The organism is Enterobacter cloacae complex sp. SHL001 (genome assembly GCF_049236825.1).
GTDB lineage: Bacteria > Pseudomonadota > Gammaproteobacteria > Enterobacterales > Enterobacteriaceae > Enterobacter > Enterobacter hormaechei_C.
Map to the genome: position 1 here is coordinate 55,983 of NZ_JBMKIP010000007.1, position 57,671 is coordinate 113,653.

The 57,671-nt window shown below is 57.6% G+C and carries 47 protein-coding genes (2 of these 47 cut by a window edge); 14 read left to right on the forward strand and 33 right to left on the reverse strand.

Annotated features, from left to right (window positions below):
- Together envZ and ompR are read right to left on the reverse strand one after the other, a co-directional pair.
- Positions 1 to 1,033: the 5' portion of a two-component system sensor histidine kinase EnvZ gene (gene envZ, locus ACOTYH_RS17975; RefSeq protein WP_003861615.1), read on the reverse strand. It extends 314 nt beyond the left edge of the window; the window shows 1,033 of its 1,347 coding nt (coding positions 1–1,033); the start codon lies at positions 1,031 to 1,033; its stop codon lies beyond the left edge, outside the window.
- Positions 1,030 to 1,749, reverse strand: coding sequence for a two-component system response regulator OmpR (ompR, locus tag ACOTYH_RS17980; RefSeq protein ID WP_001157751.1), 720 nt, complete (start codon positions 1,747 to 1,749; stop codon positions 1,030 to 1,032). The genes envZ and ompR overlap by 4 nt, the downstream gene beginning before the upstream one ends.
- Positions 1,750 to 1,977: 228 nt before the next feature.
- Between ompR and greB the strand changes: the two genes are divergently transcribed.
- From greB to feoC, 5 genes are all read left to right on the forward strand, one after another.
- Complete coding sequence (gene greB / locus ACOTYH_RS17985; RefSeq protein WP_017384149.1) at positions 1,978 to 2,451, forward strand: transcription elongation factor GreB; 474 nt, start codon at positions 1,978 to 1,980, stop codon at positions 2,449 to 2,451.
- An 87-nt stretch (positions 2,452 to 2,538) separates the two neighbouring features.
- Positions 2,539 to 4,869: a Tex family protein gene (locus ACOTYH_RS17990; RefSeq protein WP_015571440.1), complete on the forward strand. Its 2,331-nt coding sequence runs from the start codon at positions 2,539 to 2,541 to the stop codon at positions 4,867 to 4,869.
- 319 nt (positions 4,870 to 5,188) lie between these two features.
- Positions 5,189 to 5,416 carry a ferrous iron transporter A gene (gene feoA / locus ACOTYH_RS17995; protein ID WP_015571441.1) on the forward strand — a complete coding sequence of 76 codons (228 nt, stop codon included), beginning with the start codon at positions 5,189 to 5,191 and terminating at the stop codon, positions 5,414 to 5,416.
- 30 nt (positions 5,417 to 5,446) lie between these two features.
- Complete coding sequence (feoB, locus tag ACOTYH_RS18000) at positions 5,447 to 7,765, forward strand: Fe(2+) transporter permease subunit FeoB (protein ID WP_015571442.1); 2,319 nt, start codon at positions 5,447 to 5,449, stop codon at positions 7,763 to 7,765.
- 11 nt (positions 7,766 to 7,776) lie between these two features.
- Positions 7,777 to 8,013, forward strand: a complete 237-nt coding sequence (feoC, locus tag ACOTYH_RS18005) for a [Fe-S]-dependent transcriptional repressor FeoC (RefSeq protein ID WP_017384148.1) — start codon at positions 7,777 to 7,779, stop codon at positions 8,011 to 8,013.
- Here feoC and bioH read toward each other — a convergent pair.
- Positions 7,988 to 8,770 (reverse strand): pimeloyl-ACP methyl ester esterase BioH, encoded by a 783-nt coding sequence (gene bioH / locus ACOTYH_RS18010; protein ID WP_045339135.1) that lies wholly within the window; start codon positions 8,768 to 8,770, stop codon positions 7,988 to 7,990. The two genes, feoC and bioH, sit on opposite strands and share 26 nt — an antisense overlap.
- 36 nt (positions 8,771 to 8,806) lie before the next feature.
- On the opposite strand from bioH, the gene gntX reads away from it, so the two are divergent.
- From gntX to gntT, 3 genes are all read left to right on the forward strand, one after another.
- Entirely contained in the window at positions 8,807 to 9,487 is a 681-nt protein-coding gene (gene gntX, locus ACOTYH_RS18015) for a DNA utilization protein GntX (protein WP_017384146.1), read from the forward strand.
- Positions 9,488 to 9,548: 61 nt separating this feature from the next.
- Complete coding sequence (gene nfuA / locus ACOTYH_RS18020) at positions 9,549 to 10,124, forward strand: Fe-S biogenesis protein NfuA (protein ID WP_003861601.1); 576 nt, start codon at positions 9,549 to 9,551, stop codon at positions 10,122 to 10,124.
- Between the two features lie 305 nt (positions 10,125 to 10,429).
- Complete coding sequence (gene gntT / locus ACOTYH_RS18025; RefSeq protein WP_017384145.1) at positions 10,430 to 11,746, forward strand: gluconate transporter; 1,317 nt, start codon at positions 10,430 to 10,432, stop codon at positions 11,744 to 11,746.
- An 86-nt stretch (positions 11,747 to 11,832) separates the two neighbouring features.
- Here gntT and malQ read toward each other — a convergent pair whose 3' ends face one another.
- On the reverse strand, positions 11,833 to 13,914 hold the full coding sequence (gene malQ, locus ACOTYH_RS18030; RefSeq protein WP_047728576.1) for a 4-alpha-glucanotransferase: 2,082 nt from the start codon (positions 13,912 to 13,914) through the stop codon (positions 11,833 to 11,835).
- Between the two features lie 9 nt (positions 13,915 to 13,923).
- Complete coding sequence (gene malP, locus ACOTYH_RS18035) at positions 13,924 to 16,317, reverse strand: maltodextrin phosphorylase (RefSeq protein WP_421637854.1); 2,394 nt, start codon at positions 16,315 to 16,317, stop codon at positions 13,924 to 13,926.
- Between the two features lie 572 nt (positions 16,318 to 16,889).
- Here malP and malT point away from each other — a divergent pair.
- Positions 16,890 to 19,595, forward strand: coding sequence for an HTH-type transcriptional regulator MalT (gene malT, locus ACOTYH_RS18040; protein WP_015571449.1), 2,706 nt, complete (start codon positions 16,890 to 16,892; stop codon positions 19,593 to 19,595).
- 98 nt (positions 19,596 to 19,693) lie between these two features.
- Here malT and ACOTYH_RS18045 read toward each other — a convergent pair whose 3' ends face one another.
- From ACOTYH_RS18045 to glpE, 3 genes are read right to left on the reverse strand one after another with little or no spacing between them, the layout of a single operon-like run.
- Positions 19,694 to 20,452: a DeoR/GlpR family transcriptional regulator gene (locus ACOTYH_RS18045; RefSeq protein ID WP_017384141.1), complete on the reverse strand. Its 759-nt coding sequence runs from the start codon at positions 20,450 to 20,452 to the stop codon at positions 19,694 to 19,696.
- A gap of 16 nt (positions 20,453 to 20,468) precedes the next feature.
- Positions 20,469 to 21,299, reverse strand: coding sequence for a rhomboid family intramembrane serine protease GlpG (gene glpG, locus ACOTYH_RS18050; RefSeq protein ID WP_015571451.1), 831 nt, complete (start codon positions 21,297 to 21,299; stop codon positions 20,469 to 20,471).
- 47 nt (positions 21,300 to 21,346) lie between these two features.
- The gene (gene glpE / locus ACOTYH_RS18055; protein WP_015571452.1) at positions 21,347 to 21,679 is read right to left on the reverse strand and encodes a thiosulfate sulfurtransferase GlpE; all 333 of its coding nucleotides are present in this window, start codon (positions 21,677 to 21,679) and stop codon (positions 21,347 to 21,349) included.
- A 285-nt stretch (positions 21,680 to 21,964) separates the two neighbouring features.
- On the opposite strand from glpE, the gene glpD reads away from it, so the two are divergent.
- Positions 21,965 to 23,473, forward strand: a complete 1,509-nt coding sequence (gene glpD / locus ACOTYH_RS18060) for a glycerol-3-phosphate dehydrogenase (protein ID WP_032649735.1) — start codon at positions 21,965 to 21,967, stop codon at positions 23,471 to 23,473.
- Positions 23,474 to 23,560: 87 nt separating this feature from the next.
- Here the strand turns inward: glpD and glgP are convergent, their stop codons facing one another.
- From glgP to asd, 6 genes are all read right to left on the reverse strand, one after another.
- Entirely contained in the window at positions 23,561 to 26,008 is a 2,448-nt protein-coding gene (gene glgP, locus ACOTYH_RS18065; protein ID WP_421637855.1) for a glycogen phosphorylase, read from the reverse strand.
- Between the two features lie 18 nt (positions 26,009 to 26,026).
- Positions 26,027 to 27,460 (reverse strand): glycogen synthase GlgA, encoded by a 1,434-nt coding sequence (gene glgA, locus ACOTYH_RS18070; protein WP_017384140.1) that lies wholly within the window; start codon positions 27,458 to 27,460, stop codon positions 26,027 to 26,029.
- On the reverse strand, positions 27,460 to 28,755 hold the full coding sequence (gene glgC / locus ACOTYH_RS18075) for a glucose-1-phosphate adenylyltransferase (protein WP_017384139.1): 1,296 nt from the start codon (positions 28,753 to 28,755) through the stop codon (positions 27,460 to 27,462). Before glgC ends, glgA begins: the two co-directional genes overlap by 1 nt.
- Before the next feature lie 17 nt (positions 28,756 to 28,772).
- Entirely contained in the window at positions 28,773 to 30,746 is a 1,974-nt protein-coding gene (gene glgX, locus ACOTYH_RS18080; protein ID WP_350366871.1) for a glycogen debranching protein GlgX, read from the reverse strand.
- Complete coding sequence (gene glgB / locus ACOTYH_RS18085; RefSeq protein ID WP_421637856.1) at positions 30,743 to 32,929, reverse strand: 1,4-alpha-glucan branching enzyme; 2,187 nt, start codon at positions 32,927 to 32,929, stop codon at positions 30,743 to 30,745. The genes glgX and glgB overlap by 4 nt, the downstream gene beginning before the upstream one ends.
- A 239-nt stretch (positions 32,930 to 33,168) precedes the next feature.
- A complete protein-coding gene (gene asd / locus ACOTYH_RS18090; RefSeq protein ID WP_003861575.1) occupies positions 33,169 to 34,272 on the reverse strand; it encodes an aspartate-semialdehyde dehydrogenase in 1,104 nt (367 codons plus the stop codon).
- Positions 34,273 to 34,450: 178 nt separating this feature from the next.
- Here asd and yhgN point away from each other — a divergent pair, with 178 nt between their 5' ends.
- Entirely contained in the window at positions 34,451 to 35,044 is a 594-nt protein-coding gene (gene yhgN, locus ACOTYH_RS18095; protein ID WP_003861574.1) for an NAAT family transporter YhgN, read from the forward strand.
- Positions 35,045 to 35,231: 187 nt separating this feature from the next.
- Here the strand turns inward: yhgN and ACOTYH_RS18100 are convergent, their stop codons facing one another.
- From ACOTYH_RS18100 to ACOTYH_RS18125, 6 genes are all read right to left on the reverse strand, one after another.
- Complete coding sequence (locus tag ACOTYH_RS18100; protein WP_017693852.1) at positions 35,232 to 35,678, reverse strand: hypothetical protein; 447 nt, start codon at positions 35,676 to 35,678, stop codon at positions 35,232 to 35,234.
- Between the two features lie 365 nt (positions 35,679 to 36,043).
- Complete coding sequence (gene gntU / locus ACOTYH_RS18105) at positions 36,044 to 37,384, reverse strand: gluconate transporter (RefSeq protein WP_017693851.1); 1,341 nt, start codon at positions 37,382 to 37,384, stop codon at positions 36,044 to 36,046.
- 3 nt (positions 37,385 to 37,387) lie between these two features.
- Entirely contained in the window at positions 37,388 to 37,915 is a 528-nt protein-coding gene (gene gntK / locus ACOTYH_RS18110; RefSeq protein WP_003861569.1) for a gluconokinase, read from the reverse strand.
- 126 nt (positions 37,916 to 38,041) lie between these two features.
- Positions 38,042 to 39,037: a gluconate operon transcriptional repressor GntR gene (gntR, locus tag ACOTYH_RS18115; protein ID WP_003861567.1), complete on the reverse strand. Its 996-nt coding sequence runs from the start codon at positions 39,035 to 39,037 to the stop codon at positions 38,042 to 38,044.
- A gap of 91 nt (positions 39,038 to 39,128) precedes the next feature.
- Entirely contained in the window at positions 39,129 to 39,824 is a 696-nt protein-coding gene (locus ACOTYH_RS18120; RefSeq protein WP_003861565.1) for a pirin family protein, read from the reverse strand.
- Positions 39,825 to 39,947: 123 nt separating this feature from the next.
- A complete protein-coding gene (locus ACOTYH_RS18125) occupies positions 39,948 to 40,985 on the reverse strand; it encodes an oxidoreductase (protein WP_032655374.1) in 1,038 nt (345 codons plus the stop codon).
- A gap of 311 nt (positions 40,986 to 41,296) precedes the next feature.
- Here ACOTYH_RS18125 and yhhY point away from each other — a divergent pair, with 311 nt between their 5' ends.
- Positions 41,297 to 41,785 (forward strand): N-acetyltransferase, encoded by a 489-nt coding sequence (gene yhhY, locus ACOTYH_RS18130; protein WP_017384133.1) that lies wholly within the window; start codon positions 41,297 to 41,299, stop codon positions 41,783 to 41,785.
- Positions 41,786 to 41,872: 87 nt separating this feature from the next.
- On the opposite strand, the gene ggt is transcribed toward yhhY, so the two are convergent.
- Positions 41,873 to 43,618: a gamma-glutamyltransferase gene (gene ggt / locus ACOTYH_RS18135; protein ID WP_015571464.1), complete on the reverse strand. Its 1,746-nt coding sequence runs from the start codon at positions 43,616 to 43,618 to the stop codon at positions 41,873 to 41,875.
- A 122-nt stretch (positions 43,619 to 43,740) separates the two neighbouring features.
- Here ggt and ACOTYH_RS18140 point away from each other — a divergent pair, with 122 nt between their 5' ends.
- Positions 43,741 to 44,112: a DUF2756 family protein gene (locus tag ACOTYH_RS18140; protein ID WP_017384131.1), complete on the forward strand. Its 372-nt coding sequence runs from the start codon at positions 43,741 to 43,743 to the stop codon at positions 44,110 to 44,112.
- Here the strand turns inward: ACOTYH_RS18140 and ugpQ are convergent.
- From ugpQ to livK, 10 genes are all read right to left on the reverse strand, one after another.
- Complete coding sequence (ugpQ, locus tag ACOTYH_RS18145; protein ID WP_047636270.1) at positions 44,102 to 44,842, reverse strand: glycerophosphodiester phosphodiesterase; 741 nt, start codon at positions 44,840 to 44,842, stop codon at positions 44,102 to 44,104. The two genes, ACOTYH_RS18140 and ugpQ, sit on opposite strands and share 11 nt — an antisense overlap.
- Positions 44,839 to 45,909, reverse strand: coding sequence for a sn-glycerol-3-phosphate import ATP-binding protein UgpC (locus ACOTYH_RS18150; RefSeq protein WP_017384129.1), 1,071 nt, complete (start codon positions 45,907 to 45,909; stop codon positions 44,839 to 44,841). The genes ugpQ and ACOTYH_RS18150 overlap by 4 nt, the downstream gene beginning before the upstream one ends.
- Position 45,910: 1 nt before the next feature.
- Positions 45,911 to 46,756 carry a sn-glycerol-3-phosphate ABC transporter permease UgpE gene (ugpE, locus tag ACOTYH_RS18155; protein WP_015571468.1) on the reverse strand — a complete coding sequence of 282 codons (846 nt, stop codon included), beginning with the start codon at positions 46,754 to 46,756 and terminating at the stop codon, positions 45,911 to 45,913.
- Positions 46,753 to 47,640, reverse strand: a complete 888-nt coding sequence (gene ugpA, locus ACOTYH_RS18160) for a sn-glycerol-3-phosphate ABC transporter permease UgpA (RefSeq protein ID WP_003861551.1) — start codon at positions 47,638 to 47,640, stop codon at positions 46,753 to 46,755. The genes ugpE and ugpA overlap by 4 nt, the downstream gene beginning before the upstream one ends.
- A gap of 102 nt (positions 47,641 to 47,742) precedes the next feature.
- On the reverse strand, positions 47,743 to 49,059 hold the full coding sequence (gene ugpB / locus ACOTYH_RS18165; protein WP_023295545.1) for a sn-glycerol-3-phosphate ABC transporter substrate-binding protein UgpB: 1,317 nt from the start codon (positions 49,057 to 49,059) through the stop codon (positions 47,743 to 47,745).
- Between the two features lie 260 nt (positions 49,060 to 49,319).
- Positions 49,320 to 50,033 (reverse strand): high-affinity branched-chain amino acid ABC transporter ATP-binding protein LivF, encoded by a 714-nt coding sequence (gene livF / locus ACOTYH_RS18170; RefSeq protein WP_063413023.1) that lies wholly within the window; start codon positions 50,031 to 50,033, stop codon positions 49,320 to 49,322.
- A 1-nt stretch (position 50,034) separates the two neighbouring features.
- Positions 50,035 to 50,799 (reverse strand): high-affinity branched-chain amino acid ABC transporter ATP-binding protein LivG, encoded by a 765-nt coding sequence (gene livG / locus ACOTYH_RS18175; RefSeq protein WP_003861544.1) that lies wholly within the window; start codon positions 50,797 to 50,799, stop codon positions 50,035 to 50,037.
- Complete coding sequence (locus ACOTYH_RS18180; protein WP_003861542.1) at positions 50,796 to 52,073, reverse strand: high-affinity branched-chain amino acid ABC transporter permease LivM; 1,278 nt, start codon at positions 52,071 to 52,073, stop codon at positions 50,796 to 50,798. The genes livG and ACOTYH_RS18180 overlap by 4 nt, the downstream gene beginning before the upstream one ends.
- Positions 52,070 to 52,996, reverse strand: coding sequence for a high-affinity branched-chain amino acid ABC transporter permease LivH (gene livH, locus ACOTYH_RS18185; protein WP_015571470.1), 927 nt, complete (start codon positions 52,994 to 52,996; stop codon positions 52,070 to 52,072). The genes ACOTYH_RS18180 and livH overlap by 4 nt, the downstream gene beginning before the upstream one ends.
- 46 nt (positions 52,997 to 53,042) lie before the next feature.
- Complete coding sequence (gene livK, locus ACOTYH_RS18190) at positions 53,043 to 54,152, reverse strand: high-affinity branched-chain amino acid ABC transporter substrate-binding protein LivK (protein ID WP_421637857.1); 1,110 nt, start codon at positions 54,150 to 54,152, stop codon at positions 53,043 to 53,045.
- 424 nt (positions 54,153 to 54,576) lie between these two features.
- On the opposite strand from livK, the gene panM reads away from it, so the two are divergent.
- Entirely contained in the window at positions 54,577 to 54,960 is a 384-nt protein-coding gene (gene panM, locus ACOTYH_RS18195; protein ID WP_015571473.1) for an aspartate 1-decarboxylase autocleavage activator PanM, read from the forward strand.
- Positions 54,961 to 55,556: 596 nt separating this feature from the next.
- On the opposite strand, the gene livJ is transcribed toward panM, so the two are convergent.
- Entirely contained in the window at positions 55,557 to 56,657 is a 1,101-nt protein-coding gene (gene livJ, locus ACOTYH_RS18200; RefSeq protein WP_015571474.1) for a branched chain amino acid ABC transporter substrate-binding protein LivJ, read from the reverse strand.
- Positions 56,658 to 56,854: 197 nt separating this feature from the next.
- Positions 56,855 to 57,671, reverse strand: the 3' portion of a protein-coding gene (locus tag ACOTYH_RS18205; RefSeq protein WP_017384127.1) for a 4-aminobutyrate--2-oxoglutarate transaminase. 449 nt of this gene lie beyond the right edge of the window; the window shows 817 of its 1,266 coding nt (coding positions 450–1,266); the start codon falls outside the window, past its right edge — the gene reads right to left on this strand; the stop codon is at positions 56,855 to 56,857.

Sequence of the window (57,671 nt, forward strand, 5' to 3'; positions counted from 1 at the left end):
CCATATTCGCCACCGCGCGTTTAATGGAGAGCGGATGCATACGTACCTGAATCTCACCTGCCTGAAGGTCGGTCGCAATTTCACGTTCGTAGCCGCTTTCGGCGGCAACCACTTCGCCCAGAACCGCGTTCAGATCCGCCATCTCCATCGGCATCTCCTGCCCGGTGCGCAGGTAGTCGATAAACTGCTCGATGATGGCGTTACACTCTTCGATATCCTTGTTGATGGACTCTGCAAGATAACCATCCTGCTCGCCCATCATCTCTGTTGCCAGCCGGATACGCGTCAGCGGGGTGCGAAGGTCATGGCTGACCCCGGCCATCAGGAGCGTACGGTCGTCCGCCAGCTGTTTAACGCCTGCCGCCATGTGGTTAAACGCACGCGTTACCGAGCGCACTTCCGATGCGCCATACTCACGCAGCGGCGGTGGGATAATACCTTTACCGACCTGCAATGCCGCATGCTCCAGGTCGACCAGCGGTCGGTTCTGGATACGAATAAACAGCCATGCGCCGCCGATGGCCAGCAGCATGATCGCCAGGGTGTATCGGAACAGCGGCGAGAAGTCGCCCTGATGAATCTCGGTGAGCGGAACGCGCACCCAGATGTTGGGTGACAGCCAGGTTTTCAGCCAGACAACCGGCGAGCTTTTATTGACCTCAACGCGCACTTCCGTCGGGCCGCCAAGCTGCTGCGCCATCTGCTGGCTAAGGAATTCATAGTGCTGCGCCCAGCGCAGGCCGGCATCTTCCGCCGCTTCGTTCGAGTAGAGAGAAATGCCCAGCTCACGGTAGATTTCCCGACGGAACGCCGGGGGAACAACCAACTGCGTGCCGTCCTCCAGTTGCAGTTTGTCGGTCATCAGCATACGCACTTCGTATGCCAGCACCTTATTAAACTGCTGAAGGCTCGGCAGGATTGCAAAGTTCAGCACCACCAGGTAGGTCGTCACCAGACTGACAAACAGCAGGGTGACGATCAATAACAGCGTGCGGGCAAACGAACTTCGCGGCGAGAAGCGCATTCGCCTCATGCTTTAGAGCCGTCCGGGACAAACACGTAGCCCAGACCCCACACGGTCTGAATATAACGAGGATGCGCCGGATCTTCTTCCACCATACGGCGCAGACGAGAGATCTGCACGTCGATAGAACGCTCCATCGCGGAGTATTCACGACCACGCGCCAGGTTCATCAGCTTGTCACGGGAGAGCGGCTCACGCGGGTGACTGACCAGCGCTTTCAGCACCGCGAACTCACCGCTGGTGAGCGGCATTGGCTCATCTTCACGGAACATTTCACGGGTGCCGAGGTTCAGCTTGAACTTACCGAATGCAATGACGGCCTCTTCCTGAGATGGCGCGCCCGGCAGCTCGTTCGCCTGACGACGCAGCACGGCGCGAATACGCGCCAGCAGTTCACGCGGGTTGAACGGCTTTGGAATGTAGTCATCAGCGCCGATCTCAAGGCCGACAATGCGGTCAACTTCTTCACCCTTCGCCGTCACCATGATGATCGGCATCGGGTTGCTCTGGCTGCGCAGACGGCGGCAAATAGAGAGCCCGTCTTCGCCAGGCAGCATCAGGTCCAACACCATCAGGTGGAAAGATTCACGCGTCAGCAGACGATCCATCTGTTCCGCGTTCGCGACGCTACGAACCTGGAAGCCCTGCTCGGTCAGATAACGTTCCAGCAGCGCACGCAGGCGCATGTCGTCATCTACGACCAGAATTTTGTAGTTCTCTTGCATTGTGTGTACTCCCAAAGGTTCGGATAAGCCTGGAACAGCGTATTCTAAAAAAGTGCACGGGTTCGACCAGCAAATTCTGGTATAAATTCTAGACGAAATTGTTACAAAGCATATTTAACAGCAGCTTATCTGTTCATTTCATCACATAAATCATTATTAATCTTGTCTGTTACACTGTGCGCTACGTATTGTGCGCAAAGACAGTTAACCGGCATTAAAGGCTGCACCATGAAAACGCCTCTGATCACCCGTGAAGGGTACGAGAAACTCAAAAAAGAGATGGATTACCTGTGGCGCGAAGAGCGTCCGGAAGTGACCAAAAAAGTCACTTGGGCAGCAAGCCTGGGCGACCGCAGCGAGAATGCGGACTACCAGTACAATAAAAAGCGGCTGCGCGAAATCGATCGCCGGGTACGCTACCTGACGAAGTGCCTCGAGAATCTCAAAATTGTCGATTACTCCCCGCAGCAGGAAGGTAAAGTCTTCTTCGGCGCGTGGGTCGAAATTGAAAACGACAGCGGCGACACCCTGCGTTTTCGTATCGTCGGCTACGATGAAATTTTCGGTCGTAAGGATTACATTTCTATCGACTCACCCATGGCCCGCGCCCTGCTGAAAAAAGAGGTAGGCGATTTAGCCGTTGTCCAGACGCCTGCGGGTGAAGCAAGCTGGTACGTCAACGAAATCGAGTATGTTAAATAGTCCGAGAGCGCCCTCCCCGGCTGGCATTTTTTGGTGTCAGCCCGTATAACTATCCCCCTGATTTTCGATCCACAAGATGAACTGACCATGATGAAAGAGTCGCTCTGCCGCATTATTGCGGGTGAACTTCAGGCCAGAGCCGAACAGGTAGAAGCTGCCGTTCGCCTGCTTGATGAAGGGAACACCGTGCCGTTTATTGCACGTTATCGTAAGGAAGTCACCGGCGGTCTGGATGACACGCAGCTGCGAAACCTGGAGACCCGTCTGGGCTATCTTCGCGAGCTGGAAGACCGACGTCAGGCGATCCTCAAATCTATCGGCGAGCAGGGCAAGCTGACCAGTGACCTGGAAAAAGCCATTAACGGTACCCTGAGTAAAACCGAGCTCGAAGACCTCTATCTGCCGTACAAACCGAAGCGCCGCACGCGCGGGCAGATTGCGATCGAAGCCGGCCTTGAGCCACTGGCCGATCTGCTGTGGAACGAACCGTCCCACGATCCGGAAACCGAAGCCGCCAAATTTATCGACGCCGATAAAGGCGTAGCAGACACCAAAGCCGCGCTGGACGGCGCGCGCTACATTCTGATGGAGCGCTTCGCCGAAGACGCGGCGCTGCTGGCCAAAGTGCGTGATTACCTGTGGAAGAACGCGCATATCGTCTCCACCGTGGTGTCCGGCAAAGAGGAAGAAGGCGCGAAATTCCGCGACTACTTTGATCACCACGAACCCATTTCTACCGCGCCGTCTCACCGCGCGCTGGCGATGTTCCGCGGCCGTAACGAAGGCGTGCTGCAACTCTCCCTGAATGCCGATCCACAGTTTGACGAGCCGCCAAAAGAGAGCCACTGCGAGCAGATCATTATCGACCATCTGGGCCTGCGCCTGAACAACGCCCCGGCGGACAGCTGGCGCAAAGGCGTGGTGAGCTGGACCTGGCGCATCAAGGTGCTGATGCACCTCGAAACCGAGCTGATGGGCACCGTGCGCGAGCGCGCCGAAGACGAAGCGATCAACGTCTTCGCCCGTAACCTGCACGACCTGCTGATGGCGGCGCCAGCTGGCCTGCGCGCCACCATGGGTCTCGATCCGGGTCTGCGTACCGGCGTGAAGGTGGCCGTGGTTGACGGCACCGGCAAGCTGGTTGCCACCGACACCATTTACCCGCACACCGGTCAGGCAGCGAAAGCGGCTGTCGTCGTCGCCGCGCTGTGCGAGAAGTACAACGTTGAGCTGGTTGCCATCGGTAACGGTACGGCGTCCCGAGAAACTGAACGTTTCTATCTCGACGTGCAGAAGCAGTTCCCGAAAGTGACGGCGCAGAAAGTGATCGTCAGTGAAGCGGGGGCATCTGTCTATTCCGCCTCGGAACTGGCAGCGCAGGAGTTCCCGGATCTGGACGTTTCCCTGCGCGGCGCGGTCTCTATCGCCCGTCGTTTGCAGGATCCGCTGGCGGAGCTGGTGAAGATTGACCCGAAATCCATCGGCGTGGGCCAGTATCAGCACGACGTGAGCCAGACGCAGCTGGCGCGTAAGCTGGATGCGGTAGTGGAAGACTGTGTTAACGCCGTCGGCGTGGACCTGAACACCGCTTCCGTGCCCCTGCTGACCCGCGTGGCGGGCCTGACCCGTATGATGGCGCAGAATATCGTCGCCTGGCGTGATGAAAACGGTCAGTTCCAGAACCGCCAGCAGCTGCTGAAGGTGAGCCGTCTGGGGCCGAAAGCATTTGAGCAGTGCGCGGGCTTCCTGCGCATCAACCACGGCGATAACCCGCTGGATGCCTCTACCGTTCACCCGGAAGCCTATCCAGTTGTCGAGCGTATCCTGGCCGCCACCCGGCAGGCGCTGAAAGACCTGATGGGCGACAGCAGCGCGCTGCGTAACCTGAAAGCGGTGGATTTCACCGACGAACAGTTCGGCGTGCCGACGGTCACCGACATCATCAAAGAGCTGGAAAAACCGGGCCGCGATCCGCGTCCTGAGTTTAAAACCGCGACCTTTGCTGAGGGCGTAGAAACCATGAACGACCTGCTGCCGGGCATGGTGCTGGAGGGGGCGGTAACCAACGTCACCAACTTTGGCGCGTTTGTGGATATCGGCGTACATCAGGATGGTCTGGTGCATATCTCTTCCCTCGCCGACAAGTTCGTTGAAGATCCGCACACCGTGGTCAAAGCGGGCGACATCGTGAAGGTGAAAGTGCTGGAAGTGGATCTCCAGCGCAAGCGTATTGCCCTGACCATGCGTCTGGACGAGCAGCCGGGCGACACTAACGCGCGCCGTGGCGGTAATGGCGGTGGCCGTGAACAGCAGCGTCCGGCAGCGAAAGCCGCGAAGCCACGCGGACGTGACGCACAGCCGGCGGGCAACAGCGCGATGATGGATGCGCTGGCAGCGGCGATGGGTAAGAAACGCTAATGCTGTAAATGCCCGGTGGCGCGACGCTTACCGGGCCTACGGTTTTGTAGGCCGGGCAAACGCAGTGCCGCCCGGCAAGCAGGCCGCAGGGAATTAAAATAAATATGTTGTATCCATATTTAAACCACGAATTATCACCTCATTAACAAATAGCCCTCTTTTTATTTTCACCTCAATTTCGAAAATATTGAGCAAGGTCAAGCAGACCGCAAATTAATACGATTAACAACATCCCGTCACATTTTTATTATTGCTGATAAAAACTATTCTCATTATCATCGCAGTGTAGATTATTTAACCTATCGTGGAATCAGGCGCTATGCAATTCACTCCAGACAGTGCGTGGAAAATTATCGGTTTTACCCGTGAGATAAGCCCGGCCTATCGGCAGAAGCTCCTGTCACTGGGCATGCTACCCGGCTCATCATTCCAGGTTGTGCGCGTTGCACCGTTGGGCGATCCAGTTCATATCGAAACCCGACGCGTTAATCTGGTTCTGCGTAAAAAAGATCTCGCATTAATTGAAATTGAATCTTTATCCCGTTAACAAGCCAGCGGTTTCAGTGAGTCTACTACAATGAAAAAATTAACTATTGGCTTAATTGGCAATCCTAATTCCGGCAAGACAACCTTATTTAATCAGTTAACTGGCGCACGCCAGCGTGTGGGAAATTGGGCAGGCGTGACGGTTGAACGCAAAGAAGGCCAGTTCACCACGACAGATAATCAGGTCACGCTGGTTGATTTACCGGGGACCTATTCCCTCACCACGATTTCATCCCAGACCTCTCTCGATGAGCAAATTGCCTGCCACTATATTCTGAGCGGCGACGCGGATCTGCTTATCAACGTGGTGGATGCCTCTAACCTCGAACGAAATCTGTATCTCACGTTACAGCTGCTGGAGCTGGGTATTCCCTGCATCGTGGCGCTTAACATGCTCGACATCGCGGAGAAGCAAAAGCTGCGCATCGACGTCGATGCCCTCTCCGCCCGTCTGGGCTGCCCGGTGGTTCCGCTGGTTTCCACCCGCGCTCGCGGCATTGACGCCCTGAAGCTGGCGATTGACCGCCACACGGGCAATGCCGACGTCGAACTGGTGCACTACGCCCAGCCGCTGCTGCGCGAAGCCGGGCAGCTGGCGCAGGAGATGGATAACAGCATGCCCGCCAGACAACGTCTGTGGCTTGGCCTGCAAATGCTGGAAGGCGATATCTACAGCCGCGCCTACGCAGGCGATGCGGCGGATAAGCTGGATGTCGCACAGGCTCGCCTTAGCGACGAGCTGGATGACCCGGCCCTGCACATTGCGGATGCGCGCTATCAGGCCATCGCCGCTATCTGTGACGTGGTCAGCAATGCATTAACCGCTGAACCCAGCCGCTTCACCGCCGCCGTGGATAAAATTGTGCTCAACCGCTTCCTCGGTTTACCGATCTTTTTACTGGTGATGTATGTGATGTTCCTGCTCGCCATTAACATCGGCGGTGCATTACAACCTATCTTTGATGGCGGCTCTGTCGCTATCTTCGTGCACGGTATTCAGTGGCTGGGCTACACCCTCCACTTCCCGGAATGGTTGACCATCTTCCTTGCGCAGGGGATCGGCGGCGGGATCAATACCGTCCTGCCGCTGGTGCCGCAGATCGGCATGATGTACCTGTTCCTCTCCTTCCTTGAGGATTCCGGTTACATGGCGCGCGCCGCCTTCGTGATGGACCGCCTGATGCAGGCGCTGGGGCTGCCGGGCAAATCCTTCGTGCCGCTGATTGTCGGCTTTGGCTGTAACGTGCCGTCAGTCATGGGCGCGCGTACGCTGGATGCCCCGCGCGAACGCCTGATGACCATCATGATGGCGCCGTTCATGTCCTGCGGCGCGCGGCTGGCGATCTTCGCGGTCTTTGCCGCGGCGTTCTTTGGTCAGGAAGGAGCGCTGGCCGTCTTCTCCCTGTATGTCCTGGGTATCGTGATGGCTATTCTCACCGGCCTGATGCTGAAGCACACCATCATGCGTGGCGAAGCGTCGCCGTTCGTGATGGAACTGCCGGTTTATCACGTTCCGCATCTGAAAAGCCTGATTATTCAGACATGGCAGCGCCTGAAGGGCTTCGTTCTGCGCGCCGGTAAGGTGATTGTGGTGGTCAGCATTTTCCTGAGCGCCCTGAACAGCTTCACTCTGAGCGGCCAGGCCGCGGACAACATTAATGACTCTGCCCTGGCCTCCGTCAGCCGGATCATTACGCCGGTCTTCAAACCGATTGGCGTTCAGGAAGACAACTGGCAGGCAACCGTGGGCCTGTTCACCGGCGCGATGGCAAAAGAGGTGGTTGTCGGCACCCTGAACACGCTTTACACCGCGGAAAACATCCAGGAAGAGGAGTTTAATCCGGCAGCGTTCAACCTCGGCGATGAACTGCTTGGCGCGGTGGAAGAAACCTGGCAGAGCCTGAAAGACACCTTCAGCCTGAGCGTACTGGCGAACCCGATTGAAGCCAGCAAAGGCGACGGCGAAATGGCGACCGGAGCAATGGGCGTGATGGGCCAGAAATTTGGCAGCGCGTCGGCGGCCTACAGCTACCTGATCTTCGTCCTGCTCTATATTCCGTGCATCTCGGTCATGGGCGCCATTGCCCGTGAGTCCAGCCGCGGCTGGATGGGCTTCTCCATTCTGTGGGGGCTGAACATTGCCTACTCGCTGGCGACCGTGTTTTATCAGGCCGTCAATTACAGCCAGCATCCGCGCTACAGCCTGGTCTGTATCCTCGCGGTGATCCTGTTTAACGTGATGGTGATTGGCCTGCTGCGCCGGGCGCGTAGCCGCGTTGACGTTAACCTGCTGGCAACGCGCAAAACCCCGACGACCTGCTGTAGCAGCCCTGCGGGCGACTGTCACTAAGGGGAAGAAAGATGGCATCGTTGATTCAGGTTCGTGACTTACTGGCGTTACAGGGGCGAATGGAGGCGAAGCAGCTCAGCCTCAGCCTGCATACGCCGCAGCCGATGATCGATGCCATGCTGGAAAGGCTGGAGGCCATGGGGAAAGCCGTGCGCATTCAGGAAGAGCCGGACGGTTGTCTGTCCGGCAGTTGTAAGAGTTGTCCTGAAGGTAAAGCCTGTCTCAGGGAGTGGTGGACGCTTCGCTGATAAAACCGGACAGCGCCGAACAAAACTCAGCAGGATGAGAGATGAACGGCGCATGTGCCGCTTTGGCAACCACCATTGATTTACTCTCCGGCCACAGCGCATCCAGCAGCGGAACCACCTTGCGCGGAACCAGTCCATCCAGATAGCCATAAATACGCAGATGCGGCACCGTTAACGACGCCAGCGGCTCGCGCAGATCGGCCGTTTTCAGGATTTCCAGCCCTCCGTTCAGCACCTCAACCTCCGGCATCGGCAGAGAAAGCACCGTCTGCTTCAGCGTCCGCGCATCCTGACGGGCGGTTTCTGTTCCCATCGTCTGTAATGCCAGGAAACGCTCCACCGTCCGCTGGAAGTCTTCGCTCAGCTGATGCTGGAACCCGGCCAGCACCTCAGGTTTGATGCCCGGCCACGCCTCGCGGGCGCTGAAACAGGGTGATGAGGCCACGGTCACCAGCGCCTGGACCCGTTCAGGATGGCGCAGCGCAATCTGGCTTGCCACCAGCCCGCCCAGGCTCCAGCCGAGCCAGACGGCTTTTTGCGGCGTCGCCTCCAGAACCTGCTCCGCCATGTCGTCGAGCGTCATCGCGCCGTAGCCGTGGCTACGTCCATAGCCCGGTAGATCCACCAGGTGTACCGTGAATTGCGAGGCCAGTTCCTCACTTATGCAACGCCACACTTCGGCGTTCAGTCCCCATCCGTGCAGCAGCACAAGATGACAATTTCCCGTCCCAACGGTCTGCCACCACAGCGTCTTCATCAGTTAACGTTCTCTTTTTTCACATGGAGGTTGCGTATGCTAACAGTGCCCGGCTTGTGCTGGCTATGCCGAATGCCACTTGCGATGAGCGCGTGGGGCGTCTGTTCCGTTTGCACGCGAGCGCTGGGTTACCTGAAGGGCTGTCCGCAATGCGGCTTGCCTGCCGTAAGCCAGACGCTCCCCTGCGGCCGTTGCCTGAAAAAAGCGCCGCCGTGGAGCGCGCTGGTGGCGGTGGATGATTACGTTTTGCCGCTGAGTCGTCTGGTTCATCAGTTTAAGTTTTCCAGCCAGACTGCACTGGCGCAGCCCCTGGCACGCCTGTTGTTACTGGCGGTATTACAGGCGCGAAGAACGCGCGGGCTGCCGCCGGTCGACACGCTTGTGAACGTGCCACTGTTTCAGCGTCGGCACTGGCGGCGGGGATACAATCAGAGCGACCTGCTGTGCCGTCCGCTCGCCCACTGGCTGGGTTGCCGGTACCCAGCCTCTGCGCTGAAACGTACTCATGCCACTGCCGTTCAGCACCGGCTCAACGCCCGGTCGCGCAAAAGGAACCTGAAAAACGCCTTTCGCCTTGAATTGCCGGTCAACGGCCTCCATATCGCGATTGTGGATGATGTCGTCACCACGGGCAGTACCGTGGCTGAACTTTCCCGACTGCTTTTGCAAAGCGGCGCCGCGTCAGTTCAGGTATGGTGTCTGTGCCGTACCTTGTAGCCCTTCTTCAATGGGCGTATGATTATACCCAGGTAATTTAGTCAACTATTAGGCCAAAGCTATGATCCGTATTTCCGATTCTGCACAAGCGCACTTTGCCAAACTGCTGGCAAATCAGGAAGAAGGGACGCAGATCCGCGTGTTTGTGATCAATCCAGGCACTCCGAATGCAGAATGTGGTGTCTCTTATTGTCCTCCGGATGCTGTGGAAGCAACTGACACTGCCCTTAAATTTGAACAGCTCACCGCGTACGTTGATGAGCTGAGCGCGCCGTATCTTGAAGATGCGGAGATTGATTTCGTCACTGACCAGCTAGGTTCTCAGCTGACGCTGAAGGCGCCAAACGCGAAGATGCGTAAAGTCTCTGACGATGCCCCGCTGATGGAGCGTGTGGAATATCTGCTGCAATCGCAGATCAACCCGCAGCTGGCCGGCCACGGGGGACGTGTTTCCCTGATGGAAATCACCGAAGATGGTCTGGCGATCCTGCAATTCGGCGGCGGCTGTAACGGCTGCTCCATGGTTGATGTAACCCTGAAAGAAGGGATCGAGAAGCAGCTGTTGAACGAATTCCCGGAACTGAAAGGCGTGCGCGATCTGACCGAGCACCAGCGCGGCGAGCACTCTTACTACTGATTCAGTCCCCGTCTGTATTGCCCGGTGGCGCTGCGCTTACCGGGCCTACTTTTTCTTGCCTCCCCCTCTGTATGTTGACCTGCGTCTCATAATTCAAATTTTGCCTCCCTGGGTGATTCTCAATCACCGCATGTTACCCGTATCATTCTCGTGGGCACTCAACACCCTTATAACAGCCGACTAAACTTAACGTTTTCGCAGGCATCAGTATGAGTGCCGTTAACACTCTGTTCCCAGTTGGGACAACCGGAATTTGTCGTTGAAACAATGACGTTACCCATAACAATTCAAAGGCCAGGTCAATCATGCCATTAGTCATCGTCGCTATCGGTGTTGTGTTATTACTGCTCTTGATGATCCGCTTCAAAATGAACGGATTTATCGCTCTGGTTCTGGTGGCACTTGCAGTCGGTCTGATGCAGGGAATGCCGCTGGTTAAAGTTATCAGCTCCATTAAAGCCGGTGTCGGCGGTACGCTCGGCAGCCTGGCGCTGATCATGGGCTTCGGCGCCATGCTCGGTAAAATGCTCGCGGACTGCGGTGGCGCACAGCGTATTGCCACCACGCTGATCGACAAATTTGGTAAGAAGAACATTCAATGGGCGGTGGTGTTAACCGGTTTTACCGTCGGTTTCGCGCTGTTCTATGAAGTGGGCTTCGTGCTGATGCTGCCGCTGGTGTTCACCATCGCCGCTGCCGCCAACATCCCGCTGCTGTTCGTGGGTGTGCCGATGGCTGCGGCGCTGTCCGTCACCCACGGTTTCCTGCCGCCGCATCCGGGCCCAACGGCTATCGCCACCATCTTCCATGCCGATATGGGTAAAACCCTGCTGTTCGGTACGATTCTGGCGATCCCGACGGTAATTCTGGCAGGCCCGGTGTATGCGCGCTTCCTGAAAGGCATTGATAAGCCTATCCCGGAAGGGCTGTACAGCGCCAAAACCTTTACTGAAGAAGAGATGCCAGGCTTTGGCGTCAGCGTCTGGACCTCACTGGTACCGGTGATCCTGATGGCGATGCGTGCCATAGCAGAGATGGTTCTGCCGAAAGGTCACGCGTTCCTGTCCGTTGCGGAGTTCCTGGGCGACCCGGTGATGGCGACGCTGATTGCGGTCCTGATCGCCATGTTCACCTTCGGTCTTAACCGTGGCCGTTCCATGGATCAGATCAACGACACGCTGACTTCTTCCATTAAAATCATTGCCATGATGCTGCTGATCATCGGCGGTGGCGGCGCGTTCAAGCAGGTGCTGGTCGACAGCGGCGTGGATAAATACATCGCGGCCATGATGCATGAAACCAACGTCTCCCCGCTGCTGATGGCATGGTCTATTGCCGCGGTGTTGCGTATCGCGCTGGGCTCTGCGACCGTTGCGGCGATTACCGCGGGCGGTATCGTTGCGCCGCTGATTGCGACCACGGGCGTAAGCCCTGAGCTGATGGTTATCGCGGTTGGTTCCGGGAGCGTGATTTTCTCCCACGTGAACGATCCGGGCTTCTGGCTGTTCAAGGAGTACTTCAACCTGACCATCGGTGAAACCATCAAGTCCTGGTCCGCGCTGGAAACCATCATTTCGGTGTGCGGTCTGGTCGGGGTGCTGCTGTTGAATATGGTGGTTTGATGTAAAAAAGCCGGGTGGCGCTGACGCTTACCCGGCCTACATTCTATTCCCTCTCCCTTTGGGAGAGGGTTAGGGTGAGGGTGAAACTACCGCTTCTTACCCACCGCTTTTCGCCGCTTGTCCAAATCCTTAATCAACCTGTTCACCCCGTCATCGGCGAACATCGCTTCAAGCGTTGTGGACAGCTTGCGACGCCAGTTTTTGTACTGATAGCTGGTGCCGGGGATGTTTACCGGCTCCGCCATATCAATCCAGTCTTCCGGTTGCAGACCGAGCAACGCGCTGTTGCTGTCGGCAATATAGCGCTGTAAGCCACGATTAAGCGTTGGCGTCATCGACATCAGCGACGCCTTATGCCCGGCGCGCTTCGGCAGACAGCCATGCTTATGCAGCGCATCCAGCAACCCCTGCTTCGCCAGCTCGCGATCCTGATACAGCCCACGCAGAACCTCTTCATCCGGGTAGAGACCCAGCGTTTTGCCGAGCGTCAGGTCGCCGCTTTCCCAGTAGCCTCTGAGCGTAGGAAGATCATGCGTCGTCGCGACTGCCATTGACTGTTCAGGGTACGCTTTCGGCGCGCGGAAGGTTTTCTCATGGTCGTTTTCAAAATAGAGCACTTTGTAGGAGTAAACCCCGCTGTCGCGGAGCTTGCTGACAATTTCCACCGGCACGGTACCGAGATCTTCGCCAATCACCATGCACTGATGACGTTTACTCTCCAGCGCGAGGATTGAGAGCAGGTCGTCCACCGGATACTGCACGTACGCCCCGTGGTCAGCCGTTTCACCGTACGGGATCCACCACAGGCGCAGCACGGACATCACGTGGTCGATACGCAACGCACCGCAGTTCTGCATGTTAGCGCGCAGCAGGTCGATAAACGGCTCGTAGGCACGCGCCGCCATCACGTGCGGATCCATCGGCGGTAAGCCCCAGTTCTGACCGAGCGGGCCCAGAATATCCGGCGGCGCCCCCACAGAAGCTTTCAGGCAGTAAAGTTCACGGTCACACCAGGTTTCCGCCCCGCCTTCCGCCACGCCGACAGCCAGATCGCGATACAACCCGATCGGCATGTTATAGCCCTGGCTCACCTGCCAGCAGGCGGCAAACTGGCTGTACGCCAGCCACTGCAACCAGAGATAGAAATCCACCTCGTCGGCATGCGTCTCACAGAATGCCTTCACTTCCGGGGTATCAACGGACTGATAGGCTTCCGGCCACACCGGCCAGCCCCAGCGCATCTCGTCCTCCTGAACCTGATACGCATGCAGCGCATCAAACGCTGCCTGCCAGTAAAGGCTCTCGCCTTCCTGCATCACAAACTGGCGGAAGGCTGCCATCTGCTCGTCGTCACGCTTCGCAAAGCCCTTCCAGGCCAGACGAAGAGCCGCCATTTTCAGCGCGGTAACGGAGGCGTAATCAACCCAGTCCGCATCGCGGGCCTGTTTCAGCAGCTGTTGCGTGGTCTCAAGCTTCCACCACGCCTGCGCCTCTTTGCTGTTTTTGAAATCGTCTAACGCGTTAACGTCGATGTAAATCACGTTCAGCCAGCGGCGGGAAGACGGGCTGTACGGGCTGGCGCTTTCCGGATTCGCCGGATAGAGGGCGTGGATCGGGTTGAGGCCGATGAACGCGCCGCCGCGCTCACCAACAGATGCCAGCATCTTTTTCAGGTCGCCAAAATCGCCAATGCCCCAGTTGCTGTCCGAACGCAGGGTATAGAGCTGCACGCAGGCGCCCCACAGCTTTTTGCCTTCACGCAGCGCCTGCGGCTCATAGCAGCGCTTTGGCGCCACAATCACCCGACAGTGAAAACGCTGGTCGTCCCGGGTAAGCGTAAGCGTGTGGTAGCCCTCCGGCAGCTTCGCCGGAAGGTTGAGGGTTTTGCCGCCGGTGGCATGGCCTTTGTGCTGATGCCCCTCTTCGGTGGTGAGCAGCCAGCTGAACTCGCCGCGCCCTTCCACCGCCAGCGGCATCTTTTTGCCCGCGGTAAAGACCTTGACGTTCGGCACCGGCGCACCCGACGCTTTCGCGTCGGTTTTGTGCATGGCATCCAGCAAACGTCTTTTGGTGTCCGCACCAATAGACTGCGGTTTGCCGTGCGCATTGATGTAACTGAGGCTAATTCCCGCCGCCTGCGCGGCACTGTCCAGACGTTTACTCTCCATCGCGCTTCCTTAGCGTTTTGCCTGCCAGATACGAGCCTGATAATCACGGATTGAGCGGTCAGAGCTGAACATACCGCAGCGCGCGGTGTTCAGGATACACGCGCGGGTCCAGGCATCCTGGTCGCGATACAGCACGTCGACCTGCTTCTGCGCTTCAACGTAAGCCGAGAAGTCAGCCATCACCAGGTACGGGTCGCCGCCCTTTTTGTCCATGCTGTGCAGCATCTGGTCAAACGCGTGCTTGTCGCCGTCGCTGTACTTCCCGCTTTCCAGCTCTTTAAGCACCGCATCCAGCACTTTATCTTTTTTACGCCATTTCACCGGGTCGTACCCTTTGGCTTTGATGGCTTTCACTTCTTCAACAGTATGGCCGAAGATAAAGATGTTCTCTTCGCCGACCTTCTCGGCGATTTCGACGTTCGCACCGTCCAGCGTGCCGACGGTCAGCGCGCCGTTCAGGGCCAGCTTCATGTTGCCGGTACCGGACGCTTCTTTACCGGCGGTAGAGATCTGCTCGGAAATATCCGCCGCCGGGATCAGCATTTCAGCCGCAGAAACGCAGTAGTCCGGCAGGAACACCACCTTCAGCTTGTCGCCCACTTTCGGATCGCTGTTGATCGCCGCCGCCACTTTATTAATGGCAAGGATAATGTTTTTCGCCAGGTAGTAGCCCGGCGCCGCTTTCGCACCGAACAGGAACACGCGCGGGACGCGGTCGGCCTGCGGGTTCTCGCGGATCTCTTTGTACAGCGCCAGAATGTGCAGCAGGTTCAGGTGCTGACGTTTGTACTCGTGCAGTCGTTTGATCTGGATATCGAAAATCGCATTCGGGTTGATCTCAATTCCGGTGCGCATTTTCACGAACGCCGCCAGGCGAACCTTGTTCTCCAGCTTGATCGCGCGGTACTGCTCGCGGAACTTCGCGTTGTCGGCCTGTTTTTCCAGGTTGATGAGCTGGTCCAGGTCGTTGGCCCACTCTTTCTTCAGGGTCTTGTCCAGCAGGCCGGCCAGCAGCGGGTTGCACTGCTTGATCCAGCGGCGCGGCGTGATGCCGTTGGTCACGTTATGGAACTTAGTCGGCCACAGCTGGTGGTATTCCGGGAAGAGATCTTTCACCACCAGATCCGAGTGCAACGCGGCCACGCCGTTCACCGCAAAGCCGCTGACCACGCACATATTCGCCATGCGCACCTGCTTGTCGTGCACCACGGCCAGCTTCGCCCAGACGGCCTTATCGCCCGGCCAGGTTTTCTCCACCAGCGTTTTGAACTGGTCGTTAATCTTGTTGATGATCTGCATATGGCGCGGCAGCAGCGTTTTCACCAGCTTCTCATCCCAGCACTCCAGAGCTTCCGGCATCAGGGTGTGGTTGGTGTAGGCGAAGGTGCGGCTGGTGATGGCCCAGGCGTCGTCCCAGCTCAGCTGATGCTCGTCGATCAGCACGCGCAGCAGTTCCGGGATGGCAATGGTCGGATGCGTGTCGTTAAGCTGAATAACTTCGAAGTCCGGCAGCTGAGCCAGCTTGCGGCCCGCCAGGTGGTGGCGACGCAGAATGTCCGCCACGGAGCAGGCGCACTGGAAGTACTGCTGCATCAGGCGCAGCTTTTTACCCGCCAGGTGGTTGTCGTTCGGGTAGAGCACTTTGGTCAGTTTCTCGGCGTCGATCCCCTGCTGCTCGGCGCGCAGGAAATCGCCGTCGTTGAATTTGGTCAGGTTAAACGGATGCGCATGCTTCGCCTGCCACAGGCGCAGCGGCTGCGCCACGCCGTTACGGTAGCCGAGTACCGGCAGGTCCCAGGCTTCACCGGTAATGGTGAACGCCGGTTCCCAGAGCCCCTGCTTCGTGACTTTCCCGCCAATCCCGACCTGCACATCCAGCTGCGCGTTGTGGCGGAACCACGGATAGGTATTGCGGTGCCAGTCGTCTGGCGCTTCCATCTGATGGCCGTCGGCAAATGACTGACGAAACAGGCCGTACTGATAGTTCAGGCCATAGCCAATCGCCGACTGGCCCACGGTTGCCATGGAATCCAGGAAGCAGGCTGCCAGACGTCCCAGACCGCCGTTACCCAGCGCCGGATCAATCTCTTCTTCCAGCAGATCGGTCAGGTTGATGTCGTGTTCTTTCAGCACGTCACCGACCTCCTGATACCAGCCAAGGTTCAGCAGATTGTTACCCGTCAGACGGCCAATCAGGAACTCCATTGAAATGTAGTTGACGTGACGCTGGCCTTTCACGGGCTTCGTCACAGGCTGAGCGTCCAGCTGCTCTGCGAGCGCCCCGCTCACCGCCTGCCACCACTGGTGAGGCGTCATTTCGTTTGCAGCATGAAGGCCAAAACGCTGCCACTGACGTGTCAGGGCAGCCTGAAATTGAGCTTTGTTGAAAGTAGGCTGTGACATAGGGAATCGGCATCCTGTAGAGAGTAAAAACATTTAACGCTAGTGTGCCTGGCTCATTGCGCCTCTTCCTCCTCCTGTCGGGGATTAGACAGGGAGGAGTAGCGGGGATGAGCATAAAAGTGTGATCGAGGCCACTGTGTGAGTGTGCGCTTCGCTGAAAAAGCGATCCCGGAAGAGCGTCAAAGAAATGAAATGCAGTTTCGGAGGAAATTAATCATCGCTGAAATGATTACTTACGTAGAATAATATTTCCGCGCGTCGGGATTATTCAGCACCCCTATTAAGCCGATGCAACTTTCCCCGAAGTTAATTAACTTCAGCGTCATTATCTCTTTCTGAAACCAGTTTCAGCGCAACCGCGACTTATGCACACAAGCCAGAAGCAGCGCGGCATCCAGCCATTTACGGAAAGTTCCATCAGTGATGAGAATGTTTTGTGACAGAGTGCAAATTCAGAGCCTCCAAACCCAGACATAACTTGCAATAGTTCCTCTATTGGCCGAACTTATAGATATTAATTACGAAGCGCAAAAAAAATAAATTCTCTCGTTCCCCACAGTGAAGTGAAAACTATGTTGATTCCGTCCAAATTAAGTCGCCCGGTTCGTCTTGACCATACTGTGGTCCGCGAGCGCCTGCTGGCTAAACTTTCCGGTGCGCATAATTTCCGACTGGCGCTGGTTACGAGTCCTGCGGGTTATGGAAAAACAACGCTCATTTCGCAATGGGCGGCAGGTAAAAGCGATCTTGGCTGGTACTCCCTGGATGAAGGGGATAACCAGCAGGAGCGTTTTGCCAGCTATTTAATTGCCGCGATTCAGCAGGCAACCAACGGACACTGCGTCACCAGCGAGGTGATGGTGCAAAAGCGCCAGTACGCCAGCCTGTCCTCTCTTTTCTCCCAGCTGTTTATAGAGCTGGCCGAATGGCATCGCCCGCTGTATGTGGTGATTGATGATTATCATCTGATCACCAACCCGGTTATTCACGAGTCCATGCGTTTCTTCCTGCGCCATCAGCCGGAAAACCTGACGCTGGTTGTCCTGTCGCGTAACCTTCCGCAGTTGGGCATTGCCAACCTGCGCGTGCGCGATCAGCTGCTGGAAATCGGCAGTCAGCAGCTGGCCTTTACCCATCAGGAAGCGAAGCAGTTCTTTGACTGCCGCCTGACGTCTCCGATTGAGGCGTCGGAAAGCAGCCGCCTGTGCGATGACGTTGCCGGCTGGGCCACGGCGCTTCAGCTGATTGCCCTCTCCGCGCGGCAAAACAACAGCCCGACGCATCAGTCCGCACGCCGCCTGGCGGGCATCAACGCCAGCCACCTGTCGGATTATCTGGTGGATGAGGTACTCGACAGCGTTGACCTCTCCACCCGCCATTTCCTGCTGAAAAGCTCCCTGCTGCGTTCCATGAACGATGCGCTGATTGTACGCGTCACCGGCATTGAAAACGGGCAGCTTCAGCTCGAAGAGATTGAACGTCAGGGTCTGTTCCTGACGCGCATGGACGATCCCGGCGAATGGTTTAGCTACCATCCGCTGTTTGGCAGCTTCCTGCGCCAGCGTTGCCAGTGGGAACTGGCCGCAGAGCTGCCTGACATTCACCGCGCCGCCGCCGAAAGCTGGATGGCGCAAGGTTTCCCGAGCGAGGCTATCCACCATGCGCTGGCCGCCGGGGATGCCGGTATGCTGCGCGATATTCTGCTCAACCACGCGTGGGGACTGTTCAACCACAGTGAACTGACGCTGCTGGAAGAGTCGTTAAAAGCGCTGCCGTGGGAAAGCCTGCTGGAGAATCCGCGTCTGGTGCTGCTCCAGGCCTGGCTGATGCAGAGCCAGCATCGCTACAGCGAAGTGAACACCCTGCTGGCGCGCGCCGAGCAGGAGATGGAAAGCGAGATGGATACCACCCTGCATGGCGAATTTAACGCCCTTCGTGCGCAGGTGGCGATTAACGACGGTGACCCTGAGGAAGCCGAACGGCTGGCGATGGTCGCGCTGGATGAGCTGCCGCTGGCGAATTTTTACAGCCGTATTGTGGCCACCTCGGTACACGGCGAAGTGCTGCACTGTAAGGGCGATCTCACGCGTTCGCTTTCACTCATGCAGCAAACCGAACAGATGGCGCGCCGCCACGATGTCTGGCATTACGCCCTCTGGAGCCTGATCCAGCAAAGCGAGATTTTATTTGCTCAGGGATTCCTGCAAGCCGCCTGGGAAAACCAGGAGAAAGCGTTCCAGCTGATCCGTGAACAGCATCTGGAACAGCTGCCGATGCACGAGTTCCTGTTGCGTATTCGCGCTCAGCTGCTGTGGGCATGGTCGCGTCTGGATGAAGCAGAAAGCTGCGCCCGCCAGGGTCTGAATGTCCTTTCGAGCTTCCAGCCGCAGCAGCAGCTCCAGTGTCTGGCTCTGCTGGTGCAGTGCTCGCTGGCGCGCGGCGACCTGGATAATGCCCGCAACCATCTTAACCGCCTGGAAAACCTGCTCGGCAACGGGCAGTACCATAGCGACTGGGTGTCCAACGCCGATAAGGTGCGGGTGATTTACTGGCAGATGACCGGCGATAAAAAGTCCGCCGCCAACTGGCTGCGTCATACGCCTAAACCGGAATTTGCCAATAACCACTTCCTGCAAAGCCAGTGGCGCAACATCGCTCGCGTGCAGATCCTGCTGGGTGACTTTGAGCCTGCCGAGATTGTGCTGGAAGAGTTAAACGAAAACGCCCGCAGCCTGCGCCTGATGAGCGATTTAAACCGCAACCTGCTGCTGTTAAACCAGCTTTACTGGCAGGCGGGCCGTAAAAACGATGCCCAGCGCGTACTGCTGGAAGCGTTGCAGCTGGCGAACCGCACCGGGTTTATCAGCCACTTTGTGATTGAGGGTGAAGTGATGGCCCAGCAGCTGCGCCAGCTGATTCAGCTGAACACACTGCCAGAACTCGATCAGCATCGCGCCCAGCGCATTCTGCGCGAGATTAACCAGCACCACCGCCACAAGTTTGCGCACTTCGATGAGAACTTTGTTGAACGTCTGCTGAACCATCCGGAAGTGCCGGAGCTTATCCGCACCAGCCCGCTCACCCAGCGTGAATGGCAGGTGCTAGGGCTGATCTATTCCGGCTACAGCAACGAGCAGATTGCCGGTGAGCTGGCGGTGGCGGCGACCACCATCAAAACGCACATTCGCAATCTGTATCAGAAGCTGGGCGTAGCGCACCGACAGGATGCGGTGCAGCATGCACAGCAGCTGTTGAAGATGATGGGATATGGAGTGTAGATCCTCTGCGGTCTGATGCCCTCACCCCGGCCCTCTCCCACAGGGAGAGGGAGAAAATTTTGTAGGTCGGGTAAGCGCAGCGCCATCCGACACAATTGCTAGCACAATTCCAGCTGCAAATTGTTATCCTTAATTACCTGCATCACGCCCGCCGGCGGCATTACGTCGGTGTAAACCGCATCCACCATGCTGATGCTGCCCATGTTGACCATCGCGTTACGGCCAAATTTGGAGTGGTCCACCACCAGCATCACGTGACGTGAGTTTTCAATGATCGCGCGCTTGGTGCGCACCTCATGGTAATCAAACTCCAGCAGCGAGCCGTCGCTGTCGATGCCGCTGATCCCCAGAATGCCGAAGTCGAGGCGGAACTGAGAGATAAAATCGAGCGTCGCTTCGCCGATAATGCCCCCGTCGCGGCTGCGCAGTTCGCCGCCCGCGAGGATGATGCGGAAATCGTCTTTCTGCATCAACGTGTTGGCCACGTTCAGGTTGTTGGTCACCACGCGCAGGTTCTCGTGGTTCAGCAGCGCATGGGCGACCGCTTCCGGCGTGGTGCCGATATCAATAAACAGCGTCGCGCCGTTCGGGATCTGGCTCGCCACTTTACGGGCGATACGCTCTTTCTCTGCCGTTTGCGTCGCCTTACGGTCATGCCATGAGGTGTTCACCGAGCTGGACGGCAGTGCGGCGCCGCCGTGGTGACGCAAAATACGGTTCTGATCGGCCAGGTCGTTGAGGTCACGACGGATGGTTTGCGGGCTGACGGCAAACTGCTCCACCAGCTCTTCAGTACTGACGTATCCCTGTTTTTTTACCAGTTCGATAATGGCGTCATGACGTTGTGTTTGTTTCATGAAATATCCCTGGGAATTATGTTCGTTTTCGCGCATGGAGCGTATCGGCCAGCGCCATCGCCAGCCCAACCGCCAGGCCGGTAACGTGCGCACCATTGGCGATAGACATACCAAACAGATCAAACCATCCGGCAATAAGCCATATTAACGCAAAGGTTATTAATCCACGTTGTAAATAGATGCCGCTATCCGGGTCGCGCTCGCCTCTGAGCCAGGCGTAACCCATCAGGGCGTACACCACGCCGGATAACCCGCCAAACCATGGACCGCTGAATTTGTGCTGCACGTAGCCGCTTAACAGGGCGCTGATAAGGGTGATCACAATCAGCTTGCCGCTGCCGAGCCGCTTCTCCACCGCCCCGCCGAGATACCACCACCACAGCAGGTTAAAGAGGATATGCATCACCGAGAAGTGCATCAGCGCATGCGTGAAGTAGCGCCAGACGTCAAATTGCAGGGAGGGATCGTACGGCCATGCGAGGGCAATCATCACGCTCTGGTCGCCCACCACGCTCATAATAATGAAGACGATGATGCAGGCTGCCATCAAAAGCAGCGTAAACGGCCCTGCGCGCTCGCGGAGGGTGGCGAGAAACGGAAAACGTTGATAGTGCAGGCCACTGCCGGTCTGGCCGGATTGCCAGCTTGCCGCCAGATAACGCGGGTCGCCCGGGTTTTCCAGAAAACGCGCCAGCTCGTCGTTCACTCGGCCGGCCTGGCTTTCGTCTGCCAGCCAGACATCCGTCTGTGTATGCTGCTGAATAGTCAGGATAATGCCCTGCGTCGCCATATAGTCGACAAACGCCTGGGCGACGCGCGGGTTGCTAAAAGAGGTGATCATCAACATGGGCAGCGGTCGCTTATTTCCACACAAAAGGGGACAGTATAGCGGGATCAGCGCTCAAACGCGTATTCAACTTCTGCCGGGAAATGACGATGCCAGGCATCGAAGCCGCCATCGACGCTGTACACCGCGTCGTAACCCTGCTGGAGCAGATACTGCGCCGCGCCTTTACTACTGTTGCCGTGATAGCACATCACCATCACCGGGGTATCGAAGTCGTTATCGCGCATAAACGCGCCCAGCGTGTCGTTGGTGAGATGGAACGCGCCCGGCGTGTGGCCCATCGCAAAGCTCTGCGGATCGCGGATATCCACCAGCACCGCTTGTCCCTGGTGCATCTTCTGATGGGCTTCTTCTACGTTAATACATTCAAACTGATCCATGGTGTTCTCATCTTATATTCAGGTGTGGTGCGGTTTTCCCCTCACCCTACCCTCTCCCGGAGGGAGAGGGAAACGGATCACCCTCTCCCCGTGGGAGAGGGCTGGGGTGAGGGCATCAGACCGCACTATTTTACCCCGTAGTGTACGTCCTGGCGGCGGGTAAACGCCATTATGTTATCCATATCACTCTAAATTGTTTTTTTGATGTTACCAAAAGCGCGTTCCTTTGCTATTATGAGCGATATCGAACATTTTTGAGCTTTAACGAAAGTGCATGAGGGTGTTATGGAAACCAAAGATCTGATTGTGATAGGCGGTGGCATCAACGGTGCCGGTATTGCGGTTGATGCCGCAGGACGCGGTTTATCCGTGCTGATGCTGGAAGCTAACGATCTCGCCTGCGCGACGTCGTCCGCCAGCTCCAAGCTGATCCACGGTGGCCTGCGCTACCTGGAACACTACGAATTTCGCCTGGTCAGCGAAGCGCTGGCTGAACGCGAAGTACTGCTGAAAATGGCTCCGCATCTGGCGATCCCGATGCGTTTCCGTCTGCCTCATCGCCCGCATCTGCGTCCGGCGTGGATGATCCGCATTGGTCTTTTTATGTACGATCATCTGGGTAAACGCACCAGCCTGCCGGGTTCGACTGGTTTGCGTTTTGGCTCAGAGTCGGTTCTTAAGCCTGAAATCGTGCGCGGTTTCGAATATTCCGACTGCTGGGTGGACGATGCGCGTCTGGTGCTGGCTAACGCGCAGATGGTCGAGAAGAAAGGCGGCGAGGTGAAAACCCGTACCCGCGCGACCGCCGCACGCCGCGAAAACGGCCTGTGGATTGTGGAAGCGGAAGACGTGGATACCGGTGAGAAGTTTAGCTGGAAAGCGCGCGGCCTGGTGAATGCCACCGGCCCGTGGGTAAAACAGTTCTTCGATGACGGTATGCACCTGCCTTCTCCGTACGGCATCCGCCTGATCAAGGGCAGCCACATTGTGGTGCCGCGCGTGCATACCCAGAAACAGGCTTATATCCTGCAAAATGAAGACAAGCGCATTGTGTTTGTGATCCCGTGGATGGACGAGTTCTCCATCATCGGCACCACCGACGTAGAGTACAAAGGCGATCCGAAAAACGTTGAGATCGACGAGAGTGAAGTCAGCTATCTGTTGAAAGTGTACAACGCGCACTTTAAGAAACAGCTGGCGCGCGATGACGTGGTCTGGACCTACTCCGGCGTGCGTCCGCTGTGTGATGACGAGTCTGACTCACCGCAGGCCATCACCCGTGACTATACGCTTGATATTCATGACGTGAACGGTCAGGCGCCCCTGCTGTCGGTATTTGGCGGTAAGCTCACCACCTACCGTAAACTGGCGGAGCACGCGCTGGAGAAACTGGCGCCGTATTACAAAGGCATCGGCCCGGCGTGGACGAAAGGCGCCGTGCTGCCTGGCGGCGATATCGGCGATAACCGCGACGATTACGCCGCGAAGCTGCGTCGCCGCTTCCCGTTCATTACCGAAGGAATGGCGCGCCACTATGCCCGCACCTACGGCAGCAACACCGAACTGTTCCTCGGCGAGGCGAAAGAGATTGCCGATCTGGGCGAGCATTTTGGCCATGAGCTGTACGAAGCGGAACTGCGCTACCTGGTGGAACACGAGTGGGTGCGCCGTCTGGACGATGCTATCTGGCGTCGTACTAAAGAAGGGATGTGGCTGAATGCCGAGCAGCAGTCTCGCGTGGCGCAATGGTTGCAACAACATGCGGGAAAGCGTGAATTGTCGTTGGCGTCGTAATTGAAAAAAAGCCGGGTGGCGGCTCCGCCTTACCCGGCCTACTCGATCCCGTAGGCCCGGTAAGCGCAGCGCCACCGGGCTTTGTTTTTACAACCGCACCGGATCAATATGCCAGATATTCTCGGCATACTCTTTGATGGTTCTGTCCGACGAGAAGTACCCCATGTTGGCGATGTTATGCATCGCGGCGCTGGTCCACTTCTCCTGCTGACGGTACAGTTCGTCCACCTTATCCTGACAATCCACGTAGCTGCGGTAATCCGCCAGCACCTGATAGTGATCGCCAAAGTTAATCAGCGAGTCCACCAGATCGCGATAGCGTCCGGGCTCCTCAGGGTTAAACACGCCGGTGGCGATTTGCGTCAGCACCTGGCGTAACTCGTCATCCTCTTCATAATACTCACGGGGCGAGTAGCCCTGCTTGCGCAGCGCCTCCACCTCTTCCGCCGTATTCCCGAAAATAAAGATATTCTCCGCGCCCACATGCTCCAGCATTTCGACATTTGCGCCGTCCAGCGTGCCGATAGTCAGCGCGCCGTTCAGGGCAAACTTCATGTTACTGGTGCCGGATGCTTCCGTCCCCGCCGTGGAAATCTGCTCAGAGAGATCCGCCGCCGGAATAATCAGCTGCGCCAGGCTTACGCTGTAGTTCGGGATAAACACGACCTTCAGCTTATCGCCAATGTCCGGATCGTGGTTCACCACCTTCGCCACATCGTTGATGAGATGAATGATGTGCTTCGCCATGTAGTACGCGGACGCCGCCTTACCGGCAAAGATTTTCACGCGCGGCACCCACTCCGCCGTCGGGTCAGCCTTAATGCGGTTGTAGTGGGTAATAACGTGCAGGACATTCATCAGCTGACGCTTGTACTCGTGGATACGTTTGATCTGCACGTCGAACAGCGCTTTCGGGTTCGCCACCACGTTCAGATGCATCGCCAGCCAGACCGCCAGACGCTTCTTGTTCAGCAGCTTGGCTTCCCGTACCGCTTTATTCACCGTCAGGAAATCAATGTGCTGCTCCAGCTCGCTCAACTGGCTCAAATCGGTGCGCCAGGTGCGGCCAATGTTCTCATCCAGAACGTCGGAGAGCGGCTGGTTCGCCAGCGCCAGCCAGCGGCGCGGGGTGACGCCGTTGGTCACGTTGCAGAAACGCGTCGGGAAGATCTTCGCGAAGTCCGCAAACAGCGACTGCACCATCAGGTTCGAGTGCAGCTCTGACACGCCGTTCACCTTGTGGCTGATCACCACCGCCAGCCAGGCCATGCGTACGCGACGCCCGTTGGATTCATCAATGATCGAGGCGCGGCTCAGCAGACCGGTATCGTTCGGGTACTGCTCCTGCAAGGTCTTGAGGAAGTAGTCGTTGATCTCGAAGATGATTTGCAGATGGCGCGGCAGAATTTTGCCGAGCATATCCACCGGCCACGTCTCCAGCGCTTCACTCATCAGCGTATGGTTGGTGTACGAGAACACCTGGCAGGTTACTTCAAACGCGTCATCCCAGCTGAACTTATGCTCGTCAATCAGCAGGCGCATCAGCTCAGGGATCGACAGCACCGGATGGGTATCGTTGAGGTGAATGGCGGTTTTTTCCGCCAGATTCGCATAGGTTTTGTGCAGCTGATAGTGACGGCTAAGGATATCCTGAATCGTTGCCGAGACGAGGAAATACTCCTGACGCAGGCGCAGCTCGCGGCCTGAGTAGGTCGAGTCATCCGGATACAGGACGCGTGACACATTCTCGGAGTGGTTTTTATCTTCCACCGCCGCGAAGTAGTCACCCTGGTTGAATTTACCCAGGTTGATCTCGCTACTGGCCTGCGCGTTCCACAGGCGCAGCGTATTGGTCGCATCGGTGTCGTAGCCGGGGATGATCTGGTCATAGGCCACGGCGAGGATCTCCTCGGTTTCCACCCAGCGGGATTTTTTCCCTTCCTGCTGAATACGCCCGCCAAAACGCACCTTGTAGCGCGTGTTGTGGCGCTTGAACTCCCACGGGTTACCGTACTCCAGCCAGTAGTCAGGAGACTCTTTCTGACGACCATCCACGATGTTCTGCTTGAACATACCGTAGTCGTAGCGAATACCGTAGCCGCGCCCCGGCAGCGCCAGCGTCGCCAGTGAATCGAGGAAACAGGCGGCAAGACGCCCGAGACCACCGTTACCCAGCCCCGGGTCGTTCTCTTCGTCAATCAGCTCTTCTAAATCCAGCCCCATCTCTTCCAGTGCGTTTTTGACGTCGTCATAAATCCCGAGCGATAACAGCGCATTGGAGAGGGTGCGACCAATCAGAAACTCCATCGACAGGTAATAGACCTGTCGCGTCTCCTGCGAAAGCTGGGCGCGGTTAGAGCGCAGCCAGCGTTCGACCATACGGTCGCGCACCGCAAACAGCGTGGCGTTCAGCCACTCATGTTTGTTGGCAATAACGGGATCTTTCCCGATGGTAAACATCAGCTTATAGGCGATCGAATGTTTCAACGCCTCAACGCTGAGCGTGGGGGAAGAGTAGCTAAATGGAGCATTCATATCAGTAACTTCGCCTCGTTACATCAAGCGTTGATAAAGGTCGCGGTAGGACTGCGCCGCAACGTGCCAGCCAAAGTCCATGGACATCGCCTGACGTTGTACGTAACGCCACAGGGATGGACGGGACCACAAGACGAAAGCACGCCGGATCGCCCGAAGCAGCGACCAGGCATTACTGTCCTCGAAAACAAACCCGCTGGCGATACCATCCGCCAGGTTTTCCAGGGAGCTGTCAGACACCGTATCCGCCAGCCCGCCCGTGCGGCGCACCAGCGGCAACGTGCCGTATTTCAGACCATAGAGCTGCGTCAGGCCGCAGGGCTCGAAGCGGCTCGGCACCAGAATCACGTCCGCGCCGCCCATGATGCGGTGCGAGAACGCTTCGTGATAGCCAATCTGCACGCCCACCTGCCCCGGATGTTCCGCCGCGGCCGCGAGGAAACCTTCCTGCAATACCGGGTCGCCCGCGCCGAGCAGCGCCAGCTGGCCGCCCTGCTCCAGTAATCCCGGCAGCGCTTCCAGCACCAGATCCAGCCCTTTCTGGCTGGTCAGGCGGCTGACCACCGCAAACAGCGGCACCTTGTCGTTGACCTTCAGCCCCATCGCAATTTGCAGCTGGCGTTTGTTCTCCGCTTTGTCCTCCACGGAGTCTCGTCCATAGCGCGCCGCCAGCAGGAGATCCGTTTCCGGATTCCAGATCTGTTCATCCACGCCGTTCAGAATGCCCGACAGACGACCTTCACGGTGGCGCTGTTGCAGCAGCCCTTCCATACCGTAACCGAACTCCGGCTGAGTAATTTCCCGCGCGTAGGTTGGGCTGACCGCCGTGATGTGGTCGGCGTAGTACAAACCCGCCTTCAGGAACGAAATCTGTCCGTTAAACTCCAGTCCGTGCATGTTAAAGAACGACCATGGCAGATCGATGTCATTCATATGATGCGCGTAATACATGCCCTGATACGCCAGGTTGTGCACCGTAAACACCGATTTGGCCGGGTGCCCCTTCGCCGCCAGATACGCAGGAGCCAGCCCCGCATGCCAGTCGTGCGCATGCACCACGTTTGGACGCCAGAACGGATCCAGTCCGACGGCCATTTCCGCCCCCACCCAGCCGAGCAGGGCAAAGCGCATCACGTTATCGGTATAGGCGTACAGGTTGGTATCGTGATACGGGCTGCCGGGTCGATCGTATAAATGCGGGGCATCAATCAGGTAAATCCCTACGCCATTGTAATGTCCAAACAGCAGGGTGATACGTCCCGCGAAGGTCTCGCGACGGGTAACAACCTTTGCATCGGGAATACCGCGCCGGATATCCGGAAAAGCGGGCAACAACACGCGGGTATCCACCCCTCCGGCGATTTGCGCCGCTGGTAATGCACCAAGAACATCCGCCAGGCCGCCCGTTTTTAACAACGGGAACATCTCAGAACATACGTGTAAAACCTGCATCATCGCTCCTGTTTGATTTGCAGCTTCCGCAACATTTCCCGTGTTACTAACACGATCCCCTCTTCCGAACGGTAGAAACGACGCGCATCTTCTTCCGCGTTTTCCCCAATCACCATCCCCTCGGGAATGATGCAGGCACGATCGATAACGCAGCGACGCAGACGACATGAGCGTCCTACCCAGACATCCGGCAGCAGAACTGCCGAATCGATATTACAGAATGAGTTTATACGCACGCGCGGGAACAGCACGGACTGCACCACCACCGAACCGGAGATAATGCAACCGCCAGAGACCAGCGAGTTGAGCGTCATGCCGTGGCTGCCGGAGCGATCCTGAACGAACTTCGCCGGCGGCAACGATTCCATATGCGTGCGAATCGGCCAGTTCTGGTCGTACATATCCAGCTCAGGCGTGACGGACGCCAGATCGAGGTTGGCTTTCCAGTACGCTTCCAGCGTTCCCACATCGCGCCAGTAAGGCTCCGCATTCGGATCGGACTGCACGCAGGACAGCGGGAAGGGATGTGCATACGCCATGCCAGCTTTGGTAATTTTCGGGATGATGTCTTTACCGAAGTCGTGGCTGGAGTTTTCGTCTTTGTCGTCCTCTTCCAGCAGTTCATAAAGATAATCGGCATCAAAGACATAGATCCCCATGCTGGCGAGCGATTTGGTGTCGTCGCCCGGCATGGTTGGCGGGTTCGCCGGTTTTTCGACAAAGTCGATAATCTTGTCATCGCCATCTACATGCATCACGCCAAACGCGGTTGCTTCCGCAACAGGCACCGGCAGACACGCCACGGTGCAGCGCGCCCCTTTTTCGACGTGGTCGATCAGCATGTGGGAGTAATCTTGCTTGTAGATGTGGTCCCCGGCGAGGATAACGATGTATTCCGCGCTGTAGCGACGAATGATGTCGAGGTTCTGGGTCACGGCATCCGCCGTGCCGCGGTACCAGTTCTCCCCATGAACGCGCTGCTGCGCCGGGAGCAGATCGACAAATTCGTTCATCTCTTCGCTGAAGAATGACCAGCCGCGCTGAATGTGCTGCACCAGCGTGTGCGACTGATACTGGGTAATGACGCCAATACGGCGAATGCCTGAGTTCAGGCAGTTGGAAAGTGCAAAATCGATAATACGGAACTTACCACCAAAGTGAACGGCCGGTTTGGCGCGCTTGATGGTCAAATCTTTCAGACGGGTACCACGCCCGCCCGCGAGTATCAGGGCAACTGTTTTTAATGGTAGCTGGCGCGCCAACATTAACGGATCGTTCTTCTCTAATCTAACCATGACTAACTCCTTTTTTATCATCTTTGGAATACGCACACTCCGTGCGCAGGCCCGTGCCAGACAGCCATAACAACCGGATTATCCGCTCCGGCAAAGGGAGGAATGGCTCGCCATTCCCCGTCAGGTAAAACAATCTCTGCGACGTCATCCGTCGCGTTCAGCGTCACCAGCCACGCATCCGAAAGCAGGATTTGCAGACAGGGTATGCCGTGTTGCCACTCTTGCGCGCTTAACGGTTGCGCGTCTTTATTCAGCCAGCGAACGTTTCCGTCGCCCTCTTCCCACCAGCGGTCGGCGGTGAGCGCGGGGATGCGCTGGCGAAGATGGATCAGCGCCGCGGTGAAATGGGTCAGCCCGCTGTTCGCTTCTCCCCAGTCGAGCCAGGTCAGGGTGTTGTCCTGGCAATAGGCGTTGTTGTTGCCGTGCTGGCTGTGGCCGTGCTCATCGCCCGCCAGCAGCATCGGCGTGCCCTGCGACAACAAAAGCGTCGTCAGCAGCGCATGAACGCTGGCGCGTCGCCGCTCGATCACATCCAGACTTCCGCCTAAACCTTCTATACCATGGTTGAAGCTATGGTTATTGTTAGTCCCATCGCGATTCTCCTCGCCGTTTGCCTCATTGTGTTTCTGATTGAAACAAACGCAGTCGCGCAGCGTAAAACCGTCGTGTGCCGTCAGCAGGTTAATGGTGGCCGACGGACGTTTGCCGTCACGCTTGAAGAGATCGCTGGAGCCGGCAAAGCGACCGGCAAACTCCCCCAGCGACAGATCGCGCGTCAGCCAGAAGCGGCGGATGGCATCGCGGAAGTGGTCGTTCCACTCGGCAAACAGCGGCGGGAAATTCCCCACCTGATAACCGCCCTCTCCGATATCCCAGGGCTCCGCGATCAGCTTAACCTTTGAAAGCACCGGGCAGTTTTTGATGGCCTCAAACAGCGGCGCCTGCTGGCTGAACGCCGGGGTGCGCCCCATCACCGGCGCCAGGTCGAAGCGAAAACCGTCCACGTGGAACGTCTCAACCCAGTATTTCAGGCACTCGTACGCGTAATGCGTAACGGCCGGATGACTGAGGTTGAGGGTGTTACCGCACCCGGTCCAGTTCTCGTAATCGCCGTCGTCCCTGATCCAATAATAGCTACGGTTATCGATTCCGCGCTGTGAGAGCGTCGGGCCGTCAAGATCGCTTTCCGCACTGTGGTTCAGCACCACGTCCAGAATGACCTCGATACCCGCCGCGTGAAGCGCCTTCACCGCATCGCGAAACTCATCCCGTGCCTTCTCCGGCTGCACCGCGTAGCGCGGGTCGAGGGCGAACATCGCCAGCGGGTTGTAGCCCCAGTAGTTGCTTAACCCAAGACGCTGTAGCCGCGGCTCGCTGGCGAAATGCGCCACGGGCAACAGCTCCAGCGCGGTGATCCCTAAGTGCTTCAGGTACGCGACCATCGTCGGATGCCCAAGCGCTTTGTAGGTGCCGCGCATCTCTTTAGGGATCGACGGATGCAGATATGTCAGCCCTTTGACGTGGGCTTCATAAATAACGGTGTTACCCCACGGCGTGCGCGGCGGGGCATCGTCTTCCCAGTCATAGAGATCGTGCACCACCACGCTTTTGGGCGCGATGGGCGCGCTGTCGCGGTGGTCAGGTTCGCCGTAGCCAACGTGGAACAGCGAGTCATCTTTAAACTCACCGTCCACGCGGTGCGCGCACGGGTCAATCAGCAGCTTCGCCGGGTTAAACCAGTTCCCCTGAGAGGGCTCCCAGGGGCCGTGTACGCGAAAACCGTAGTGCATCCCCGGCCGTCCTCCGGCCAGGTAGCCATGCCAGGTATCCCCCGTGCGCGCCGGTAAATCGTAACGGTGCTCGTTACCTTCCCCGTCAAACACACAGAGTTCCACCCGCTCCGCATGGGCGGAAAAGAGCGTGAAGTTCACCCCCTTTCCGTCAAAACTCGCCCCGAGCGGTTCGGGTTTACCTGCCGTAAGCTGCGTCATTCACCCTCCCGCACCAGCCAGATTGTGCCAAGCGGCGGCAGCGTCAGGCTCAGGGAGTTCGGACGGCCGTGGCTTTCAATGGCATCGCTCTGCACCAGGCCACCGTTACCCGCGTTGCTGCCGTGGTAGTGCATGGAGTCGGTATTGAGAATTTCGCGCCATTTGCCCGGCTGGTTAATGCCGAAGCGGTAGTGTTCGCGCGGCACCGGCGTGAAGTTGCTGGCGACAATGATCTCGTTACCCGCCTTGTCGCGGCGCACAAAGACAAACACCGAGCGCTCGTGGTCGTCCACCACCAGCCACTCAAAGCCGTACGGATCGAAGTCCAGCTCGTGCAGCGCTTTGTGGTGGCGATAGGTCAGGTTCAGATCACGAACCAGACGCTGTACGCCGTGGTGCCAGTTGTCCGCACCTTCCAGCAGATGCCAGTCAAGGCTGCTATCGTGGTTCCATTCGCGGCCCTGAGCGAACTCGTTGCCCATAAACAGCAGCTTTTTACCCGGGAAAGCAAACAGCCAGCCGTAGTAAGCGCGCAGGTTGGCAAACTTCTGCCATGGGTCGCCCGGCATGCGGTCGAGAATGGATTTCTTGCCGTGCACCACTTCATCGTGCGACAGCGGCAGCATGAAGTTTTCGGTGTAGTTATAGAGCAACCCGAAGGTGAGCTTATCGTGGTGATACTGACGATAAACCGGGTCGAGCTTCATGTAGTCGAGCGTGTCGTGCATCCAGCCGAGGTTCCATTTGTACCAGAAGCCCAGACCACCCATTGCCGGTGGACGGGAAACGCCCGGGAAGTCGGTGGACTCTTCCGCCATGGTCACAGCGCCTTCCACCTGCTCGCCGATAATCCGGTTGGTGTTGCGCAGAAACTCAATCGCTTCGAGGTTTTCACGGCCACCATACTCGTTCGGGATCCACTCCCCCTCTTTGCGGCTGTAGTCGCGGTAGATCATCGACGCCACCGCATCCACGCGCAGGGCATCAATGCCGAAACGTTCGATCCAGTACAGCGCGTTCCCGACCAGGTAGTTCGATACTTCACGGCGACCGTAGTTGTAGATCAGCGTGTTCCAGTCCTGGTGATAGCCTTCGCGCGGGTCGCTGTGCTCGTACAGCTTTGTGCCGTCGAACTCTGCCAGCGCAAAATCATCCGACGGGAAGTGGCCCGGCACCCAGTCGAGGATCACGTTCAGCCCGGCGGCGTGCGCGGCATCGATGAAATAGCGGAAGTCATCGCGCGTGCCGAAGCGGCGCGTGGGCGCATACAGCCCGGTTGGCTGATAGCCCCAGCTGCCGTCAAATGGGTGTTCGTTGATCGGCAGCAGCTCCAGATGGGTAAAGCCCATCCATTTGGCGTACGGCACCAGCTGGTCCGCCAGCTCGCGATAGCTCAGCCAGAAGTTGTTATCGGTGTGGCGACGCCACGAGCCGAGATGCACTTCATAGACGGAGATTGGCGCATCAAAGCGGTTGGCCTGCTTGCGCTCATCACTCTGGACAACCTTCTCCGGCAGGCCGCAAATCAGCGAGGCGGTATTCGGGCGTAGTTCTGCCTCAAAGGCGTACGGGTCGGATTTAATGCGCAGCTTGCCGTTGGCATCGACCATCTCGAATTTGTAGAGCTGACCGTTGTGCGCGCCGGGGATAAACAGCTCCCAGATGCCGGTTTCCCGGCGCAGGCGCATGGGGTGACGACGACCGTCCCAGTAGTTGAACTGCCCGACGACGGAGACGCGCTGGGCGTTTGGCGCCCATACGGCAAAACGCGTGCCGGTGATACCGTCCATGGTATCCGCATGGGCACCCAGCGTTTCGTAGGGGCGTAAATGGGTCCCCTCGGACAGCAGCCAGGCGTCCATCTCTTTTAAGAGCGGGCCGAAGCTATAGGGATCGTCAATCAGGTTTTGCTGACCGTGCCAGATAACGGCAAGCTGATAACGAAAAGGATTTTTACGGCGGGGCATGACGCCCGAGAAGAAGCCACGCGAGTCGAGGCATTCCAGATTACCCACCTTGCGGCCGGTTTTGGGTTCGATAACCCACACTTCTGTTGCATCCGGTAACAGCGCCCGAACTTCCAGTCCGGCCTCTGTACGGTGCATCCCTAGCACAGAAAAGGGGTCGGCAAAGTGACCCGCAATAAGCGCATTAATCACGTCTCTCGAAATACGATCGGACATGGTGTTCATCCTGTTTTTTTATGTCGCCCTTTTTACGCGCTCCGGGACGACTTTTAATGTGACCTAAACGGTGCAGTTAATCCTCTCTGCTCCGCCCTACCCTCAGGTGAGAAATAAATCTTCCTTAAAGCATAGCCAACGTCGTGGGTCCTCCTGATAAAAAATAAGACATCTGCGTTTTACTCCATGTAGTACGCAAAAAAAGGGGGTGACAATCACCCCCCGTGTTTAACAAATTATTACGCCAGCTGGCGCAGCATGCGGCGCAGCGGCTCGGCTGCACCCCACAGCAGCTGATCGCCAACGGTGAACGCGGAGAGGTACTCCGGCCCCATGTTCAGCTTGCGCAGACGACCAACCGGGGTGGTCAGCGTGCCGGTAACGGCTGCCGGGGTCAGTTCTCGCATGGTGATATCGCGATCGTTTGGCACCACTTTCGCCCACGGGTTGTGTGCGGCCAGCAGCTCTTCCACGGTCGGAATAGACACATCTTTTTTCAGTTTAATGGTAAAGGCCTGGCTGTGGCAGCGCAGCGCGCCGATACGCACGCACAGACCGTCAACCGGAATGGTGTTCGCGGTGCCGAGGATTTTGTTGGTCTCAGCCTGGCCCTTCCACTCTTCGCGGGTCTGGCCGTTATCCAGCTGTTTGTCGATCCACGGGATCAGGCCACCGGCCAGCGGTACGCCAAAGTTATCCACCGGCAGCTCGCCGCTGCGGGTGAGCTGAGTGACTTTACGCTCGATGTCGAGGATGGCGGACGCCGGGTCTGCCAGCTCGGCAGCGACGCTCTGGTGCAGCTGGCCCATCTGGGTCAGCAGCTCACGCATATGACGCGCGCCGCCGCCGGACGCCGCCTGGTAGGTCGCCACGGAGACCCACTCCACCAGATCCTGTGCGAACAGGCCGCCGAGGGACATCAGCATCAGGCTGACGGTGCAGTTACCGCCAACAAAGGTTTTCACGCCGTTGTTCAGGCCGTCGGTGATGACGCCCTGGTTAACCGGGTCAAGAATAATGATGGCATCGTCTTTCATGCGAAGCGAAGAGGCCGCATCAATCCAGTAGCCCTGCCAGCCGCTTTCACGCAGCTTCGGATAGATTTCGTTGGTATAATCGCCGCCCTGGCAGGTCACAATAATGTCGAGTGCCTTCAGCGCTTCCAGATCGTAAGCATCCTGCAACGTGCCTGTGGTACCCCCAAAGGACGGTGCAGCCTGGCCGAGCTGGGAAGTGGAGAAGAAGACCGGGCGGATGGCGTCGAAATCGCGCTCTTCAACCATGCGTTGCATGAGTACAGAGCCGACCATACCGCGCCAGCCGATAAAACCAACGTTTTTCATAGCATTTTTTTCCTGCAAGGGGTGTGTGCTGATTGTGCAAGCCAGTATTGAACTGGGATATGCTTCACATTACAAAATGCTGCCAAAGTCGCAAGCGAAATTAATCGATGATTGCCCGGCAATCAGAAAAAGTGCTAATCATCGCAATGACCACAATAAGTATCAGGGATAATTTAAGATGAGTGAAATCATTTCCGCAGCGGTTTTATTGATCCTGATTATGGATCCGCTCGGTAATCTGCCGATCTTCATGTCGGTGCTGAAGCATACCGAGCCGAAGCGCCGCCGGGCGATCATGATCCGCGAGCTGCTCATCGCCCTGCTGGTGATGTTTATCTTCCTGTTCGCCGGTGAAAAAATCCTCGCTTTCCTGAACTTACGCGCCGAAACGGTCTCCATTTCCGGCGGGATCATTTTGTTCCTGATTGCTATTAAGATGATTTTCCCGAGCGCGGAGGGCAGCAGCAGCGGCCTGCCTGCGGGTGAAGAGCCGTTTATCGTGCCGCTGGCAATTCCGCTGGTCGCCGGGCCAACGATTCTGGCGACGCTGATGCTGCTGTCGCATCAGTATCCGAATCAGATGAGCCATCTGGTGATTGCCCTGCTGATCGCCTGGGGCGGGACGTTTATTATCCTGTTGCAGTCGTCGCTGTTCCTGCGCCTGCTGGGTGAGAAAGGGGTAAACGCCCTGGAGCGCCTGATGGGGCTAATTCTGGTGATGATGGCAACGCAGATGTTCCTGGACGGGATCCGGGCGTGGATGAAAGGGTAGGTAAAAGCAAAACGGTAATCTTAGATTGCCGTTTTTAGTGTTTGCCCCCTCTCCCCGTGGGAGAGGGCCGGGGTGAGGGCATCAGGCCGCAGAGGTCTTATTTTGTCGGGTGGCGGCTTCGCCTTACCCGACCTACAACAAACTCTGGTCCCGTAGGCCGGGTAAGCGTAAGCGCCACCCGGTTTTTTTACAGCGGCACGATGCCTTCCTTTGTGAGCAACCAGCGCGGCGCTTTCAGCGTATCACTGTAAAACCCCACTAAATCCTGCAACAAATCTCCTGCGACTCTTTCATCGCTTTCTGACAGCGAATGCGCTAACAGCATTTGCGTTAACAGCTGGCAATATCGCCCTAACTGATCCACTTCCGGTTCGAAGACCGGCACGTCCAGCGGCAGGTCATCCACCGTCAGGCTGGCTTTTAAATATTCCGGAACAGGTTCAAGCAGCGTAGGCTGAAGCAGTGCGAGGCAGGCTGAGAGCCGTCCGCACAGCGCCATCTTCTGGGTTGGATCGTCACATTCAACCAGCACGTCGACAAACCTCGAGCAATTATCTGCCAATTCGGTGAAATCAGTGGTGTGATCGAATGGGGTAGTAAATAAAGTGTGAGAAAAGTTAGGGGTAGTAGTCATAAGACAGCCTCTGATGAGTAATGTGTATCCACCACTGGAGAGGCTAATCTCACGGGTGGTGGAACCAGACAGGGTTAGCCTTACCGGCCTCATCAGCTACCGGCGCGTCTTGCGACGCCCCCGCCTGGCCCACCATTGGAGTGTAGCCAAGCGCACGACACGATAACACTCGTGTCGCTGATGAGGTAGTTCAGGAGGCTAATCCTGACGCCTGATTTTGCAGGCGCGGCAAGAAGATACTGCGTTGGGGGCGGGGTGACAAGAGAGGCTCTGGAAGGTGGCTCGCAAAACGAAATTTTATTTTAGGGTGTGGCCTGATGCCCTCACCCCAACCCTCTCCCACAGGGAGAGGGAGAAAACAGGGATTAGCTCAGCAGCGTAAACGCAATCATCCCGACAACCGCACCCGTCGTGCCGAGGATGGTTTCCATCAGCGTCCAGGTTTTCAGGGTTTGCGCTTCGGTTGCGCCGGTAAATTTACCGAACAGCCAGAAGCCCGCGTCGTTAACGTGAGAAACCACAATCGAGCCACCCGCGATACAGATAGAGAGCGCCGCCATCTGCGCACCGGAGTAGTTCAGCTGTTCAATCACCGGCATTACCAGACCCACGGCGGTTAAGCACGCTACGGTCGCGGAGCCCTGAATGATACGTACCGCCGCGGCCAGCACGAAACAGGTGACTGCAATCGGCAGCCCCATCCCGGTCAGCGCTTCGCCCAGCGCCGGGCCAACGCCGGAATCCACCAGCACCTGCTTAAACACGCCGCCCGCCCCGATCACCAGCAGGATAATCCCCGCCGGTTGCAGCGCGGCACCACAGATCTCCATCACGCGGTCTTTCGGCATACCCTGACGCATCGCCAGGCCGTAAATTGCTACCAGACACGCCACCAGGATCGCGGTGAACGGATGACCAATAAATTCGAACCATTCGTAAGCGGTTGACCCCACCGGCACAAAGCGCGCAGCGATGGTTTTCAGGCCCACCAGCACCAGCGGCAGCAGGATCAGCGACAGGCTGAAGCCGAAGGACGGCATTTTTCCCTCGCCCAGGTGCGGCTCGGAGATGTCATCCGGAATGTGCAGTTCAACGTAACGGCTGATGAAGTTGCCCCACAGCGGACCGGCGATAATCATCCCCGGAATTGCCGCGCACAGGCCAATCAGGATCATCCAGCCAAAGTCAGCATGCATCTGGGAGGCCAGCAGCATCGGCGCAGGCCCCGGCAGCAGGAACGCCGCCGCAGCCGCCACGCCCGCAAACAGCGGAATGACCAGCTTCACGAGGTTGGTACCAGTATGCCGCGCCATGGAGAACGCCACGCTAATCAGCAGCACAACGGCCACTTCAAAGAACAGCGGCAGCGCGCAAATCAGACCGGCCAGACCAATCGCGTAGTGCGCACGGCTGTGCCCGAAGGATTTCAGCATCTTGACCGCAATCTGATCGACCGCGCCCGTCTCGTGCAAAATCTTGCCAAACATCGCGCCCAGCGCCACCACAATGGCCAGGAAGCCGAGCGTGCCGCCCATCCCTTTTTCCATCGTCGCCGCGATTTTGTCGAGCGGCATGCCGGAAAAGAGACCGGCACCAATAGAAACCACCATCAAAGCCACAAAGGCGTGCATACGCGCCTTCATCACTAAAAACAGCAGCAGCAATACGGAGCCCACTGCTGTCAAAACTAGCGTTAATGTACTCAAAACTTACTGCCTTTTATTAATAACCTCAATGGTACTGGCAACAACACCTTCCAGCGGCTGATCGATATCAACCACTAAGACATCCTGTTCGTCAGCTCCCGGCTCCTGCAACGCTTCGAACTGCGTTACCAGCATCTGGGTTTTGAAGAAGTGGCCTTTACGCGCCTTCAGGCGGCTTTCAATCACCCCGAAATCACCTTTCAGGTAGATGAAAGAGAGGTTCGGGTTGCCGTCGCGCAGCAGGTCGCGATAGGTTTTTTTCAGTGCGGAACAGACGATCAGGGAGACTTTATTGGTGCGCTGCATCGCGAACGCGGCGTCATTCAGCGCCTGCAACCATGGTTTGCGGTCGTCGTCGTTCAGCGGCTCGCCGGAAGCCATTTTCATGATGTTGCTGCGCGGATGGAGGAAGTCACCATCAAGAAACGCAGCCTGGAGTTGATGCGCCACTTCGCTCGCCACGGCAGATTTACCGCTACCGGACACGCCCATCAGGACGTAAACGTGGTGATCGTGATTAGTCGTGCTCAAAGGGTGTCCCTCAGTCAATTGTTACGGGTAACAGTTATCGGTAACATTGTCCTGCCGGGGCATATGAGAAGCAATATCCAAACGTGCGCGAAGTGAATAAGTGTGAGCTACTTCAAATTTGTCGGATTAAATAGATCCACCCGGTGACAAGGTGAAACCTAAATCTAACATTTTCGGGGTAACTGCCTCACCACGAATGCGCGCCAGCAGGCGCTCTGCGCCAATGCGGCCCATGCGTTCACGCGGGGTCAGGACGCTCGCCAGACGCGGCTCCATCACCTGGCCAATGTCGTGGCCGTGGAAGCCGGCAATCGCCATATCATCCGGGATTTTTAAACCCAGACGCTGGCACTCAAACGCGGCGCCGACCGCAAGGTCATCGTTGGTGCAGAAAATACCGTCCAGTTGCGGATACTCGCGTCGCGCCTGACGCATCAGCTCAATACCCGACGTGTAAGAAGAAGATTGCTCCACCATCACGCTGTACGGGGTTAAACCGGCGTCGAGCATCGCCTGCTCGTATCCCTTCTGTTTGATGATAGTACGTTCATCCAGACGCGCACCCAGATAGGCCACATGGCGATGACCGCGGGCGATGATCGCCGCCGTCATCTGACGCGCCGCTTCAAAGTTATCGAACCCCACGGCGATGTCGAGGCACGGCGACTGGCTGTCCATCAGTTCCACCACCGGAATGCCTGCCACTTCAATCATTTTCAGCGTGCGCGGGGTGTGAGTACGTTCCGTTAAAATCAGGCCGTCAATGTTCCAGGAAAGCATCGATTCAAGACGTTCCTCTTCCAGTTCCGGCTTGTACCCGTAGTGGGCGAGCATGGTCTGATAGCCAAACGCATCGGTGACGCTTTCAATGCCACGCAGCACTTCGGCGAATACCTGGTTGGTTAAGGAAGGAAGCAGGACGCCCACCGCACGGCTGGTTGCATTGGAGAGAATATCGGGCGCGCGGTTGGGGATATAACCCAGTTCATCAAGGGCGGCGGCAATCTTGCCACGCAACGCCACGGAAACCTGTTCCGGGTTACGTAAAAAACGGCTGACCGTCATTTTGGTCACACCGACGCGATCGGCGACATCCTGAAGTACGGGGCGTTTCTTTTTCATCGTCCTGAGAAATCTTGAAGTGAGAGATTTGCTCAGTTTATCACGGACAAAGCTCAACCTTCCCCGTTTAAAGGGAAGGTTGAGAAATTATTTAGACCGGCGGCAAGTCAAACAGCAGAATTTCACTTTCGCTGTCGGCATGCACGGAGAGCGCCTGCTCATCCCAGACTGCCAGGCCATCGGCGGTTGTCGCTTTGGTGCCGTTGATGGACACTTCACCTTTCACCACCTGGATCCACACGCGGCGGTTAGCGGCAATCTGGTGTACAGACTGTTCATCTTTCGCCAGCGCCCAGCGGTACAGCTCCATATCCTGATGCACTTTCAGGGAACCTTCACGCGCATCCGGGGACAGCACCAGCTGTTTGCCCTGTTTCGCGTCGAAGCGGCGCTGCTCGTAGCGTGGCGTGATGCCGGTCTCTTCTGGAATGATCCAGATTTGATACAGGTGCAGTTTTTCCGTTTTGCTCGGGTTGTACTCAGAGTGACGCACCCCGGTACCCGCGCTCATAATCTGGAACTCGCCCGCCGGAACCTGCTCTTTGTTGCCCATGCTGTCCTGGTGCTCAACCGCCCCTTCCAGCACATAGGTCAGGATTTCCATGTCTTTGTGCGGGTGGGTACCGAAGCCCTGGCCTGCATCAATCACGTCGTCGTTAATCACGCGCAGTGCGGAGAAGCCCATAAAGTTCGGGTCGTAATAGTCGGCAAACGAGAATGAATGCCATGAGTCCAGCCAGCCATGATTCGCGTGACCACGTTCGTTTGCTTTGCGTAAGTAGATCATTGTTTTCACCCTTAGTTCGTTTCGATGGAGTAAGTGTGGACGCAAACGCCCTGGGATCATAGAGGGTGAAAATTGACTCCTCTGTTCAAAAATTTAGAACAAGCGAAGAGGAGCCATTTTTGCTTATCTGGCGAGGGTTACCGTGGCAGGAGAAGCCTGTTCGAAGGCCCGTTCGAGGATTTCCAGGTTGGTCAGAACGTCAGATTCCTTGACATAATTCGGCGCGCCGGTGGCGAGGGTGTCATACAGCGCATCGTAGACGCGTCCATAGTCGCCCGTTTCCGGCTTTAGCTCTTCCCTGACCGTCAGGCCCTCGTCGTTCACGTACTCCAGCACGCCCACGGAATCATCTGCCGCAAAGCCCGGTTCACCCGGCATGATATTGGCCTTCAGGCTGGTCTCCTGTTGGTCAATACCGTACTTGATAAAGGAGCCTTTCTTGCCGTGAACGATAAATTTCGGGTAGTCGATTTTCACCAGATGGCTGGTTTTTACGATGGCTTTCAGGTCGCCGTAAAACAGCTGCGCTTCAAAGGTATCGTCCGGGTTGGCCTTATTGCGCAGGCTGCGGATGTCATACGCCACGTGGTCCGGGCGGCCAAACAAGGAGATGATCTGGTCCATGGTGTGCACACCGAGACCGTAGAAAGATCCGTCCTGCGGCAGTCCGGGCTGGGTTTCCGCCACCGGGCGGTAGTAATCGAAGTGGCTTTCGATTTCCACGATCTCGCCGAGTTTGCCGCTTTCAATTGCCTTTTTTGCCGTCAGGAAGCAGCTGTCAAAGCGACGGTTCTGGTACGGCGTGACGGTCAGCCCTTTGCTTTTCGCCAGCGCGAACAGCTCCTTCGCTTCGGCGATGGTCGGGGTGAACGGCTTTTCCACCAGCACGTTTTTACCTGCTTCCAGCGCGCGTTTCGCGTAGTCAAAGTGGCTGTCAGCGTGGGTACAGACCACCACCAGCTTCACCTGCGGGTCGTTAAGCACCTCATCAAGATCGCTGGTGAAATGAATATGGGAATACTGCGGAGACTGCTCTTCTGGCTTCGCGCGGCGGCGATAGATATGGGCCACGTGCCAGGTCTCTTTTCGGTTAAGAACATACGGAAGGTGGTAACGCGTGGTGCTTTTGCCAAATCCAATAAATGCACAATGTAGTGTCATGGCTCAGTCCTTTTGGAAGGTTACTGGGTTTTACCATAGCGCATGTTTTGCCCTCACCCCAGCCCTCTCCCACAGGGAGAGGGAGAAAAAGGGCAAAAAAAAAGCCAGCGAGAAGCTGGCTAAAGTAATACTGGAAGCAATGTGAGCAATGTCGTGCTTTCAGGTTCCCGTAGGAGGTCTTCCTGAATGCAGAGCAATAATAATCATTCTCATTCGCACTTGTCCAACACTTTTTGCAAAAAATAGCGATTGACTCAACTTTTAAAGTCACTGATGTTGGAGGGGACTTTTAACTGACTGAGGAACAAGGAATGAGTGAAATAGTGATACGCCACGCTGAACCGAAAGATTACGACGCCATTCGTCAGATCCACGCCCAGCCGGAGGTGTACCACAACACGCTACAGGTTCCTCATCCTTCAATAGAAATGTGGCAAATGCGGCTAGGCGAGCAGCCGGGCATTAAACAGCTGGTTGCCTGCATTGATGATATCGTGGTCGGCCACCTCACCATTGATGTCGCCCAGCGACCACGCCGCAGCCACGTTGCAGATTTCGGTATCTGCGTTGGCGCGCAGTGGCATAACCGCGGCGTGGCCAGCGCACTGATTCGCACCATGATCGATATGTGCGACAACTGGCTGCGCGTCGACCGCATCGAGTTAACGGTGTTTGTGGATAACGAACCGGCAATCGCGGTGTACAAAAAGCACGGGTTTGAGATTGAAGGCACCGGCAGGCGCTACGCCCTGCGCAACGGCGAGTATGTGGATGCGTATTATATGGCGCGTATGAAGTAGTTTGTTGCCGGGTGGCGGCTTCGCCTTACCCGGCCTACGTTCGTGCCGTTGTAGGCCCGGTAAGCGCAGCGCCACCGGGCAAAAAAATCAATACCCCGCCGTTAAATCATCCACCGAACGCGGGTCCGATGCGCCAAACAGCGCCCCGTCCGGCCCGACCATAATGCTCTGGGTGCTGCCCATCGCCTCCTTCACCGCCACCTTCTGCCCGCGCTGCTCAAGCAGCTTGAGGGTGTCCGGGCTAAAGCCCTTCTCCACGCGCAGCTCGTCCGGCAGCCACTGGTGGTGGAAACGCGGCGCATTGGTCGCTTCGGCGACGTTCATCCCAAAGTCGATACTGTTCACCACCATTTGCAGCACGGTTGTGATAATCCGGCTCCCGCCAGGGCTGCCCGTCACCAGCCAGGTTTTGCCGTCTTTCACCACGATGGTGGGCGACATGGACGACAGCGGGCGCTTCTTCGGCCCGACCGCATTCGCATCGCCGCCGACCAGGCCGTAGACGTTCGGCACGCCCGGTTTGGCAGAGAAGTCATCCATCTCGTTGTTCAGCAAAATACCGCTGTTGCCCGCCACAATCCCGGTGCCGAAAGTGGTGTTAAGCGTGTACGTCACCGCCACCGCGTTACCGTCTTTATCTACCACCGAGAAATGGGTGGTCTGGTTACTTTCATACGGCGCCAGCTTGCCCGGGCGGATCTCGCTCGACGGCTTAGCCTTATTGATGTCGATCTCGTCGGCAATCGATTTGGCATAGGCTTTGTTGGTCAGCGCCTGCCACGGCACCTTCACGAAGTCCGGATCGCCAAGGTATTCCGAGCGGTCAGCGTAGGCGCGCTTCTCCGCCTCCGCCATCACCTGCATGGCATCGGCACTACCGAAGCCGAACTTGTGCATATCGAAGTTTTCCAGAATATTGAGGATCTGCACGATGTGAATGCCCCCGGAGGACGGCGGCGGCATGGAGAAGACCTCGTAGCCGCGATAGGTGCCGCTGATCGGCTCGCGCTCCACCGCCTTATATTCCGCCAGATCCGCTTTGGTGATCAGCCCGCCGTTCTTCTGCATCTCATCGGCAATCTGATCGGCAATCGGCCCCTTATAGAAGGCGTCCGGACCGTTTTCGGCAATCAGTTCGAGACTTTTTGCGAGGTCCTTCTGCACCAGCTTATCGCCCTTTTTCAGCGGCTCGCCGTCTTTCCAGAAGATAGCCTTGCTGTTCTCATGATTGGGAATAACTTCGCTGCCGTAGGTTTTGAGATCGTCCGCCAGCGCGTCGTTGACGACGAAGCCGTCGCGCGCCAGCTTGATGGCAGGCTGCACCACTTTATTCAGCGGCAGCGTGCCGTATTTTTCCAGCGCCAGCGAGAAGCCCGCAACGGTGCCCGGCGTGCCGGAGGCAAGGTGCGAGGTCAGGGATTTTTTACTGTCCGGATTGCCCTGATCGTCGAGGAACATATCGCGGGAGGCCTGATTCGGCGCCATCTCACGGAAGTCGATGGCCGTGGTTTTACCGTCTTTGGTGCGCAGCATCATAAACCCGCCGCCGCCCAGGTTCCCCGCCTGTGGATGCGTCACCGCCAGCGCATATCCCACCGCGACTGCCGCATCCACCGCGTTACCGCCCTGCTTAAGAATATCGACGCCCACCTGCGTTGCCAGCGCGTCAACCGAGGCCACCATGCCGTGCGTCGCCCGCACGGGGTGAAAAACATCCTCCTCCACGCCGTAAGAGACCGGTGGAGCGGCGGGCGGGTTGGCCGCCACGGTAAATGTGCCGCCTGCCATCAGCGCAGCGATGGCGACCCAGCGCAAAAAGGTTGGTTTCATCATTATTGTTCTCCAGGTGAAGGGGCCCATATTCCCCGCTTAAGCCTGGTTCACAACTCTTAAAAAATCATCGTTATGCCGGAATCAGGGTAAACTTAAGAGAAGCCTCAAAGGAGGAGATAACCATGAAACGATTACTGATCCTGACCGCGCTGCTTCCGTTCGCCGCGCTCGCACAGCCAATCAACACCCTGAACAACCCGAACCAGCCGGGCTACGTCATTCCGAGCCAGCAGCGTATGCAGACGGAGATGATGAGCCAGCAACAGCAGCAGAAAGGGATGCTCAATCAGCAGTTAAAAACGCAGACCCAGGTGCAGCAGCAGCACCTGCAAAACCAGATGAATACCAACACCCAGCGCGTGCAGCAGGGCCAGATGCGGGAGCAGCCGCTGCCAAACTCAAACGGTGGGATGTTAGGGGGCGGGGTGTCGCAAAGCAGCGGTCAGCAGCACATGCTGCCGACCCAGCAGAACGGCAGTATGCTTAATAAATAAAGTTCGGCCCAATCTGGTCAATCGCATCGGTACAGATGCTGTCCACGCCCCAGCGCAGCAGCTCGGCTGCACGCTGGGGTTTATTGACGGTATACACCAGGATATGCAGACCGGCCTCCTTCAACAGCGTCACGCGCGCTTCATCCAGCAGCTTATGGTTGAGGTGGATCGACACGCAGCCTAAGAAGGTCGTCAGCGCGCGCCAGTCTTCTCGCCACTCATCCAGCAGCAGCCCGCGCGGCAACTCCGGTACGGCAGCCTGTGCGGCTTCCAGCGCGTCGATGTCAAACGACGATAACAGCGGCGCGGTCATCCCTTCCCACAGCTCGCGCGCGGCAAGGGCAATCACTTTACCCGTCAGCGGCCCGGTGCCGGTGGTCGGTTTGATTTCGATGTTGGCCATCATGCCGTGTTGACGACAGCGGTCCGCCACTTCCGCCAGCAGCGGCAGCGGTTCGCCTTTAAATTCGCCGCTGTACCAGCTACCGGCATCCACCTTCAGCAGGTCACGCCACGGCAGTTCGCCCGCCACGCCCCAGCCGTTGCTGGTGCGTTCGAGATTGTCGTCGTGCAGCAGGAAAATTTCGCCGTCCTTCGACAGCTTCGCGTCGAACTCGATCATCGTGTGGCCGTAGCGCGCGCCAACGTCAATTGCCGCCAGGGTGTTTTCCGGCGCCAGTTTACCGCCGCCACGGTGGGCGACGATGTGGGGGTAAGGCCAGTTGCTCATACTCGTTGTCCTGTTTCACCGTCAAATAAGTGCAGGTGATTTTCCGGCATATGCAGCCACAGCGTGCTGCCTGCCTTCGGGCGCTCCTGGTGCGGCAGACGCACCACCAGCTTTTGCTCGCCCCAGCGCCCGTGCGCCAGGTTGTCTGCGCCCAGCATCTCCAGCGTGTCCATCACCAGCGGCACGCCGCCGTCCGCCTGAGACGTCAAACCAATATGCTCCGGGCGGATACCGAGCGTCATCTTACGCCCGGCGTAGCCACGATAGTACCAGTTGATCGGCAACGCCATCCCGCTTTCCAGCTCGAAGTGGGTTCCCGCCGCATTGATCCGCCCGTCCAGCAGGTTCATCGCCGGGCTGCCGATAAAGCTCGCCACAAAACGGCTGGCCGGTTTTTCGTAGACCTCCACCGGGGTGCCAATCTGCTCGGCGATGCCTTTGTTCATCACCATCACGCGCTGGGCGAGGGTCATGGCTTCAACCTGATCGTGAGTCACATAGAGGGACGTGGTTTTCAGGCGGCGATGCAGCTGCTGTAGCTCAAGGCGCATCTGCACGCGCAGTTTGGCGTCGAGGTTTGACAGCGGTTCGTCGAACAGGAATACCGCCGGGTCGCGCACGATGGCGCGCCCCATCGCCACGCGCTGACGCTGGCCGCCGGAGAGCTCGCGCGGGCGGCGCTTAAGCAGGCCGTCAAGTTCCAGAATGCGCGCGGCTTCTTTTACGCGCTCGTCGATATGACCTTTGCCCATACCGCGAATTTTCAGCCCCCAGGCCATGTTCTCTTCCACGCTCATGTGCGGATAGAGGGCATAGTTCTGGAACACCATCGCGATGCCGCGATCTTTGGGCTCCATCTCGGTGACGCGCTGGCGGTCAATCCAGATATCCCCGGACGTTACGCGCTCCAGCCCGGCCACCATACGCAGCAGGGTGGATTTTCCGCAGCCGGACGGGCCGACCATCACGATAAATTCCCCGTCCGCCACGTCGAGCGTCAGCGGCTGAATGACCTGGGTTTTACCGTCCCAGCTTTTGGTAACTGCCTGTAATTTTAAACCTGCCATCTTATTTCTCGCTATCGACCAGGCCGCGGACAAACGCGCGCTGCATGGCTAAAACAATGACTACGGGTGGGATAAGGGTGAGCAGCATCGCCGCCATCACCTGGTTCCAGAGGGTGGTGCCTTCGCCGGTGGCGATCATGCCTTTGATGCCTGCCACGGCGGTGCCGAGGTTGACGTCCTGAACGATCAGCAACGGCCACAGATACTGGTTCCAGCCGTAGATAAAGGTGATCACAAACAGCGCCGCGAGGTTGGTTTTCGACAGCGGCAGCACGATGTCGCGGAAGAAGCGCATCGGCGAGGCCCCGTCGATGCGCGCGGCTTCAATCAGCTCGTCCGGCAGAGTCATAAAGAACTGGCGGAACAGGAAGGTGGCGGTCGCCGAGGCCATCAGCGGCAGGGTTAAGCCCGCGTAGCTGTCGAGCATCTTCAGGTTGGCGATCACCTCCACCGTCGGGAAGATACGCACCTCTACCGGCAGCATCAGGGTGATGAAAATCATCCAGAAAAACAGGTTACGCAGCGGAAAGCGGAACCAGACGATGGCGAACGCTGAGAGCATCGACACCGTAATTTTGCCGACGGTGATGCCAAACGCCATGATGAAGCTGTTGAGCATCATCAGCCAGAACGGCGCGCTGTTAGCGCCCACGCCCTGGGTCCAGATGGTCTTCATGTTTTCGAAAAGGTGTCCGCCCGGGATCAGCGTCATCGGGGTGTCGAACACCGCTTTGGTGTCCAGCGTGGCGGCGACGAAGGCCACGTACAGTGGGAACAGGATGACGATAATCCCTAAAATCAGCATGGTATGGCTGAAAATCGTCAGCCCGCGACGGTTCTCAATCATTGGTAGCGCACCTTACTTTCGACATAGCGGAACTGCACCACCGTGAGGATGATGACGAGGAACATCAGCACCACCGACTGCGCGGCAGAAGCGGAGAGATCCAACCCCGCAAAGCCTTCGCGGTAGATCTTGTAGATCAGCGTGGTGGTCGCCTGCACCGGGCCGCCCGCGGTGGCGGCGTCAATCACCGGGAAGGTGTCGAAGAAGGCGTACACGAGGTTAACCACCAGCAGGAAGAAACTCACCGGGGCGATCAGCGGCAGCGACAGCCGGAAGAAGCGGCGCACCGGCCCTGCACCGTCGATGGCGGCGGCCTCCACCAGCGAACGCGGGATAGACTGTAGCGCGGCAAAGAAAAACAGGAAGTTATAGCTGATCTGCTTCCACACCGAGGCGAACACCACCAGGAACATCGCCTGACCGCTGTTCTGAGCGTGGTTCCAGTCGTAGCCAAACTCGCCCAGGAAGTGGGTAATCAGCCCGCGCCCTGGGTTAAACAGGAAGATCCACAGCACGGCGGCCACGGCAGGAGCCACGGCGTAGGGCAGCAGCATCAGGGTCTGATACAGACGGCTGCCGCGCACCACGTAATCCACCAGCGCGGCGAAAAACAGCGACGCGACAAGACCGCTCACGGTGACCAGCGCACTGAATTTGATCGTCGTCCAGAAGGAGTCCAGGTAGTAGCTGTCGTGGAACAGCGCGGTAAAGTTGTCCAGCCCGACAAACTGGCTGGAAAGCCCGAACGGATCCACGCTTTGTACCGAGTACCACAGCGCTTCGCCCGCAGGCCAGATAAAGAAGATAACGGTGATGACCAGCTGCGGTGCGACCAACAGGTACGGCAGCCAGCGGGAACGGAACACCGGACGGGATGAGGACATTGAGATTAGGTTCCTGAACATTGCCGGGTGGCGGCTACGCCTTACCCGGCCTACATGGGGCACGTCGTAGGCCCGGTAAGCGCAGCGCCACCGGGCATTTTTTTACGATTTCGTCGACTGCTCAAAGCGGCGCAGCAGCTGATTTCCGCGCTCTACCGCAGAGTCCAGCGCCTGCTGTGGGGTTTTCTTACCGGTCCACACGCTTTCCAGCTCTTCATCGACGATGGTGCGGATCTGCGGCATGTTGCCCAGACGCAGGCCTTTGGTGAACGGCAACGGCGGCTTGTTCAGCATCTGGCGCGTCGCGATGTCTGCGCCTGGGTTTTTGCTATAGAAGCCCTGCTCGCGGGTCAGGTCGTACGCGGCTTTGGTGATCGGCAGATAGCCGGTCTTCTGGTGCCACTCGGCGGCGTTTTCAGGTTTGGCCAGGAAGTCGAGGAATTCGGCCACGCCTTTGTAGGTGCCGTTGTCTTTACCCTGCATCACCCACAGGCTCGCTCCGCCGATGATGGCGTTCTGCGGCGCGCCCTTCACGTCGGCGTCGTACGGCATCATGCCCACGCCGTAGTTGAATTTGGCATAGTGACGTATATCCGCCAGCGAGCCGGACGAGGCGGTAGTAATGGCACAGTCGCCGTTGTAGAACTTCTCGGTGGATTCGTCTTTACGCCCGAAGTAGCTGAAGTCGCCCTTCTTGTTGAGTGCTTCCAGCAGCGCGATGTGCTTCACCTGCTCCGGCTTGTTGAACTCCAGCACCGCGTCGGTACCGTCGAAGCCGTTGTTTTGGGTGGCAACCGGCAGCCCGTGCCAGGCGCTGAAGTTTTCAATCTGGATCCAGCCCTGCCAGCCGCTGGCGTAGCCGCACTTCATCCCCGCCGCTTTCAGCTTCGCGGTGTACTCCGCCAGATCCTGCCAGGTTTTTGGCGGCTGCTCCGGATCTAAACCGGCTTTTTTGAAGGCGTCTTTGTTGTAATACAGCACCGGCGTGGAGCTGTTAAACGGCTGGGACAGCAGATGGCCGGTTTTGGAATCGGTGTAGTAACCCGCTACGGTCGGTACGAACTGGGATTCGTCAAAGTTAATGCCCGCCTCTTTGAACACCTCGTACACCGGCTTGATGGCTTTGGAGGCCATCATTGTCGCGGTGCCCACTTCATAAACCTGTAACAGCGCAGGCGCGTTACCGGTACGGAAGGCGGCGATGCCCGCGCTCAGGCTCTGCTCGTAGTTGCCTTTGTACACCGGCACAATTTTGTAATCCGGGTGGGTGTCGTTGAAACGCTGCGCCAGGGAGTCAACCTCTTTACCCAACTCCCCTTCCATGGAATGCCAGAACGGAATGGTGGTCACAGCCATTGCGTTCGTCGCAAAAGCCAGACCCAGTGCCAGACCCAAAGCTGTGTGTCGTAACGATGTCATTGTCATCTCTCTTATTGTGCCGGATGCGCGATATCACGCGTTTTATGCTCGCGAGGTAACATGACATGCTCGAATGACAGAAAAATAACTGTTTGTTTACAGATAAGTGACAGCCAGGCGTCAGGGGGATGATGGTTGTGTGAAGGGGGATTGGGTGCGGTCTGGTGCCCTCACCCCGGCCCTCTCCCACGGGGAGAGGGAGAAAAGCGATCGGTTCCCTCTCCCTTGAGGGAGAGGGTTAGGGTGAGGGGGAAATGCGATTAACCGCCTAAATACGCACTCCGCACCGCCTCGTTCGCCAGTAGCGCGTCACCGGTATCGGAGAGCACCACGCGCCCGTTCTCCAGCACATAGCCACGGTCGGCGAGCTTCAGCGCCTGGTTGGCGTTCTGCTCGACGAGGAAGATGGTCATCCCCTCTTTGCGCAACTGCTCGATGGTATCGAAGATCTGCTGGATAATGATCGGCGCCAGGCCAAGCGACGGCTCGTCCAGCAGCAGCAGGCGCGGCTGGCTCATCAGCGCGCGGCCAATCGCCAGCATCTGCTGCTCGCCGCCGGACATGGTGCCCGCTCGCTGAATACGACGCTCCCACAGGCGCGGGAAGAGTTCGTACACCCACTTGATGCGGGTCTGGAATTCATCCCGATGGGCGAAGAAACCGCCCATCGCCAGGTTCTCTTCCACCGTCATGCGGGAGAATACGCGGCGCCCTTCCGGGACAATCGCCACCGCTTCACGCATGATCTTAGCCGTCTGCCAGTCGGTAATATCTTTGCCGTCAAACACAATCCGCCCGCTGGTGGCGCGCGGGTCGCCGCACAGGGTGCCGAGCAGCGTGGTTTTACCCGCGCCGTTGGCGCCAATCAGGGTGACGATTTCGCCCTGATTGATGTGCAGGCTGACGTCATGCAGCGCCTGGATCTTGCCGTAGTGAGCGTTGACCTTGTCGAACGTTAACATCGATTTTTCCATCTTATGCCTCACCAAGGTATGCGCGGATCACGTCCGGGTTGTTGCGGATCTCTTCCGGCGTGCCGTTCGCCAGCGGCGTGCCCTGGTTTACCACGTAGATACGGTCCGAAATGCCCATCACCAGCTTCATGTCATGCTCAATCAGCAGAATGGTGGTGTCGTGATGATCGCGCAGCTCGGCAATCAGCTCGTCCAGCTCTTTGGTCTCTTTCGGATTGAGACCTGCCGCTGGTTCGTCGAGCATCAGGATCTCCGGCTGGGTCACCATGCAGCGCACGATCTCAAGGCGACGCTGATCCCCGTAAGCGAGGTTGCTCGCCTGACGGTTAGCGTGCTGGAGCAGGCCGATACGGTCGAGCCAGGTCGCGGCGCGGTCGAGCGCCTCCTCCTGCGTGCGGCGAAAGGCCGGGGTTTTCAGCAGGCCGGAGAACAGCCCGGTTTTCAGCTGCTGATGCTGTGCCACCAGCAGGTTCTCAATCACCGTCATCTCGCGGAACAGACGCACGTGCTGGAAGGTACGCACCACGCCCATGCGGGCAATCTGCTGGCCCGGCAGCCCTTCAAGGTGCTGGTCGCGCAGCATGATGGTGCCGCCCGTCGGCTTGTAGAAGCCGGTCAAACAGTTAAAGACCGTGGTTTTTCCCGCGCCGTTCGGGCCAATCAGGGAGACAATCTCTTTCTTGTGCAGATCCAGATTCACATTGTTGACCGCCAGCAGGCCGCCAAAGCGCATCATCAGGCCGTTAACGGATAATAAAGGCTTCATGCCTGCTCTCCTTTCGCCTGTGTGCGTTTCAGCTTCAGCTGTGGACGGGTCATCGGCAGCAGACCCTGCGGACGCCAGATCATCATCAGCACCATCAAACCACCCAGCATTAACATGCTGTATTCGTTAAAGTCGCGCATCAGCTCGCGGGAGACCACCAGCAGGATAGCCGCGAGGATCACGGCGAACTGCGAGCCCATTCCACCGAGCACCACAATCGCCAGCACAAAGGCGGATTCGGCAAAGGTGAACGATTCAGGGCTGACGAAGCCCTGACGTGCGGCAAACAGCGTCCCGGCGAAACCGGCAAACGCGGCGCTGATGGTAAATGCGGTCAGCTTGATGCGGGTCGGGTTCAGGCCCAGGGAGCGGCAGGCGATCTCATCTTCGCGCAGCGCTTCCCACGCGCGGCCCAGCGGCATGCGCAGCAGACGGTTGATCACAAACAGGGTAATCACCACCAGCAGCAGCGCCACCAGATAGAGCCAGATCACGCGGTCGGACGGATCGTACTTGATGCCAAAGAAATTGCTGAAGGTATCCCAGCCGCCTTCACGGGCGGTACGGCTGAACTCCAGGCCGAAGAAGGTCGGTTTCGGGATCTGGCTGATGCCGTTCGGACCGCCGGTCACTTCGGTATTGTTGAGCAGCAGAATACGGACGATTTCGCCGAAGCCTAAGGTCACAATCGCCAGATAGTCACCGCGCAGGCGCAGCACCGGGAAGCCGAGCAGGAAGCCCGCCGCGGCAGAGACCAGCCCCGCCAGCGGCAGACAGGTCCAGAAGCCGAGGCCGTAATAGTGGTTCAGCAGCGCGAAGGTGTACGCGCCGATGGCGTAGAACCCGCCGTAGCCCAGCACCAGCAGGCCAGACAGCCCCACCACCACGTTCAGACCCAGCCCCAGAATCACGTAGATCATGGTCAGGGTGGCAATATCCACCGTCCCGCGCGAGACCATAAACGGCCACGCCACGGCAGCCACCAGCAGCGCCACCAGGAACAGCTTCTGTTTCACCGTTGTACCGTCGATCGCCGGCAGGACGAATTTCGGCCCGGAGACGTTTTTCAGCGTCTTCTGGAACAGCGGACGCAACAGCTGGAACAAGAACACCACCGCGGTGCCGATAAACACCCACTGCCAGCGGATGTCGGGAGCGGTATCCACCACCAGCTTCGTGCCGTCCAGTCCTAACTGGACGCCCATAAAGACGCCCGCCAGGACGAAGAACATGGCGGCAGAGAGCAGCGCCATCGCAAAATGCATCGGTTTCATACTTTCTCTACCTCCGGACGGCCCAGAATACCGGTAGGCATTACCAGCAGAACCAGAATCAGCAGGGCAAACGACACCACATCTTTATATTCGGTGCTCAGGTACGCCGAGGAGAGCGCTTCGGCCACGCCCAGGATCAGGCCGCCGATCATCGCGCCCGGAATGCTGCCGATGCCGCCCAGTACCGCCGCGGTGAAGGCTTTCATCCCGGCCATAAAGCCGATGTACGGGTTGATTACGCCGTAGAACTGGCCGAGCAACACGCCAGCCACCGCCGCCATCGCTGCGCCGATCACGAAGGTCAGGGCAATCACGCGGTCGGTGTTAATCCCGAGCAGGCTCGCCATCTTCAGATCTTCCGCGCAGGCGCGGCAGGCGCGTCCCATGCGGGAGTAGCGGATGAACAGGGTCAGGGCCAGCATGGCAATAAAGGTCACAACCCAGATAACCAGCTGCATGGTGGTGATGGTGGCAGAGAAGTTTTCGCTGGCCCCTACAATCCACTGGCCGTTAAACAGGCTTGGCAGCGCCACGTCGCGTGAACCTTCGGTCAGGCTGACGTAGTTTTGCAGGAAAATGGACATACCGATGGCGGAGATCAGCGCGATCAGGCGTTTGGAGCTGCGCACCGGCCGGTAGGCCACCCGTTCAATACTCCAGCCGTAGGCGCTGGCGATCACAATCGCGCCGACAAACCCGGCGGCCACCAGCAGCCAGCTGCTGTCGATGCCCATCATCATCAGCGCGGCGATAATCATAAAGGAGACGTAGCTACCGATCATGTACACCTCGCCGTGGGCGAAGTTGATCATGCCGATAATGCCGTAAACCATCGTGTAGCCGATGGCGATCAGCGCGTAGGTGCTTCCCAGCGTGACGCCGTTAAACATCTGCTGCAAGAAGTAGAGAAACTGCTCGGACATAAGAAAACCTTTTTATACCCGCCCGGTGAGCCGGGCGGTGGGATGATTATTTGGCGACCGAGGAAGACCCGTCGGCGTGCCACTTAAAGACACCAAACTCAAATCCCTTCAGATCGCCTTTCTCATCCCAGTTCAGCGGCCCAATCACGGTGTTCGCCCCGTGTGCTTTTAAATCTTTCACCAGATCCAGCGGCTCTTTACTGCCGGTACGGTCCAGCGCGGTGGCCAGAGACTGCACGGCCGCGTAGGTGATCCAGACGTACGGACCGCTCGGATCTTTCTTCTGCGCCTTGAGCGCATCCACGATAGCCTTATTCGCCGGATCCTGGTCATAGCGTTTTGGCATCGTCACCAGCATGCCTTCGGCAGAATCGCCCGCGATGTTGGACAGGGAGGCATTACCGACGCCCTCTGGCCCCATAAACTGGGTTTTCAGGCCGGTGGCGCGCGCCTGGCGCAGCATCAGCCCCATTTCCGGGTAGTAGCCGCCGTAATAAACGAAGTCGATATTCTCTTTTTGCAGGCGGGCGATCAGCGCGGAGAAGTCTTTCTCACCAGCGGTAATGCCGTCGAAGAAGACGATGTTTGCGCCGCCTTTTTTCAGGCCATCCTGCACGGAACGCGCCAGGCCTTCGCCGTACTGCTGCTTATCATGAATGATGGCGATACGCTGCGGCTTAACGGTTTCGAGGATGTATTTGGCGGCGGTTGGCCCCTGAGAGGAGTCCAGACCGGCGGTACGCATGATGTGCTGGTAGCCGCGCTGGGTCAGTTCCGGGTTGGTGGCACCCGGGGTGATCATCAGAATGCCTTCGTCTTCGTAGATATCAGACGCAGGCTGCGTGGAGGAGGAACACAGGTGCCCGATGACGAACTGGATACCGTCGTTAACGATTTTGTTGGCGACCGCGACGGCCTGTTTAGGATCGCAGGCGTCGTCATACTCCACGCCTACCAGCTTGTCGCCTTTGATGCCGCCTTTGGCGTTGATATCTTTGATGGCCTGACGCGCGCCGTTGAACTCCATGTCACCCCACTGGGCAACAGGGCCGGACATCGCCCCCACTACCGCAACTTTAATGTCGTCTGCCATAGCGGCATGCGAGATCGACAGTGCGACCATCCCCGCGATTAACGTCTTCGCGTTCCTTTTCATCTCTGAATCCCCATTCGTGATGTCATGTTTATATTTTGTTTTATTATGGTTAAAAAGCATTCTGTACTTTTTATGAACAACGCTATTTTTACCAGTGCCTTTAATGGTTTAGCGCAGTTTTTTGTCAAAAACCAGACTAAAATCTCTATTTTTCAGGCGATTAAGCAAAGATAATATTCTGAAATCAGTCGGAGATAAACAAATAAAAGCGCGGTTTGCAGCATAAAATAACGGTACAAAGCGCCGAATAAATCACTGCCCTTCAGGTTAAAATTCTGCTTATTTTTCGATCCATGTGTTTTCAAACTGCCCATCGCGCTGCCAAAAAACTAATCACCTGGTAAATGGGAAGAAAAAGAGAAAGCGCCTGAGCAAATAAATTGAGTACACTGGCCCTACTCTTTTTGATTTGGACAAGCAGCTAATGAAACTGACTATCGTGCGTCTGGTGACCTTTAGCGACCAGGATCGTATCGACCTGGGCAAGATCTGGCCGGAATATTCCCCTTCATCGCTGGCCGTCGATGAAAACCACCGCATCTATGCCGCGCGTTTTAATGAACGTCTGCTGGCCGCCGTCCGCGTAACGCTGAGCGGCACGGAAGGGGCGCTGGACTCCCTGCGCGTGCGCGACGTGACCCGTCGTCGCGGGGTCGGGCAGTATTTGATTGAAGAGGTGATCCGCGAAAACCCGAGCGTAACCTCCTGGTGGATGGCCGACGTGGGCGTAGAGGATCGCGGCGTGATGGCGGCGTTTATGCAGGCGTTAGGGTTTACGGCGCAGGCGAACGGGTGGGAGAAGCGCTAAAAGAAAGCCGGGTGGCGGCTGCGAGGTGCTCATTGTAGGCCCGGTAAGCGAAGCGCCACCGGGCAAAAGAGGGCTGAGCGGGCTGATGCCCTCACCCCGACCCTCTCCCACGGGGCTGAGGGTTCCCCACAAAATAATACCTGCACAGACGGCCCCCTCTCCCTTGAGGGAGAGGGCTGGGGTGAGGGGGAACATACGGCTCTGGTGGTCATTCCGTTCACTTTATGTTCCTTGCTACTCTGTCACGACATGACCGGTGAACGTGCCAGGGTGGCTCAGTCGCCACCACCCTGGCGACCCGGGCTTCCGGCGGTAAATCGCCGCTTCGCGGTGCCTTCGGCATATTCCTTCCGGCTTATCGGGGACGGGCGGAGGTAACATCCCTGTAAAGCCCGCCCTCTCGGCGCATCCCTGCGCCTCGCCCCGGCCTACAGGAAACGCCTCAGCGATTTACAGCCGGACCGAGGCATCGCTGAAAGCCCTCAGTTATTCTGAGGCAACGTTATCGCTTTTGCTTTCAAATTACTGGGGATCCCTCAGCCCACGGGGAGAGGGAGAAAACATTAAAAAAGGCAACTTGCGTTGCCTTTTTACGTTTATTTTGCGTCAGTCGCCGTGCCGTTGGCATGCCAGTCAAACACGCCGAACTCGAAGCCCTTCAAATCGCCCTTCTCATCCCAGGACAGCGGCCCCATCACGGTTTCCACCGAGTTCGCTTTCAGCCAGGTGGCAATCTCCGCCGGATCGGCTGACTGGTTCAGGCCCGCTTGCAGAGACTGCAACGCTGCGTAGGTGGTCCAGACGAACGCACCACTTGGATCCTGTTTCTTCGCCTTGATGGCATCGACAACAGGTTTGTTCGCAGGCACCTGGTCGTAGTTCTTCGGTTTGGTCACCAGCAGCCCTTCAGCGGATTCACCCGCGATATTAGACAGGGAAACGTTCGCGACACCTTCTGGCCCCATGAACTGCGTCTTCAGACCCGCCGCACGCGCCTGGCGCAGGATCTGCCCCATTTCCGGGTGGTAGCCGCCGTAGTAAACGAAATCGATATTTTCTTTCTTCAGACGCGCGACCAGGGTCGAGAAGTCTTTCTCACCGGCGGTGATACCGTCAAAGAACACCACGTTGGCGTTCGCTTTTTTCAGGTTATCCTGCACCGCACGGGCCAGGCCTTCGCCGTACTGCTGTTTGTCATGAACAATCGCGATGCGCTGCGGCTTCACTTTTTCCACGATGTATTTCGCGGCGGTTGGCCCCTGATCGGAGTCCAGACCGGTGGTACGCAGGATCAGCTTATAGCCGCGCGCGGTCAGCTCTGGCGCCGTCGCGGCCGGCGTGATCATCAGAATGCCTTCGTCTTCGTAGATGTCAGACGCGGGCTGGGTGGAAGAGGAGCACAGGTGACCGATAACGTATTTGATCCCGTCGTTTACCACTTTGTTCGCCACCGCGACCGCCTGTTTCGGGTCACAGGCATCGTCATATTTTACGATTTGCAGCTTTTCGCCCTTGATGCCGCCCTTAGCATTAATGTCTGCAACCGCCTGTTCCGCGCCGGTAAATTCCTGGTCGCCGTACTGTGCTACCGGACCGGACATCGCGCCCACCACGGCCACTTTAATATCGGCCTGCGCCATAGTGCTGAATGCCAACGCGATACATCCTGCCAGTAACGCTTTACCCTTCATGTTCATCCTGAGATTCCCCATTATTATGGTTATAACGATTGTTGTGATGTTGTTGTGTAGCGCTTTATTTCAGTTATAGGCGTGCTGCTCGCGCTTTTTCAGCATACTCTGCTAAAACATACCCCATTTTTATGATTTTGGAATAGCTAATTTGAAATGAAAATATGATAAGCCCGACCGTTATTTCAGCCGGGCTTTTGGCTTTATCGTGTCAGCGAGGCGGAAATAATATCCAGCGCTTTACGGAACTGCGCTTCGGGGATGGTGAGCGGGTAGAGGAAGCGAATAACGTTGCCGTAAACGCCGCAGCTCAAAAGCAGCAGCCCTTCGTTCAACGCGCGCTCCTGAACCTGACGGGTAAATTCCGGCGACGGCTGTCCGGTTTGCGGATCGGTAAATTCCACCGCCACCATCGAGCCCTGCCCACGGATATCGGCGATATACGGACAGCCATCCTTCGCTTTATTCAGCACCTCGACCAGATGATGCCCGAGATGCGCCGCGCGGGTGCAGAGATCGTCCTCGTCAATCACATCCAGCACCGCATGGGCCGCCGCAATCGCCAGCGGGTTACCCGCGTAGGTTCCGCCCAGACCGCCCGGGGCGGGCGCATCCATCACCTCCGCCCGGCCAGAGACGGCAGAGAGCGGCATCCCGCCCGCCAGGCTTTTCGCCATGGTGATCAGATCGGGCTTCACGCAGTGGTTTTCCATGGAGAACAGCTTGCCGGTACGGGCGAAGCCGGTTTGCACTTCGTCGGCAATCAGTAAAATCCCGTGGGTATCGCACAGGGCACGCAGCGCCTGCATAAAATCAGCGGGCGCGACGTTGAACCCGCCCTCGCCCTGAACCGGTTCAATAATGATTGCCGCCACCTGATCGGGCGCGATATCGGCTTTGAAGATGCGCTCCAGGCTTTTTAGCGCTTCGGCGGTACTAACCCCGTGCAGGCTGTTGGGGAATTGCGCGTGGTACACCGAGCCGGGGAACGGGCCGAAGCCGAGCTTATAGGGCGCCACT

What these genes read in the sequence shown, in the direction of transcription:
- livH (WP_015571470.1), bottom strand. Translation starts at nt 52,996, where the DNA reads ATGTCCGAGCAGTTTCTCTACTTCTTGCAGCAGATGTTTAACGGCGTC.
- ugpQ (WP_047636270.1), bottom strand. Translation starts at nt 44,842, where the DNA reads ATGAGCAACTGGCCTTACCCCCACATCGTCGCCCACCGTGGCGGCGGT.
- asd (WP_003861575.1), bottom strand. Translation starts at nt 34,272, where the DNA reads ATGAAAAACGTTGGTTTTATCGGCTGGCGCGGTATGGTCGGCTCTGTA.
- glgA (WP_017384140.1), bottom strand. Translation starts at nt 27,460, where the DNA reads ATGCAGGTTTTACACGTATGTTCTGAGATGTTCCCGTTGTTAAAAACG.
- glgP (WP_421637855.1), bottom strand. Translation starts at nt 26,008, where the DNA reads ATGAATGCTCCATTTAGCTACTCTTCCCCCACGCTCAGCGTTGAGGCG.
- glgB (WP_421637856.1), bottom strand. Translation starts at nt 32,929, where the DNA reads ATGTCCGATCGTATTTCGAGAGACGTGATTAATGCGCTTATTGCGGGT.
- livK (WP_421637857.1), bottom strand. Translation starts at nt 54,152, where the DNA reads ATGAAAAGGAACGCGAAGACGTTAATCGCGGGGATGGTCGCACTGTCG.
- malT (WP_015571449.1), top strand. Translation starts at nt 16,890, where the DNA reads ATGTTGATTCCGTCCAAATTAAGTCGCCCGGTTCGTCTTGACCATACT.
- ACOTYH_RS18100 (WP_017693852.1), bottom strand. Translation starts at nt 35,678, where the DNA reads ATGACTACTACCCCTAACTTTTCTCACACTTTATTTACTACCCCATTC.
- gntT (WP_017384145.1), top strand. Translation starts at nt 10,430, where the DNA reads ATGCCATTAGTCATCGTCGCTATCGGTGTTGTGTTATTACTGCTCTTG.
- bioH (WP_045339135.1), bottom strand. Translation starts at nt 8,770, where the DNA reads ATGAAGACGCTGTGGTGGCAGACCGTTGGGACGGGAAATTGTCATCTT.
- glgX (WP_350366871.1), bottom strand. Translation starts at nt 30,746, where the DNA reads ATGACGCAGCTTACGGCAGGTAAACCCGAACCGCTCGGGGCGAGTTTT.
- ACOTYH_RS17990 (WP_015571440.1), top strand. Translation starts at nt 2,539, where the DNA reads ATGATGAAAGAGTCGCTCTGCCGCATTATTGCGGGTGAACTTCAGGCC.
- glgC (WP_017384139.1), bottom strand. Translation starts at nt 28,755, where the DNA reads ATGGTTAGATTAGAGAAGAACGATCCGTTAATGTTGGCGCGCCAGCTA.
- malQ (WP_047728576.1), bottom strand. Translation starts at nt 13,914, where the DNA reads ATGGAGAGTAAACGTCTGGACAGTGCCGCGCAGGCGGCGGGAATTAGC.
- ACOTYH_RS18180 (WP_003861542.1), bottom strand. Translation starts at nt 52,073, where the DNA reads ATGAAACCGATGCATTTTGCGATGGCGCTGCTCTCTGCCGCCATGTTC.
- livF (WP_063413023.1), bottom strand. Translation starts at nt 50,033, where the DNA reads ATGGAAAAATCGATGTTAACGTTCGACAAGGTCAACGCTCACTACGGC.
- ACOTYH_RS18150 (WP_017384129.1), bottom strand. Translation starts at nt 45,909, where the DNA reads ATGGCAGGTTTAAAATTACAGGCAGTTACCAAAAGCTGGGACGGTAAA.
- ugpA (WP_003861551.1), bottom strand. Translation starts at nt 47,640, where the DNA reads ATGTCCTCATCCCGTCCGGTGTTCCGTTCCCGCTGGCTGCCGTACCTG.
- glpE (WP_015571452.1), bottom strand. Translation starts at nt 21,679, where the DNA reads ATGGATCAGTTTGAATGTATTAACGTAGAAGAAGCCCATCAGAAGATG.
- feoC (WP_017384148.1), top strand. Translation starts at nt 7,777, where the DNA reads ATGGCATCGTTGATTCAGGTTCGTGACTTACTGGCGTTACAGGGGCGA.
- panM (WP_015571473.1), top strand. Translation starts at nt 54,577, where the DNA reads ATGAAACTGACTATCGTGCGTCTGGTGACCTTTAGCGACCAGGATCGT.
- livG (WP_003861544.1), bottom strand. Translation starts at nt 50,799, where the DNA reads ATGAAGCCTTTATTATCCGTTAACGGCCTGATGATGCGCTTTGGCGGC.
- glpG (WP_015571451.1), bottom strand. Translation starts at nt 21,299, where the DNA reads ATGTTGATGATCACCTCTTTTAGCAACCCGCGCGTCGCCCAGGCGTTT.
- ugpE (WP_015571468.1), bottom strand. Translation starts at nt 46,756, where the DNA reads ATGATTGAGAACCGTCGCGGGCTGACGATTTTCAGCCATACCATGCTG.
- gntX (WP_017384146.1), top strand. Translation starts at nt 8,807, where the DNA reads ATGCTAACAGTGCCCGGCTTGTGCTGGCTATGCCGAATGCCACTTGCG.
- ACOTYH_RS18125 (WP_032655374.1), bottom strand. Translation starts at nt 40,985, where the DNA reads ATGACACTACATTGTGCATTTATTGGATTTGGCAAAAGCACCACGCGT.
- ACOTYH_RS18045 (WP_017384141.1), bottom strand. Translation starts at nt 20,452, where the DNA reads ATGAAACAAACACAACGTCATGACGCCATTATCGAACTGGTAAAAAAA.
- ggt (WP_015571464.1), bottom strand. Translation starts at nt 43,618, where the DNA reads ATGATGAAACCAACCTTTTTGCGCTGGGTCGCCATCGCTGCGCTGATG.
- glpD (WP_032649735.1), top strand. Translation starts at nt 21,965, where the DNA reads ATGGAAACCAAAGATCTGATTGTGATAGGCGGTGGCATCAACGGTGCC.
- gntR (WP_003861567.1), bottom strand. Translation starts at nt 39,037, where the DNA reads ATGAAAAAGAAACGCCCCGTACTTCAGGATGTCGCCGATCGCGTCGGT.
- ompR (WP_001157751.1), bottom strand. Translation starts at nt 1,749, where the DNA reads ATGCAAGAGAACTACAAAATTCTGGTCGTAGATGACGACATGCGCCTG.
- ugpB (WP_023295545.1), bottom strand. Translation starts at nt 49,059, where the DNA reads ATGACATCGTTACGACACACAGCTTTGGGTCTGGCACTGGGTCTGGCT.
- nfuA (WP_003861601.1), top strand. Translation starts at nt 9,549, where the DNA reads ATGATCCGTATTTCCGATTCTGCACAAGCGCACTTTGCCAAACTGCTG.
- ACOTYH_RS18140 (WP_017384131.1), top strand. Translation starts at nt 43,741, where the DNA reads ATGAAACGATTACTGATCCTGACCGCGCTGCTTCCGTTCGCCGCGCTC.
- livJ (WP_015571474.1), bottom strand. Translation starts at nt 56,657, where the DNA reads ATGAACATGAAGGGTAAAGCGTTACTGGCAGGATGTATCGCGTTGGCA.
- malP (WP_421637854.1), bottom strand. Translation starts at nt 16,317, where the DNA reads ATGTCACAGCCTACTTTCAACAAAGCTCAATTTCAGGCTGCCCTGACA.
- yhhY (WP_017384133.1), top strand. Translation starts at nt 41,297, where the DNA reads ATGAGTGAAATAGTGATACGCCACGCTGAACCGAAAGATTACGACGCC.
- feoB (WP_015571442.1), top strand. Translation starts at nt 5,447, where the DNA reads ATGAAAAAATTAACTATTGGCTTAATTGGCAATCCTAATTCCGGCAAG.
- ACOTYH_RS18120 (WP_003861565.1), bottom strand. Translation starts at nt 39,824, where the DNA reads ATGATCTACTTACGCAAAGCAAACGAACGTGGTCACGCGAATCATGGC.
- feoA (WP_015571441.1), top strand. Translation starts at nt 5,189, where the DNA reads ATGCAATTCACTCCAGACAGTGCGTGGAAAATTATCGGTTTTACCCGT.
- greB (WP_017384149.1), top strand. Translation starts at nt 1,978, where the DNA reads ATGAAAACGCCTCTGATCACCCGTGAAGGGTACGAGAAACTCAAAAAA.
- yhgN (WP_003861574.1), top strand. Translation starts at nt 34,451, where the DNA reads ATGAGTGAAATCATTTCCGCAGCGGTTTTATTGATCCTGATTATGGAT.